Below are 55,463 nucleotides of genomic sequence, written 5' to 3' on the forward strand. Positions count from 1 at the left end.
CTACGCGCCTACATCGAGGGCTGGAACAAGCGCGCCCACCCCTTCGTCTGGACCAAGACCGCAGACGAGATTCTCAAGAAGGCCAACCGTCCAACAACTTCAAATCCGCGCCACTAGCTCCTTCGTGGGCAACGGGCTGAAAAGAGCGAGCGGGTGCGGAGATCTCCGTTCGGTTGTCAGATTGGTGACAAGTTTCCGTTCGATTTGCCGACGTATTCCAGTGGACCTTCAATGCGGCCGTCGCCGACCGTAGTTTGTGGATCATGAGTCTGAAAGCTTCGTCATATCGCAAGGTCGTTCTTGCTGGCGTGGGAGCGATGTTGATGATCGCCTCACTGGCGGCGGGCGCGACCGCTCTTGTCTATCAGGGCGGATATACCAAAGACAGCGTGCAGATCCGAACCGGTCCATCCAGTAGTACGACCCTGGTGGCGCGGGGATACAAGAATGAGAATGTGTGTCTCTTCCACACAGTGACGGGCGAGAGCAACGGCGGTAGCACCACCTGGTGGTGGACGAAGAACGTCACGCGGAACAAGTCGGGTTACAGTCCAGGTTCGAAGCTCTACATAATCGGCCCTTTGAGCAGTTGCTGAGAAATTAGAGGAAGAGTGAGATGTTGAAGAAGCACGCGGGGCACAAAACAGCCGTTGCACTGTCGGTGGCCGCATTGTCGGCCGTTGTTGGATCCGGATGGGTCGTCGGAACCGTCGCCCACGCTGATGAGGGGAATTCGAGCGCCTCCCCATCGGTGTCGAAGAAGGCGGCGGGGGACGTCATCGCGCAGCTCTGCCCCGAGGGCAGTGTCCCGATGCTCGACATCGATCGCTTCCCGACCGCCGACACCGTCGGCGCTGACTCGGTGGCGGACGCGGTGGACGCTGTCGCGGTGAGGTTCGCGGTCGACGAGGCGATTTTCGCCCCGTTCGCCACCGGCGGTGACGTTCCGGTCTGGGCCACGGTAGGTCGGTCCGACTACATCGTCACCCCGGTGGAGGGTGGTGGTTGGTTCGCTTCGCCGGCGAGATTGGAGGGCTGCAACTCCCTCGATGAGCTGCGACGGGCAGGCGGCCTTGGTGACGGCCAGACCCGGGATTGATGCTCGGTCTGGGTCTCGGTAGGTCGGTCCGACTACATCGTCACCCCGGTGGCGGATGGTGGTTGGTTCGCATCGCCGGCGAGAGTGCAGGACTGCACCTCGCTCGATGAGCTGCAGCCGGGGGCCTCGGCCGCGAACTGACCGGTGCGACCGATCCGCGACCGACGGAGGCTCGTCACGGCGTCCGGCGCCTCAGCCCTCCTGCGTGAGTCCGGCGTGCATCACCTCGGCGATCAGGGCCGCGCCGTGCGTGTTCTGGTGGATGTGATCGACGGTCAGGAGCAGGCCCCGCTCGCGGGCGATCGAGTCGAGACCGCGGCGTAGCACCCCGCGCCGGAGAACGGTGGCGAGGTGCCCCGCCGCGGTGGGCTCCCGGAACGGCACGGTGGCGGGTCGCTGGCTCGCCAGCTCCGCGACCTGTCGCTCGTGGACCGGCAGGTAGATGACGTCCTCGCTCGCGGCGAGCTCGGCGATCATCCGGCTGTACCGGGTCGACGCGACGGCGGGCGCTGCGTTCGGGTCCTGGCCGAGCACGGGGATCGACGCCAGCGCGACCTGTGCGTCGGTCTCCGACCTGAGTCGCGCCACCACCGTCCCGAGGCAGTCGTGGAACCATCCGGGCGACGGGTCGGTGGGCAGGCCCTTGCGTGCTCGCCATCGGTCGAGGTCGAATCCGGGCAGGCTCGCTCTCGCGTCGTTGGTCCCGATCATGACGGTGACGACGTCGGCAGGCGCCGACACGACGTCGTCGAGCCGTTGGAGCAGGTTCCACGCGAAATCACCGTTGACGCCGAAGCGGCGTGCCGAGATCCGTCCACGCGTGAGGTCGACGAGGGGGCCGACGTAGTCGGCGCTGAGCTGGGCGCGGGTGAGGCTGTCACCGATGCAGGCCAGGCGGATCATTCAGTTCCTCCCTGCGACGAAGGACTTGGGCTTGCCCGTAGATTGGCGAGATGGTCGTGGGTGCTGCGACGAGGGTGCTTGGGCAGCCGTGCCCCGCGTTGCGACGCTATGTCGTCTCGTACGTCGGATTCCGGCAGCACGGATTCGCTCCCGGCATCCACCGCGGTGCGCCGGGGCGGTCGCTGACACTGGTGGTTCCGCTCTCCGAGCCGCTGGACATCGTCGAGGTCGCGGGGTGCACCGCTCGGCAGGGCCGGTTCGAGGCGGTCGTGGGCGGCCTGTCGTCGACGGCGGTCGCCATCCGTCACGACGGCAATCAGCACGGTGTCCGCATCTCCCTGACCCCACTCGGTGCGCGGGCGCTCTTCGGGATGCCGTCGGCCGGGCTGGCAGGAGAGGTCCTTCATCTCGACGCCGTCCTCGGCCGTCGGGCAGTGGAACTCACCGAGCGGATGCGCGCCGCCCGCTCGTGGGACGAACGGTTCACCGTGCTGGACGACGTCCTCGTCATGGCCGCACAGGACCGCTCTGCTGGCCGAGCTCGCGACCTGCACCTGCAGCCGGAGGTCGCCGAGGCCTGGCGGCGGCTGCTGAGCTCCCGCGGAGCGATCCAGATCGGGCACTTGGCGGACGAGCTCGGTTGGAGTCGTCGCCACCTCGGCAGACGGTTCCGGGACGAGATCGGCCTGACGCCCAAGGAGACTGCGCGGGTGCTGCGGTTCGAGCACGCGCACGCCCTGGCCACGAGCGACGACGAGCTCGCGTGGTCGCACATCGCGACCGCGGCCGGTTTCGCGGATCAGGCGCATCTCGTGCGGGACTGGCGCGACTTCACCGGCTGTACGCCCACGCAGTGGCGGCGCGGCGAGACGCTCGCCCACTAGATGCTCTGACCGGGTCACCGAGCGCGGTGCTCGGTACCGGGCCCCGGGGTGATGGTCAGAATCCGTGCTTCGCCCGCGGTGTCGACGGCATGCCACACGCCGGCGGGGTTGACGGTGGCCTCACCCGCCTGGAGCGTCACCTCCTGGACCTCTCCGTCGATCTCCCGGACGACGGTGATCGCTCCGCTGACACAGACGATCACCTCCTCGCCGCCCGGATGCCTCTCCCAGTGGCTGCCCCGGCCCTGCTCGTCGATGAGAACGACCAGGCGTCCTTCGCGACCGTCGTCAGCGACCGCATCGGCGTACGCCTCGAGCGCCGCGGGCTCGAACGCGAATCCCTCGACGGGCCGTGATCGGCAGCCGAGGCCGAGATGGAGCGGGGTGGTGCGCAGGTCGATGGTGTCGAGCAGCGAGTCGTTCAACCGAAGGTTCATGCATCCCATCGTGGCGAGCCACGCCGGGGCGGTATTGAAGGAATGAGACTCCGGCGAGCGAGCAATGGCGCTCTCCGGATCGCGGACGTCGGCATGACCGCTCTCCCGGGGTGAGGAACGTCTCCGGTCCGACCGCTGGATCGACGTCGCCCCGGAGGGTGCTCGCGGTCCTCAGCCGGTTCTCAAGAGGGGCCCGTAGCCTGGCGCCATGACTTCCTCCGTGAGCCGGAGACGTGCGCTGACCGGGGCGGCGACCTTCGGCGTCGGCGCCCCTCTCCTGGCGGCCTGTGGCGACGACAGCGCGGCTGCCGAGGACCCGGTGACCACCGCGTCCTCGTCGACGCCGACCTCTGCCGCACCTTCCGACCCGGCGGGTGCGACCACGACCGCGGACGCCGCGGCGCGTGGACTGATCGCCACCGACGCCGTGCCCGTCGGCGGTGGCGTGGTGCTGAAGGACGAGGAGATCGTCGTCACCCAGCCCGCCGCCGGCGAGTTCAAGGCGTTCGCCGCCATCTGCACCCACCAGGGTTGTCTGGTGGGCTCGGTGTCGGACGGCTCCATCCACTGCCCCTGCCACGACAGCTCCTTCTCGGCCGCGGACGGATCGGTCGAGGGCGGCCCGGCCAACGGGCCGCTCGACGAGGTCGCGATCACGGTCGCCGACGGCGAGGTCCGCCGCGCATGACGGGGATCGGCGAGATCCGCGCCAGCCGCCGCATCGTCTTCTCCGGCCTCGGGGCGCTCGGCGTGGCCGCCGCGCTGGCCGGTTGCGCCGGTGACGGCGGAGACGGTGGGTCGTCCGGTCCGCAGGTCGCGGCGGGCGCCGAGCTCGCGACCACGGCGGAGGTGCCCGTCGGCGGCGGCATCGTCCTCACCGACGAGAAGATCGTCCTCACCCAGCCGACGGCAGGCACGTTCCTCGCGTTCACGGCCGTCTGCACCCACCAGAGCCTGCTCGTCACCTCGGTCGAGGACGGCACGATCCGCTGCGCCAACCACGGTTCGTCCTACTCGGCGACCACCGGCGAGGTCGAGGGGGGACCGGCCGGCGGGCCACTGGCCACCGTGGAGATCACGGTCGAGGACGACCGGATCCTCGCCGCCTGAGCCAGCCTGGCTGGGCAGCGGCGGCGTCGAATGACACGAGCCGCAGGTTCTGGAGTCGAGGAACCTGCGGTGGGTGTCGCTCGGTTCATCGCCCGGCGGCGGCCGGTGCCGCCGCCGCTCGCCAGCGCTGGTCCCGCGGAGCGGCCCGCCGGTCCAGCCGGGCGTCGAGGACCAGTCGGGCATCGTCGTACCGGCCGGCCCGGAGCAGCGCGGCGATCCGGGCCTCCTCGACGATCTCGCGCTGGGCGTCGGAGCCGCCGAGGCGCCAGGTCGACCCGCTCAGCGCGGCGAGACGGTCGGCGGCTGCCGAGCAGCTGCCCGCCGCCAGCAGCCCGAGGGCTGCGGCGAGGGGCGCGACGACCTCGCGGTGCGTGGGGTTGGAGTGCCCGGCGCACCAGGTGGCGAGGCGCTGGAGGCCGGGCCGGTCGTCGACGGCCAGCAGGGCGACCGCGGCGTGCAGGCCGAGGAAGGCCGTGCCCGGCCGCTCGAGGACCCCGCGGCCGGTGCTGGCGACCACCTCGTCGAGCGAGGGCACGTCGGTCGCATCGGGGGTGATCGCCCATCGGAACAGCAGCGAGCCGCTGTCGACGAGCGCTCGGCAGCCGACGGCGTGGCGAGGCTGGAGCTGCGCGTCGTACCGCGCCCGCACGGCGGCCAGGTCACCGACCGAGAGCTCGTGGAGGGCGGCGTGCCACGAGAAGTGGGTGAGGCTGTCCGTCGCGGCTCCGTCGCCGTCGATCCAGGCGTCCATCCAGGTCAGCCCGGCCACGTGGTCGCCCGTCTCGTAGTGGGCGTGCGCCCGGGCATGGGCGGCGTGCCCGCCGGACGGTTCGGCGCTCAGGGAGCGGCACGACAGGTCCATCGCCTCGTCGAAGCGCCGCTGCTCCTGGCGCACGAACGCCATCAGCCCGGTGATCCACGGATCGTCGCCGTACGCCGGCGCCGCGTCCTCGACGATCCGCCAGGCCGTCTCCGGGACGTCGGTCACACCGGCGAAGGCGATGGTCGGCATCGCGACGGAGAGCAGCAGCGCGTCCCGTGGGTACGACGCCAGGTGGGCCACCAGGGGAGCGGGGTCGCCCTGCAGGTGCCGCTCGATCGCGTGCACGTGGCTGCGCTCCCGCTCGGTCGCCCGGGCGGCGTGCAGCCGGGCGTCGGCAAGACGGGCCGTGAGGTCGACCTCCACGCACATCTCGTGCCCGAGCAGGGCGAGGGCCGCATGACCCACGGCGAAGGTCGGGTCGAGGGCGATCGCCGTGGCGATCCGGTCGGCGGCGCCGGTGCGCAGCCGGAGCAGGTCACGGATGCCGCCGACGTAGGCGTCGGCGGCCAGGGGCCCGGTGGTGAGCTCGTAGCCGTAGGCGTCCCGACATCGCATATGTCTAGTAAAGCACGCGACTAAAGATGCTATGGAAGGACGGCCGGTCCGTGTCCGGTCCGTGTCGGTGGTGGTCCGTAGGGTTGGCGTCGTGTCACCCGCGCTGTCGTACCGGCCCAAGCCCGGCTCGATCCCCACTCAGCCGGGGGTCTACCGGTTCCGCGACCGCACCCAGCGGGTCATCTACGTCGGCAAGGCCAAGAACCTCCGGGCCCGCCTGTCCTCGTACTTCCAGGACATCGGCAACCTCCACCCGCGCACCGCGAGCATGGTCACGACGGCGACCTCGGTGGAGTGGACCGTCGTCGGCACCGAGGTCGAGGCGCTGCAGCTGGAGTACTCCTGGATCAAGGAGTTCGACCCGCGCTTCAATGTGAAGTACCGCGACGACAAGTCCTACCCGTGGCTCGCGGTCACCGTGTCCGAGGAGTTCCCGCGGGTCATGGTGGGGCGCGGCGCGAAGCGCAAGGGCACCCGCTACTTCGGCCCCTACGGCCATGCCTGGGCGATCCGTGAGACCGTCGACATCCTGCTGCGCGTCTTCCCCATGCGCTCGTGCAGCAACGGTGTGTTCAAGCGCTCCAGCCAGATCGGGCGTCCGTGCCTGCTCGGCTACATCGACAAGTGCTCGGCGCCGTGCGTCGGCAACGTGTCGCCCGAGGATCACCGCGCGATCGTCGACGACTTCTGCGAGTTCATGGCCGGCCGCACCCGGCCGTTCATGAAGCGCATCGAGCAGGAGATGTACGCCGCCTCCGACGCGCTCGACTTCGAGAAGGCGGCGCGGCTGCGCGACGACCTCGGCGCGATGAACAAGGCACTGGAGAAGCAGGCCGTCGTCTTCGGCGACGGCTCGGACGCCGACGTGATCGCGCTCGCCGAGGACCCGCTCGAGGTCGCGGTCCAGGTGTTCTACGTCCGCGGCGGCCGGATCCGTGGCCAGCGCGGCTGGGTCGCCGACCGCACCGACGACGGCGACGCGGCGGCGCTGGTCGAGGACTTCCTGCTCCAGCTGTACGCCGGAGTCGCGCCGGAGGACGTCCGCGACGCCGTACCGCGCGAGATCCTGGTGCCCGCGCTGCCGGCCGAGCACGAGACCTTCGAGCAGCTGCTGTCCGACCTGCGCGGGTCGAAGGTGGAGATCCGGGTGCCGCAGCGCGGCGACAAGAGGACCCTTCAGGAGACGGTCGCGCGCAACGCCACCGAGTCGCTCGCGCTCCACAAGACCAAGCGCGCCAGCGACCTCACCACCCGCAACCGGGCGCTCACCGAGATCGCCGAGGCGCTCGACCTCGACGAGGCGCCACTGCGCATCGAGTGCTACGACGTCTCCCACATCCAGGGCACCGAGATCGTCGCGTCGATGGTCGTCTTCGAGGACGGGCTCGCGCGCAAGGGCGAGTACCGCCGTTTCGTGATCAAGGATCAGGACGGCTCCGACGACGTCAAGGCGATGCACGAGGTGATCACCCGCCGGTTCCGCCGCCTGCTCGACGAGCAGGCGCGCTCCGAGCTGCGGCCGGGCGACCCGGGGGCCGGCACCGGCCCGATGCTCGTGGACCCCGACACCGGCCGACCGCGGAAGTTCGCCTACGCGCCCGGGCTGGTCGTGGTTGACGGCGGTGCGCCCCAGGTCGCGGCCGCTCAACGGGCCCTCGACGAGCTCGGCATCGACGACATCCCGATCTGTGGCCTGGCCAAGCGGCTCGAGGAGGTCTGGGTGCCGGGCGAGGAGGATCCGGTGATCCTGCCGCGCACCTCGGAGGGCCTCTACCTCCTCCAGCGGGTCCGCGACGAGGCGCACCGCTTCGCGATCACCCACCACCGCAACCGCCGTTCGAAGTCGATGGTCGAGAGCCTGCTGGACGACGTCCCCGGGCTCGGCGAGGTGCGCCGCCGGACGCTGCTGCGCCATTTCGGCTCGCTGCGCAAGCTGCGCGCGGCCACGGTCGAGGAGATCGCGGCGGTGCCCGGCGTCGGCCCCCGCACGGCAGGTGCCATCAAGGAGGCCCTGGGCGGGGGCACTGGGCACAATGACGCCCATGGATGAGACGCACGGGCAGCTCGTGGTCGTCACCGGCATGACCGGCGCGGGCCGCAGCACCGCGGCGAAGGAGCTCGAGGACCTCGGCTTCTTCGTCGTCGACAACCTCCCACCCAGCCTGCTGCCCGAGGTGGTGCGCCTGGTCGACGAGAGCCACGGCCCGGCCCAGCCGGTCGCCGTCGTGGTCGACGTCCGCTCCGGCTCCTTCTTCCAGGGCCTGCGCAGCGCGCTGGCCCACGGCGTCGCCGGTCGGGTCACCACGCTGGTGTTCCTCGACGCGACCGAGGAGGTGCTGGTCCGCCGTCAGGAGGCGGCCCGCCGCCCCCACCCGCTCCAGCAGGGCGGTCGCCTGCTCGACGGCCTGCAGCGGGAGCGCGTCGTCCTCGCCGACCTGCGCTCCGAGGCCGACCTCGTCATCGACACGACCAGCCTCAACGTGCACCAGCTCACCGACCGCATCGCCGAGTCGTTCGGTACGTCGGAGGCGACCCGGCTGCGCGTCTCGGTGATCAGCTTCGGGTTCAAGTACGGCATCCCGGTCGACGCCGACTACGTCGCCGACATGCGCTTCCTGCCCAACCCGCACTGGGTCCCCGAGCTCAGGCCCCGCACCGGGCAGGATCCCGAGGTGGCGGCTTACGTCCTGGGCCGTCCGGGTGCCGAGGAGTTCGTCGACGCCTACGTGCCGCTGCTGTCGGGGGTCGCCGAGGGCTACGTGCGCGAGGGCAAGCGGTTCATGCGGGTCGCGATCGGCTGCACCGGCGGCAAGCACCGCAGCGTCGCGACGGCCGAGGAGGTCGCCCGTCGGCTGGGGGCGCTGGGGCACGTCACCCGCGCCATCCACCGCGACCTGGGGCGCGAGTGAGCTCCGGCCACCTCGGGGCCGACCAGCGGGCGCAGGCGGTCGTCGCGCTGGGCGGCGGCCACGGTCTGCACGCCTCGCTGAGCGCCCTGCGGCACCTGGTCGACGACCTCACCGTGGACGAGCTGACGGCCGTCGTCACGGTCGCCGACAACGGTGGCTCGTCCGGCCGGCTGCGCGGCGAGTTCGGGGTGCTTCCGCCCGGCGACCTGCGCATGGCGCTGGCCGCGTTGTGCGGCGACGACGAGTGGGGTGCCACCTGGGCCCGGGTGCTGCAGCACCGGTTCGCCGGCGACGGCGAGATGCGCGGCCACGTGGTGGGCAACCTGCTGATCGTCGGACTGTGGGAGCTGCTCGGTGACCACGTCGACGCCCTCGACTGGGTCGGGCGGCTGCTCGGCGCCAAGGGACGGGTGCTGCCGATGGCGATGACTCCGATGGACATCACCGCCGAGGTGCGCGGCCTGAGGCCCGACCGGCCCGACCGGCTGACGTCCGTGCACGGCCAGGTCGAGGTGGCGACCACCGGCGGTGTGATCACCTCCATCGCGCTCGTCCCCCCGGACCCCGAGGTCAGCCCGGCCGTCGTGGACGCGATCGCGCAGGCCGACTGGGTCGTCCTCGGTCCCGGATCGTGGTTCACGAGCGTGCTGCCGCACCTGCTCGTGCCCCGACTGCGTGAGGCGCTGGTCACCACGGCCGCCCGCCTCGTGGTGGTCCTCAACCTCGAGGAGCAGGCGGGGGAGACCGGCGGCTTCGGGCCGGCAGACCACCTCGCCGTCCTGGCCGAGCACGCTCCCGATCTCGGCATCGACGTGGTGGTCGCCGACCGCCGCTCGGTGGCGGACGGGCTGGGTGAGCTCGAGGACACGGTGGCCGCACTCGGCGCCCGGCTGGTCGTCGACGACGTCGCGGCCGGCGACGGCGCCCCTCGGCACGACCCGGTGAAGCTCGCGGCGGCGTACGCACGGATCTTCGAGGCGTCGGATTGTTGACCCACGTGGGAGGATCGCCCCTATGGCGATGACGGCACAGGTCAAGGCGGAGCTCGCCAACATCCCGGTGACCAAGGTCTGCTGTCGCAAGGCCGAGGTCGCGTCCATGCTGAGGTTCGCGGGTGGGCTCCATATCGTCGGCGGCCGGATCGTGGTCGAGGCCGAGCTCGACACCGGTGCCGCCGCGCGCCGGCTGCGCAAGGACATCTCCGAGATCTACGGCCAGGGCTCCGAGGTCGTCATGGTGCAGGGCAGCGGGCTGCGCAAGGGCAGTCGCTACATCGTGCGCGTCGTCAAGGACGGCGAGGCGTTGGCGCGCCAGACCGGCCTGCTCGACCAGCGCGGCCGCCCGGTCCGGGGTCTGCCGCCCGCGGTGGTCTCCGGCGGTGCCTGCGACGCGGTCGCCGCCTGGCGCGGGGCCTTCCTCGCCCACGGCTCCCTCACCGAGCCCGGCCGGTCGTCCTCCCTCGAGGTGACCTGCCCCGGCTCCGAGGCCGCCCTCGCCCTCGTCGGCGTGGCCCGCCGCCTCGGCATCCAGGCCAAGGCTCGCGAGGTGCGCGGCATCGACCGGGTGGTCATCCGCGACGGCGACGCCATCGGCCAGCTGCTGGCCCGGCTCGGCGCCCACGAGACCCTGATGGCCTGGGAGGAGCGGCGGATGCGCCGCGAGGTGCGAGCGACCGCCAACCGGCTCGCCAACTTCGACGACGCCAACCTGCGACGCTCGGCCCGCGCCGCGGTGACCGCCGGCGCGCGGGTGCAGCGGGCGATGGAGATCCTCGGCGACGAGGTGCCCGACCACCTGCGGATGGCCGGTGAGCTCCGGCTGGAGCACAAGCAGGCCTCCCTGGAGGAGCTGGGCCAGCTGCACGAGCCGGTGCTCACCAAGGACGCCATCGCCGGCCGGATCCGGCGGCTGCTCGCCATGGCCGACAAGCGGGCCGAGGACCTCGGCGTCCCGGACACGGAGGCGTCGCTGACGCCCGAGATGCTCGCCGGCGACGGCTGACCTCGGCGCCGGGCTGACCTCGGCGGCCGCTGTCCTGATCCGGCCTGTGGCGCGGATCACATCCGCCCTCCGGCCGTGCGGCGGTGCGGGATAGGGTCGGAGGACCGATGTAGGTCCCGCTCTCCCAGGAGGTTCGCAGTGACTGTTCGTGTAGGAATCAACGGATTCGGTCGCATCGGCCGCAACTTCTTCCGCGCGGTGCGCGCGAGCGGCGCCGACATCGAGATCGTCGGAGTCAATGACCTCACGGACAACGCGACCCTGGCCCACCTGCTGAAGTACGACTCGATCCTCGGGCCGCTCGACGCCGCGGTCGAGTCCACCGACACCGCGATCATCGTCGGCGGCACGGAGATCCGGGCCTTCGCCGAGCGCGACCCCGCGGCCCTGGGCTGGGGCGATCTCGGCGTCGACGTCGTCGTCGAGTCCACCGGCTTCTTCACCGACGCCACCAAGGCGCGGGCGCACGTCGACGGCGGCGGTGCCCGGAAGGTCATCATCTCGGCACCGGCCTCGAACGAGGACGTCACCGTCGTGATGGGCGTCAACCAGGACAGCTACGACCCGGCGGCGCACACCGTGATCTCCAACGCGTCGTGCACGACCAACTGCCTGGCCCCCATGGCGAAGGCGCTCAACGACGGCCTCGGCATCGTCAAGGGCCTGATGACCACGGTGCACGCCTACACCGCCGACCAGAACCTGCAGGACAACATCCACAAGGACCTGCGCCGGGCCCGGGCCGCCGCCATCAACATCGTGCCGACCTCCACCGGCGCCGCCAAGGCGATCGGCCTGGTGCTGCCGGAGATGAAGGGCAAGCTCGACGGCTACGCCCTGCGGGTCCCGACGCCCACCGGCTCGCTGACCGACCTCTCCTTCGAGGCGCCGCGTGACACCAGCGTCGAGGAGGTCAACGCCATCGTCAAGGCGGCCGCCGACGGCCGCTATCTCGTCTACTCGACCGACCCCATCGTGTCCTCGGACATCGTCACCAACCCGGCCTCGTGCGTCTTCGACGCACCGCTCACCAAGGTGATCGGCAACCAGGTCAAGGTCGCCGGTTGGTACGACAACGAATGGGGCTACTCCAACCGGCTCGCCGACCTCATCCTGCACGTGGGCGCGAGCCTCTGAGCGCCACGGCTAGGCTCTGACGCTTGTGACCGACTTCAACGGCCTTGCCCCGGAGTTCCTGCAGAGCGTCCGCGGCAAGCGCGTCCTCGTCCGCTCCGACCTCAACGTCCCGCTGGACCGCGAAGAGGACGGCACCTGCCGGATCACCGACGACGGCCGGATCCGCGCCAGCGTCCCGACCATCCGGTCGCTGGCCGAGGCGGGCGCCCGGGTCGTCGTCGCCGCGCACCTCGGCCGGCCGAAGGGCGAGCCGGACCCGGCGTACTCCCTGGCGCCCGTCGCCGCCCGTCTCGGCGAGCTGCTCGGCGCGCCGGTCGCCTTCGCGACCGACACCGTCGGCGCGTCGGCGCAGGAGACCGTCGCCGGGCTCGCCGACGGCCAGGTCGCGCTCCTCGAGAACGTCCGGTTCAACGCCGGCGAGACCAGCAAGGACGATGCCGAGCGCGGCGCTTTCGCCGACCGGCTCGCGGGCCTCGCCGACGCCTTCGTCTCCGACGGCTTCGGCGTCGTGCATCGCAAGCAGGCCAGCGTGTACGACGTCGCGCAGCGGCTCCCGCACGCCGCGGGTGGCCTCGTCGCCGCCGAGGTCGCGGTGCTGCGCCGCCTGACCGTCGCGCCCGAGCGGCCGTACGTCGTCGTGCTCGGCGGCTCCAAGGTGTCCGACAAGCTCGGCGTGATCGACAACCTGCTCGGCAAGGCCGACAAGCTGCTCATCGGCGGCGGCATGGTCTTCACCTTCCTCAAGGCCGACGGGCTCGAGGTCGGCCGGAGCCTGCTCGAGGAGGACCAGCTCGACACGGTGCGCGCCTATCAGGCCCGGGCGAAGGAGCTCGGCGTCGAGATCGTGCTGCCCACCGACATCGTGGTCGCCGACAGCTTCGGCGACGAGGCCTCCGCCCGCGTCGTACCCGCGTCGGAGATCCCCGCCGACAGCCTCGGCCTCGACATCGGCCCGGACTCCGCGGCCGCCTTCGCCGCGGCATTGTCCGACGCGCGGACGGTCTTCTGGAACGGCCCGATGGGTGTCTTCGAGCAGGCCGCCTTCGCCGAGGGGACCCGTGCCGTCGCCGACGCGCTGACCAAGGTCGACGGCCTCTCGGTCGTGGGCGGTGGCGACTCCGCGGCCGCCGTACGCACGCTCGGGTTCGACGAGGCCGCGTTCGGTCACATCTCGACCGGGGGCGGCGCCAGCCTGGAGTATCTCGAGGGCAAGGAGCTCCCCGGTCTGACGGTCCTCGACGGACCGGTTCTCGAAGAGGAAGGCGCCTGACATGGCCGCTGCTGGACGTACCCCGCTGATGGCGGGCAACTGGAAGATGAACCTCAACCATGCCGAGGCCGTCGTCCTCGTGCAGAAGCTGGCGTGGACGCTGTCCGACAAGCGCCACGACTACGGCAAGGTCGAGGTCGCGGTGATCCCGCCGTTCACCGACATCCGCTCCGTCCAGACCCTGATCGACGGCGACCGGCTCTCCATCAGGTACGGCGCCCAGGACGTGTCGCAGCACGGCGCCGGCGCCTATACCGGCGAGATCTCGGCCGCGATGCTCGCCAAGCTCGGCTGCACGTACGTCGTGGTCGGCCACTCCGAGCGGCGGCAGTACCACGCCGAGACCGACGCGGTCGTCAACGCCAAGGCGAAGGCCGCCCTGGGCGAGAAGATCACGCCCATCGTCTGTGTGGGCGAGGGCCTGGAGGTCCGGCAGGCCGGCGAGCACGTGCCGTTCACCATGGCGCAGGTCGAGGGCTCGCTCGCCGGGCTCTCCAAGAAGCAGGTCGCGGGGCTCGTCATCGCCTACGAGCCGGTGTGGGCGATCGGCACCGGCGAGGTCGCCACCCCGGACGACGCCCAGGAGGTCTGCGCCGCCATCCGCGGTCAGGTCCGCGAGTCGTTCGGCGACGAGGCGGCCGACGCCGTCCGCGTGCTCTACGGCGGCTCGGTGAAGGCCGCGAACGTCGCCGGGATCATGGCCAAGGCGGACGTCGACGGCGCGCTGGTCGGCGGTGCCAGCCTCGAGGTCGACGAGTTCGGCGGAATCTGCCGGTTCTACGACATGCCGGTGCTGTCCTAGCACCAGGTCTGACGTAGGATTCCTCGCGTGTCGACGCTTCTGACTGTGCTGCTCATTCTGACGAGCCTGATCATGATCCTGCTGGTGCTGCTGCACAAGGGTCGCGGCGGCGGCCTCTCGGACATGTTCGGCGGCGGCGTGTCGAGCTCGTTGGGTGGCTCCTCGGTCGCGGAGCGCAACCTCGACCGCTTCACGGTCGGGGTGGGCGTGATCTGGTTCGCCTGCGTGATCGCGCTGGGCCTCCTGCTCGCCTATCAGAACTGACAGCACAGACCGTCTAGCAACCCGCACCCGGCGAGGCCGGGGGCGTCCGAGGGCTTGAGGAGAGAATCCGTTGGCTGGTGGTGGAAGCGCGATCCGCGGTAGTCGCGTCGGTGCGGGTCCGATGGGCGAGGCCGAGCGTGGCGAGGCCGCCCCTCGTCAGGCGGTCACGTACTTCTGTGCGAACGACCACCGCTCGGTGATCACCTTCTCCGTCGAGGCGTCCGTCCCGGACTCGTGGGACTGCCCCAAGTGCGGGCTGCCTGCCGGCCTCGACTCCGAGAACGCGCCCCCGGCGCCGAAGATCGAGCCCTACAAGACCCACCTCGCCTACGTGAAGGAGCGCCGCTCCGACAAGGAGGCCGAGGTCATCCTCGACGAGGCGATCCAGCTGCTCCGCTCCCGCCGCAAGTCCGGCGAGATCATCTTCTGACCGACCCGGCGCAGATTGAACCTGATTTCGCGCCGAGCCGTCGCAGATTGAACTCTGATCTCCGTCGACCCGGCGCAGATTGAGTTCGAGGAGCCGTCGACCCGGCGCAGATTGAACGGCATCGTGGTCACCACGCTCGCCCCGACCGCCGTCGCGCCTCCACGACGCCGCGACGGAGGATGGCCTCCACGTCGCTTCGCGGTCCGAACAGGTTGTCCTTGCGCAGCGCCTTGACGACGAACGGCGTCGCCGACTCCACCGCGGCCCGGCGGCGTCGGTCGTGCTCCAGCTGCTCAGGGCTCGTGTGCCATTCGTCGCCGTCGTACTCCGCGGCGAAGCAGAGCTCGGCATTGCCCACGTCGAGCCGGGCGAGGAACTCGCCGAGGTCGTCGTACACCTCGAGCTGCGGGACCGGGGTCGGCAGGTGCGCCTGCATCCAGCGCAGCCGCAGGATCGACTCGGGCGGTGACTCGGCACGGCCGTCGACGTAGCCGGACATCACGCGCAGTGTCCGGACCCAGCGCATGCCCCGGAAGCGGGGTACGCCGGCGACCAGCTCGTCCTTCGAGAAGACGCCGAGGCGGAGCATCTGGTCCATCGCGGCCAGGGACCGCTCGACGTACCGGTGGCGGCCGAGGTCCCAGGTCGTGCGGAGCGGGGAGGTGACCCGCAGCCCGTTCACGTCGACCACGTCGCCTCGGGTGAACGCTCGCTCGCCGCTGTCGGCGAGGCCGTTGCGCAGTCGCCGGCCCGGTGAGGGCAGGAACACGCGGACCGGCGCGATGTGGATGTGCTCGTTCGGCGCGAGCACCATCTCGGCTCCGTGGAGCCAGCCGGCGTGGCGGTCGCAGATTACGGCGTCCGGGGGTACGACGAGCCGCAGCGCGGCGCAGCGCAGTTCGAGACTGTCTGGCACCGGGTTCGCGACGTACACGCCCTCGACGAGCCGCCGCAGGAACCCCTGCTCGACCAGCCAGGTCAGATCGGTGGGCCAGAGGCCGGCCTCGCTGCGGGCCATGGCCGTGGTGAAGGGGACATTCAGGGGGAGGGGAAAGCCATCCGGGAGGTAGGGCAGTCCCTCGAGCTCAGTTCTTCTCATGACGACGGCGTGCCCATGGCAGCCTGTGGAGCAATCATCGGGTGACTCGCCCTGTGGATGAGTGCGTGAGTCACGGCCGGATCGCGCCGGGTCAGCGCCGGTGCGAGTTCAATCTGCGCCGGGTCAGCGCCGGCGCGAGTTCAATCTGCGCCGGGTCAGCGCCGGTGCGAGTTCAATCTGCGCCGGGTCAGCGCCGGCGCGAGTTCAATCTGCGCCGGGTCGCGCTAGATGAGAGAGGCTGCGGCGGCGTCGAGGAACCAGATTGTCTCGGCCCGGCCGGAGACCCCGCGGGCGGGCGTCTCGCGGAGCGCGGCGCCGGTGTCGGCGTCGGCCGGGGCGACCTCGGCGAGGGCGCGGCGTACGGCGTCCGCCTTCGACTCGCCGCTGACCAGGAACCACACGGACTGGGCGCGGTTGAGTGCCTCGAAGGTGAGGCTGACGCGCTCCGGCGGTGGTTTGGGGGAGTCGTGGACGGCGACGGTGACGGCGTCCACCGCGGCCAGGCCGGCGTGCCCCGGGAACAGTGACGCGATGTGGCCGTCGGGCCCCACCCCGAGCATGAGGACGTCGAACTCACCGCTGCCCTGGGCCCGGATCGTGTCGGCGTACGACGCCGCGGACTCCTCGACCGACCCGGCCTCGGACGAGGAGGGAGCGGTGTGGACCCGGGACGCGGCGACCTCGTCGAGGAAGGCGGTCCGGGCCTGGTTGACGTTGCGGTCGGGGGAGTCGGCCGGGACGAAGCGCTCGTCGCCGAACCACAGCACCACGGCCCCCCAGTCGACGCCGGAGGCGGGGGCCAGACGGGCGATCTCGCGGTGGATGGCATCGGCGATCGTGCCGCCGGTGAGCCCGATCTGGGGGACGTGGCCGGCGGCCTGGGCGTCCGCGACCCGGTTGAGGAGCTCGCCGGCGACGGCGGTCGCGAGGACACCGGCGTCGGCATGGACCTCGATGAGGGGCTGGGGGGTCTCGGTCATCGTGCGCGCTGCTCCCGGTAGTAGTCGATCATCGCGCGGGTCGACGGGTCCTGCTCGGCCAGCACGGCGGGGTCGCCGGCGAGGGCGGGCGTGATCTGCACGGCCAGCTGCTTGCCGAGCTCGACGCCCCACTGATCGAAGCTGTCGATGCCCCACACGACGCCCTGGGTGAAGGTGATGTGCTCGTAGAGCGCGATCAGCTGGCCGAGCACGGACGGCGTCAGCGCGGGCGCCAGGATGGAGGTGGTCGGCCGGTTGCCGGGGAACACGCGGGCGGGCACGATCGCCTCCGGCGTGCCCTCGGCGCGGACCTCGTCGGCGGTCTTGCCGAACGCCAGCGCCTTGGTCTGGGCGAGGAAGTTCGCGAGCAGCAATTCGTGCACGTCCGTGTCGCCGTCGGTCAACGGGTACGCCGGCGTCGCGAAGCCGATGAAGTCCGCCGGGATCAGCCGGGTGCCCTGGTGGATGAGCTGGTAGAAGGCGTGCTGGCCGTTGGTGCCGGGCTCGCCCCAGAACACCTCGCCGGTGTCGGTCGTGACCGGGGACCCGTCCCAGCGCACGCTCTTGCCGTTGGACTCCATGGTGAGCTGCTGGAGGTACGCCGGGAAGCGGTGCAGCGACTGCGCATAGGGCAGCACCGCGTGTGACTGGGCGCCGAGGAAGTTGGCGTACCAGACGTTGAGCAGACCCATCAGGGCCGGCACGTTGCGCTCCGGCGGCGCGCTCAGGAAGTGGTCGTCGACGGTCCGGAAGCCGCCGAGGAACTCCTCGAACCGCTCGGGTCCGATCGCCACCGCGAGCGAGGTCCCGATCGCGGAGTCGACGGAGTAGCGGCCGCCGACCCAGTCCCAGAACCCGAACGCGTTGGCCGGGTCGATCCCGAACTCCTCGACCTTGTCGAGGGCCGTCGACACCGCGACGAAGTGGCGGGACACCGCCGCCTCACCCGCGCCCAGCCCGTCGAGCAGCCACGACCGGCACAGCCGGGCGTTGGTGAGCGTCTCCAGCGTCCCGAAGGTCTTGCTCGAGACGATGAAGAGGGTCGTGGCGGGGTCGAGCCCGGCGAGCTTCTGCGCGGCGTCGGTCGGGTCGATATTGCTGACGAAGCGACACTCCAGGCCGGCCTGCACGTAGGGCCGGAGCGCCTCGTAGGCCATCACGGGGCCGAGGTCGGAGCCGCCGATGCCGATGTTGACGACCGTGCGGATCGGGAGCCCGGTGAAGCCGAGCCACGCACCCGAGCGGACGTCATCGGCGAAGGCGTAGACCCGGCGGAGGACCGCCCGCACCTCCTCGACCACGTCGGCCCCGCCGACGTCGAGGCGGCTCCCCACGGCTCGCCGCAGCGCGGTGTGCAGGACGGCGCGGTCCTCGGTGGCGTTGATGTGCTCGCCGCGGAACATCGCGTCGCGGCGAGCCGCGAGTCCGACCTCCTCGGCCAGCGCGCGCAGCGCCTTCCAGATCTCCGGGGTGACCAGGTTCTTGGACAGGTCGACCCGCAGGTCGCCCGCCCGGATCGTCGAGCGGGCCACCCAGTCGGCGTCGGCGAGGGTACGGCGCAGGTCCGGCCGGAAGCCGGCGGCGAGCTCGGTGAGCCGGCCCCAGGCCGGGGTCGTGGTCGGGTCGACGGGAGCCGCCGCCACGGTCAGTCCTTGGCCTTGTCCATCTGCGCCTGGACGGTGGCGACCAGCTCGGTCCAGGAGACCTTGAACTTGTCGACACCCTCGGTCTCGAGCACCACGAACACGTCGTCCAGGTCGACGCCGGCGGCGGCCAGCTGGTCGAACACCGCCTGGGCCTCGGCGCCCTTGCCGGTGACCTGGTCGCCGGTGACGTCGCCGTGGTCGGCGAAGGCCTGCAGCGTCTTCTCCGGCATCGTGTTGACGGTGTCGGAGACGACGAGGTCGGTGACGTAGAGCGTGTCGGGGTACGCCGGGTTCTTCACGCCCGTCGACGCCCACAGCGGCCGCTGGGGGTGCGCGCCAGCGTCGGCGAGGGCCTGCCAGCGCGCCGAGGCAGTGACGTCCTCGAAGGCCGCGTAGGCGAGCCGGGCGTTGGCGACCGCTGCCCGGCCGCGCAGGGCGAGTGCCTCGTCGGAGCCGATCTTCTCCAGGCGGGCGTCGATCTCGGTGTCGACGCGTGAGACGAAGAACGACGCGACCGACCGGATCGTGGCGAGGTCGACGCCGGCATCGCGGGCCTGCTCCAGACCGGTCAGGTAGGCGTCCATCACGGCGCGGTAGCGCTCGACCGAGAAGATCAGCGTGACGTTGACGCTGATGCCGGCAGCGATGGCGGCCGTGATCGCGGGCAGCCCCTCCAGCGTCGCCGGGATCTTGATCAGCGCGTTGGGACGGTCGACGGCCGCCCACAGCGCCTTGGCGGAGGCGACGGTGCCGTCGGTGTCGTTGGCCAGGGTCGGCTCGACCTCGATCGAGACCCGCCCGTCGGCCGACGTCTCGGCGGCCACCGGCGCCAGGATGTCGCAGGCGTTGCGGACGTCGTCGGTGGTGAGCGCGAAGATCACCTGGTCGACGTCGGCGCCGTCCTGGACGAGGCGGCGCACCTGTGCGTCGTACCGCTCGCCGTCGGCGATGGCGCCGGCGAAGATGGTCGGGTTGGTCGTGACACCCACGACCGACTGGTCGCGGACGAGCTCGGCGAGGTTGCCGGTCTCGATCCGCTCGCGGGACAGGTCGTCGAGCCAGATGGACACCCCCGCGTCAGCGAGGGCCTTGAGTCGATCGGTCATCAGTTCCTCCTGTTGCGGTGGGTGCGGTGGTTCAGTCGCGCGCTGCTGCCGCCAGGCTCTCGCGGGCCGCCTGGACGACCGCCTCGGGCGTGAACCCGAACTCGCGGAACAGCGTCGCCGCGTCGGCGCTCGCACCGTAGTGGTCGATGCTGACGATCCGGCCGGCGTCGCCGACGTACTCGCGCCAGCCCTGCCTGACCCCGGCCTCGACCGAGACGCGCGCCTTGACGGTCGGGGGGATGACGGCGTCGCGGTAGGCCTGGGTCTGCGCGTCGAACCACTCCAGGCACGGCATCGACACCACGCGGGCCCGGATGCCCTCGGCGGCGAGCTGCTCGCGGGCGGCGACGGCGTACTGGACCTCCGAGCCGGTGCCGATCAGGACCACGTCGGGCTCGCCGCCCTCGGCGTCGACCAGGACGTAGCCGCCCTTGGCGACGTCGTCGGTGGTCGCGTAGCCGTCGGTGCCGCGCGGGAACGTCGGGACGTTCTGGCGGCTGAGGATGAGGCCGGCCGGGCGGTCGGTGTTGCGCAGCACCTGCAGCCAGGCGGCGGCGGTCTCGTTGGCGTCGGCCGGGCGGACGACGTCGAGGCCCGGCATGGCGCGCAGGGCGGCGAGGTGCTCGATCGGCTGGTGGGTGGGCCCGTCCTCGCCGAGCCCGATCGAGTCGTGGGTCCAGACGTAGACCACCGGAGCCTTCGTCAGCGCCGCGATCCGGACCGCTCCGCGCATGTAGTCGGAGAAGGTCAGGAAGGTGCCGCCGAAGATGCGGGTGCCGCCGTGGACGGCGATGCCGTTCATGATCGCGCCCATGCCGTGCTCGCGGATGCCGAAGTGGATGACGCGACCCTGGTAGGGATCGGCCGTCCACTCCTCCACGGAGCGGTCGAGAGGCAGGAACGACGGGGCGTCCTTGATCGTGGTGTTGTTGGAGCCGGCGAGGTCGGCCGAGCCGCCCCACAGCTCCGGCATGATCGGCGCGAGCGCGTTGATGACCTTGCCGGAGGCGGCCCGGGTCGCGACGCCCTTGGCGTCGGCCTCGAACACCGGCAGCGCCTCCTCGACGCCGTCGGGGAGGCGGCGGTCCTTGAGGCGGTGGAGCAGCGCCGCGCGGTCGGGGTGGGCCGCGGCCCAGGCGTCGTACGCCACGTCCCACTCCGCGCCCCACGCCTTGCCACGATCGACCAGGCTGCGGGTGTGGGCCAGGACGTCGGCCGGGACCTCGAAGCTCTTCTCCGGGTCGAAGCCCAGCACCGTCTTCGTGGCGGCGACCTCGTCGGCGCCGAGCGCCGAGCCGTGGGCCGCCTCGGTGTTCTGGGCGTTGGGCGCGGGCCAGGCGATGACGGTCTTGAGGACGATGATCGAGGGCTTGTCGGTGACCTCGTCGGCAGCCTTGAGCGCGGCGTACAGCGCCGGCACGTCCTCCTCGTAGTGGGCGAGGTCGGAGTGGTCGTTGCCGGTCCAGTCGACGGTCTGGACGTGCCAGCCGTAGGCCTCGTAGCGCTTCGCGACGTCCTCGTTGAACGCGATGTGGGTGTCGCCCTCGATGGAGATCCGGTTGGCGTCGTAGATGACCGTGAGGTTGCCGAGCTCCTGGGTGCCCGCGATCGAGGACGCCTCGCTGGTCACGCCCTCCTCGAGGTCGCCGTCGGAGGCGAGCACGTAGACGTGGTGGTCGAACAGCGAGGGGCCGTCGCCGGCGTCGGGGTCGAGCAGGCCCTTCTCGCGGCGTGCGGCCATCGCCATGCCGACCGCGTTGGCCAGGCCCTGGCCGAGCGGGCCGGTGGTGACCTCGACGCCGACCGTGTGACCGACCTCCGGGTGGCCCGGGGTCTTGCTGCCCCAGGTGCGCAGCGCCTCGAGGTCGCCGAGCTCGAGGCCGAAGCCGCCGAGGAAGAGCTGGGTGTAGAGAGTGATCGAGGAGTGACCGCACGAGAGCACGAACCGGTCGCGGGCGATCCAGGCCGGGTCGGCGGGGTCGTGCCGCATGACCTTCTGGAACAGCAGGTACGCCGCCGGCGCCAGGCTCATCGCGGTGCCCGGGTGGCCGTTGCCGACCTTCTGGACGGCGTCCATCGCGAGGACGCGGGCGGTGTCAACAGCCTTGCGGTCGAGGTCGGTCCACTCGAGCTCCGGGATCATGGCTCCGAGCCTACCGAGCGGTGCGGGGAGACGGATACTCGCGTGGTGCCGGTCCGCCGCGCGGCCGGCCGCGCGCCACGACCCGCCGTCGCCGGTGGTCATCTCGGGCCCATCCGCTTTCTGCTCCACGACGTGCTCGGGCTACACTCGGACCGCTTCTACCCCTGTTCGTGAGGCCAGCCGAGGACCATTGCCGTGACCTACGTCGATCCCACCAGCCGCGATCTGCTGGCTGACGGCGACGGACCGCAGGAGGCGACCTTCCGCGACGTGGTCATGGCGTACGTCGGCCTCACCAAGCCGCGCGTCATCGAGCTGCTGCTCCTCACCACGGTCCCTGTGATGTTCTTCGCGGCGCGTGGTGTGCCCCCGCTCGGCCTGGTGCTGGCGACCGTCGCCGGCGGCACGCTGTCCGCCGGGTCCGCCTCGGTCTTCAACTGCGTCTACGACCGCGACATCGACGAGCAGATGCGGCGTACCCGGCGCCGGGCGCTGCCGCGCCACATCGTCACGCCGGCCGCGGCGCTCGTCTTCGGCGCCGTGCTCGGCATCCTCTCGACCGTGATCCTCGCGGTCTGGGTCAACCCGCTCTCGGCGGTGCTGTCGGTCAGCGCCAACGCGTTCTACGTGTTCGTCTACACGATGCTCCTCAAGCGACGCACCACCCAGAACATCGTGTGGGGCGGCATCGCCGGCTGCTTCCCCGCCCTCATCGGCTGGACCGCCGTCACCGGCGAGCTCTCCTGGGTGCCGATCGTGCTCTTCGCCGTGGTCTTCTTCTGGACGCCGCCGCACACCTGGGCGCTTGCCCTGCGCTACCGCGAGGACTACGCCCAGGTCGACGTCCCGATGCTGCCCGTGGTCAAGCCGGCGCGTTCGGTCGCGCTGCAGATCGTGGTCTACAGCTGGGTGATGGTCGCGACCTCCCTGGTCCTGTGGCCCGTCGCCGACACCGGCCCGCTCTATCCGATCGCGGCCGGGGTCCTCGGCGCGGTCTTCCTGGTCCAGGCCCACGGTCTGCATCGCCGGGCCCGGACCTCCGACGAGCTGAGCGTGCTCCAGCCGATGCGGCTGTTCCACTCGTCGAACCTCTACCTGTCGCTGCTGTTCGTCGCGGTGGCCATCGACCCGCTGCTGCACTGAGCTGGATAGCGCGAGCGCGTCGCTCGTTCCTCGCGCCGCGCTGCCGCGCACGCGGTCGAGGCACGTAGGCGCCCGGTCCGCCTGGCGGTCACACCGTCGGCTCGCGGCAAGACTCGGCTCCTCCGGCTCCGGTCGCTCCTTCGTCGCTCTCTTCGCTCCGTCGCCGTCGCTTCCCGCGAGGACCGACTTCGCCGTCCTGTGGCGGGCAGCGCCAGCACGAGCTGCCCGGTGCAGGGCCAGCCGCCGGCCTCGGTGCCGCGGGCGCGGGCCTCGACGAAGGTGGCGGCGTCGCCGGTGGGGATGACGCGTGGGGTGAACCGAGGGCCGGAGGGCGTGCGTGGGGTCATCCGGTCCAGCCGGAAGGTCCGCCGGCATCGCGGCGGACGGTCCGCGTCGTCACGCCGAGCCGATCGGCGAGGACCCGGCCGGGCCAGTCCCGGCGGGCCTGCAACAGCGACAGGAGCGTGAGGGCACGGGCGGAGGCTCCGGTCATGGCGCCATTCTGGTCCAGGTGGAGGACACTCATCGTCCGCTATCGGGGTGAGGCTCATCCGGCGGGCGACCGCCCGCGACGCATCCGACATCCAGGAACGAGACGATGACCCTCACCACCACGACCCACGTCAACCTCCCCGGTACGGCGCGCGCGGCTCTGGCGCACTACCGCGACGTCTTCGGCGGTGAGGTCGTCACCACCACCTACGCCGACCTCGGCCAGCCCGTCGGCAGCCCCGGCGCGGACCGGATCGTGTTCGGCCTGCTCGACTCGGCCAGCGGTGTGCGTCTGATGGCGTACGACGTCCCGGGGCTCGACGCGACCCTGCCGGTGTCGACGTGGCGCCGCCGACGGCGGGTTGGGACCGCCGGTCAGGCCGCATCCGCCCGGGCCCTCGCGGCGAGCACCACCCAGGTGATCGCCGCCGAGGTGAGTGCCGCGCCGAGCATGTGAGTGGCGACCAGGAGCTCGGGCAGGTCGGCGAAGTACTGCCAGAACCCGACGACGCCCTGGGCCAGCTCGAGCGCGAGGAGCGCGACGCCGGCCGTCCGCAGCAGCGGGCGGCCGGTCCGCCACGCGACGGCGAGGGTGGCCACCGTGACGGCCACCAGGACGTAGACCGCCCAGGCGTGCACGTGCGACATGACCTGGGGGTCGAGGCCGGTGCGCTTGGAGTCCAGGTCGCCGGAGTGCGGGCCGGAGCCGGTCACGACCGTGCCGAGGTAGAGCACGACCCAGCCCAGCGCGAAAACCGTCCAGGTGAGGACGCGGGTGCGGGGCCCGGCCTCCGAGCGGGGCCCGGCGAGCAGGTGGTCGAGCAGCACGACGCACAGGCCGATGATGACCATCGACGACAGGAAGTGGAAGGAGACGACCCACGGGTTGAGGTCGGTGAGCACGGTGATCCCGCCGATCACCGCCTGCGCCGGGATGTAGAGGCCGATCAGCAGGGCAAGCAGCCGCGCACGCTTGTCCCCGCTGCGCCAGGCCGCCGCGAAGGCGGCGATCGCGATCGCGCCCACCGCGAAGGTGAGCATCCGGTTGCCGAACTCGATGGCGCCGTTGATGCCGAGCTCGCCGTGCGGCACGTACGACTCGTCGCTGCAGCGCGGCCAGGTCGGGCAGCCGAGGCCCGAGCCGGTGAGCCGCACAGCGCCGCCGGTGACGACGATCCCGATGTTGGCGACCAGATTGGCCCAGGCGAACAGCACGAGCCAGCGCCTTGTCACGGCGGTCACGATCACTCCCACTTGAAGGTTCGGGCCGTCAGGACGGAGCCGAGGCCGGTCCAGACGACCAGCACGAGGAGGTCCCGGGCGGCGACGGTGCCCTCGCAGGCGGCGCGCACGGCCTCGCCGAGCGCCCCGGAGGGCAGCCAGCGCACGACATCGCCCAGGCCGCCGTACATGGTGGCCGGAAGGATGACGGCACCGCCGGCGAGCAGCAGCAGGTAGACGAGGTTGGCGGCGGCGAGCGTGGCCTCGGCCCGCAGGGAGCCGGCGAGCAGCATCCCGAGGGAGGCGAAGGCGGCGGTACCGCACAGGGCGGCCAGGAGCAGCGCGAGGACGCCGCCGACGCCGTCGGGCCCGGACCAGCCGAGCGCGAGGCCGACGCCGCCGATCACGAGGAACTGGAAGACCTCGACGAGCAACAGCGCGAGCACCTTGCCGCCGAGCAGGGTCGCGCGGGACAGGGGAGCGGTGCCGAGCCGCTTGAGGACGCCGTAGCGCCGCTCGAAGCCGGTGGCGATGGCCAGCGAGGTGAAGGCCGTCGACATGACGGCCAGCGCCAGCACTCCGGGCGTCAGGACGTCGATGGGGCGGCCGTCGAGGTCGAGCCCGACCTTCTCGGCGCCACGGACCGCACCGATGAGCACGATGACCGGGATCACCACGGCCAGCAGCAGCTGCTCGCCGTTGCGCAGCATCAGCCGCGCCTCCATGCTCGCCTGGGTCAGCAGCTGGCGGGTGACCGGTGCGGCGCCGGGCGCTGGCGCGAAGGTGCTGGTGCTCATGCGAACTCCTCCCGGCCGGTGAGCTCGAGGAAGACGTCCTCGAGGTTGCGCTGGCCCAGGGACAGTGACTCGGGGAGCACGTCGTGGGTCGCGCACCAGGCGGCGACGGTGGCGAGCGTGGTGCTGTCGGCAGGGCCGGACAGCTGGAGGCTGAGCGGGTCGAGCACCGTGAGCTCGGTCCCGTCGCCGAGCTCACGCACCAGCGCCTCGGGCGCGCCGTCGGGGAAGGGCTGGGTGACGACGATCCGGATGGTGGCGACGGTGCCGCCGCGGGTGAGCTCGAGCGGCGTACCGCTGGCGACCAGGCGGCCGCGGTCGAGGATGTGGACCCGGTCGGCCAGCCGCTCGGCCTCCTCGAGATAGTGCGTGGTCAGGACGACGGTGACGCCGTCGGTGCGCAGCTCCTCGAGCAGCTCCCACACGGCTCGACGGATCTGGGGGTCCATGCCGGCGGTCGGCTCGTCGACGAACACCAGCTCCGGGCGGCCGATCAGCGCGAGCGCGAGGCCGAGGCGCTGCTGCTGCCCACCCGACAGTCGTCGGTACGGCGTGCGCCCGCACTCGTGCAGCGCGAGCCGCTCCATCAGCAGGGCGACGTCCTGCGGCTGGGCGTGCAGGCGGGCGAAGTGCCGCAGCATCTCCTCGGCCCGGGCACCGCTCCAGGCACCGCCCGACTGCAGCATGACGCCGACGCGGGGGAGCAGCTCGTGCCGCTGCCGGACCGGGTCCAGCCCGAGCACGCGCACCGACCCGCCCTGGGCACGGCGGTAGCCCTCGCAGGTCTCCAGCGTGGTGGTCTTCCCGGCACCGTTGGGGCCGAGCACGGCCGTGATGGTGCCCCGCTCGACGGTCAGGGAGAGCGCGTCGACGGCCACGGTGTCGCCGTACCTCATCACCAGTCCGTCGACCTCGACAGCAAGATCCGCGGCGTGAGGCACGGCGACAGTCTAGGAACGCCCCTTCACGCCTCGTCGGGCAGGGCCAGCGGTGCCAGGTCGGCGAACCGGTCGCCCGGGCCGGGGTTCCCCGGGGCGCTGCTGCCACCGAAGTGACGCACGACACCCCACACCGCGTTGAGGGCGGTCGTGACCGCCCCCTCCGCCCAGCCGGCGGTCCACGAGATGTCGTCGCCGGCGAGGAAGATCCCGCGCCGGTGGGCGGGCAGGCCGTCCTGCACGAAGTGCGAGAACAGCCGCCGCTGGTAGCGGTAATGGCCGGGCAGGTTGGCCTTGAAGGCGCCCATGAAGTTGGGGTCCGACTCCCACGACACCGTGATCGGGTCGCCGACGATGTGGGAGGCGATGTCGACGCCGGGATAGATCTTGCGCAGCGAGTGCAGCTGCAGCCGGACCCGCTCCTCGACCGGCAGCGCCAGCCACTTCAGCGCGTCGTCGTTCCAGGTGTAGGACAGGCAGATGGAGGCGGCGCCGTCGTCCTCGAGGAGGTACGTCGCCCGGGTCAGCCGGTCGGTGAGCGTCATGCTCATCACGTCGCGCCCGGTCGTGGGATCGGTGTCCCGCCAGAACGGCCGGTCCACCCGCACGAAGGTCTTCGACGACTGCATGTAGTGGGTGCGCTCCATCGCCATCCACAGGTCGGGGGAGAAGAGCGACTCGTCGACGTCGATCCGCGCGGAGAGCAGCCAGACCTGGCAGGTGACCACGACGGCGTCGTACGCGCGCGTGGTGCCCCAGCGGTCGGTGACCTCGAATCTCCGGTCGGTGCCGGGCATGATCCGCGCCACGCCCGGCATCGGCGAGCCGCCGTGCAGGCTCTCCAGCGAGGTGCCCTCGGGCCAGTGCGCGCAGGCGGGCGCGTCCTTCCAGAGCCCGACGGGCAGCTGCTCCGCGCCGCCGTGGATCAGCCGGTGGTCCTCGTCGGCGTTGGTGAAGATCACCCGGAGGATCTCGAGCATCGAGTTCGGGAAGTCGGTGTCCCAGCCACCGGTGCCGAAGCCGACCTGCCCGAACACCTCGCGGTGCCGGAAGCTGCGCGAGCCGAACGCCAAGCTGTTGGCGAGGAAGCCGGAGAAGGTCTCCTCGTCCAGGGTCGGGACGAGCTGGTTCCACAGGTCCTTGAGCCGTGGGACGTCGCGGTCCGCGATCGCCTGCTGCGCCTCGGCGAAGCCGACCTCGCCGAGGGCCTCGTGCCAGGCGTCCGCGACGTCCTTGAGGAGCGGCGGCAGGTCGTCGTAGGTGCGGGCGTAGAAGGACTCGCCGCCGAGCTCGACCACGGTGCTCGGCGTCGCCTCCGACAGCGGGTTGGGGAAGGGCGAGGTCCGCAGGCCGAGGCGGTCGATGTAGTGGAACAGCGCGCGCGAGGACAGCGGGAACCGCATGCCGCCCAGCTCCGCGATCGGTCCCTGCGGCCCACCGAAGGGCTGGGAGCGCAGCCGACCGCCGATCCGGTCGGCCTCGTAGACCACCGGCTTCAGGCCCAGCCGCATCAGCTCGTAGGCCGCGACCAGGCCGGAGAGGCCGCCGCCGACGATCGCGACCTCACCACCGTGCTGCTCCACGGGGACCGAGCCGAGCCCGTCGGGATGGGCCAGGTGCTCGTCGTACCCGAACGGGAAGTCGGGCCCGAGCATGGTGACCGCGGCCGGCCGGGTGACGCCCTCGTCGGGCGTGGTCTGGCCGGTCGTCATCGGGTCAGGCCTCCGTAGAGCTCGGGCCGGCGGTCGGCCAGGTGGGTGTTGGCGCTGCGCGCGGCGTCGAGCGCGGCGGAGGTGAGGGTGCCGACCACGAGGCCAGGCCGGTCGTCGGCGCGGGCCAGGTCGACGCCGTCGGGACCGACCACGCAGCTCAGGCCGGTATAGGTCAGGTCGTGCTCGGAGCCGGCGCGGTTCGCGTAGGCGACGGCCATCTGGTTCTCGAACGCGCGCGCCGGGACGAGCAGCGTGCTGACGGCGTCGTACGGCGCCATCAGGGCGGTGGGACAGGCGAGCAGGTCGGCGCCGGCGAGGGCGACCATCCGGACCTGCTCGGGGAACTCGACGTCGTAGCAGACGAGCAGACCGACCTGGAACCCGTCGATCTCGCCGACCGCGGGGGCGCCGTCACCGGGGACGTACGCCGCCGCCTCGCCGGGACCGTAGAGGTGAGCCTTGCGGTGGCGGGCCAGCACGCTGCCGTCGCGGTCGACGAGCTCGGCGGCGATGTGGACCCGCCCACCGGCGCGCTCGGGCCAGCTCCAGGCGATCGCGAGGCCGTGTCGTCGCGCGATCTCGGCGACGGCCCGGGCCATCGGACCGCCGGCGGGCTCGGCGAGGTCGGCCGCCTGTGGCGCGATGTCGTAGCCGGTGAGGGTGAGCTCGGGGCCGACCAGCAGTCGGGCGCCCCGGCCCGCGGCGTCGGCCGCGGCGGCGTCGAGGGCGTCGAGGGCGGCGGGTACGTCGAGCAGGGGGCCGTCGGGCTGCCAGACGGCCACGACCAGCTCGGCCGCGCGCGGGGTGTCGGTCACGCGTCAACGGTAGGGCGGTCGCGGCACAAGATCGAGAGCTCTGGCTTGCTCACCGACGGCGATCTGTTGCACCGAACTCGGATCAGGTGGCGATCTGTTGCGCCCTCCGGCGCTCGGTCAGCCGGGGAGGCTGCCCTGCTCGCGTCGCACCAGCGGCGAGAGCACCAGCTCGCTGCGGGTCCGCGCCACGAACGGCTCGCCGGCGATCCGCTCGACGACCTGCTCGAAGTGCCGGATGTCGGAGGCGAGGATGTGCAGGATCGCGTCCGCCTCGCCGGTCACCGTCGAGGCAGAGACGACCTCGGGGTGCTGGTCGACCGCTTCGAGGATCTCGCCGGGCGTGGTGGAGCCCTGGCAGTAGATCGAGACGTAGCCCTCCGTCGACCAGCCGACGACCGCCGGGTCGACGCGGACGGTGAACCCGGCGACCGCGCCCGAGGCGACGAGACGGTCGACCCGGCGCTTGACCGCAGGCGCGGAGAGGCCGACGACCTGCCCGATCTGCGCGAACGTGGCCCGGCCGTCCTCGAGGAGGACACCGACGATCAGGCGGTCGAGGTGGTCGAGCTGCATGCGGGTCATTCTCGCCGAAGCTCCGCGGTCTACGCTGACGGCCGTGAATCCTTGGCTGTACGGCGTCGCGCTGGTCGTCGCCGGCGTGCTCGCCGTACTCCTCGTGGTCGACCTCGTGCGCGACCGGGCCGCACAGGACTCGCACTTCGTCGGCCTGGCGGTCCTGGAGGTGGTGATGCTCGTCCAGCTCGTGGGCGGCGTCGTCGCACTGGCCCGCACCGAGCGCGACCTCGAGGGAGCGGTCTTCGTCAGCTACCTCGTCACGAATCTGCTGGTCCCGATCGTCGCGGCGTTCCTCGCGCTCGCCGAACGGTCGCGGGTCGGCACGACGATCCTGCTGCTCGGCGTCGCGACCGTCGCGGGCCTCGAGGTGCGACTGTGGGACGTGTGGGGCGGTCGTGGTGCCTGAGCGCAGGCAGCCGAGCCAGGCGCTCTCCCAGGGCTGGGGGCGCGCCCTGGTCTTCGCCTACGGGCTCTTCGCCGTCGCCGCGACCGGCCGCTCCGCGGTCCAGCTCGGCATGGATCCCGACAAGGCTCCGCTGGCGTACTCCCTGTCCCTCGTCGCGGCCGTCCTCTATCTCGTCGCGACCACCTGCCTGCTGCTGGGCGGCAACACCGGCTGGCGCGTGGCGGGCATCGCGGTGACCATCGAGCTGCTCGGCGTTCTCTCGGTCGGCACCCTGAGCTATGTCGCCACCGACCTGTTCCCCGACAAGACGGTCTGGTCGCACTTCGGGCAGGGCTACGGCTTCCTGCCGCTCGTCCTCCCGCTGGCCGGGTTGGCCTGGCTGCGGCACACGAGTCCGGCGTGAGTTGGCCCGTTCCGCAGACCGGCGGGCTCCGGAGACCTACGGTGGTTCGATGACTGCTGGTGGATCACGTCAGGCGCTTCGAAGCAGGGCGACCCGCGGCGGGGCGGTGATCGCGACGACGCTGGCGATGGCCGCAGCGGTCCTGGCCGCGCCACCGGCCCGCGCGGCCGTCGTACGGGTGGCCTCGCCGACCGGATCCGGCATGGCCTGCACCGCCGCGGCACCCTGCACGGTCGTCCAGGCGTTCGCCAACGCGCTCAGCGGTGACACCGTCGCGCTGTCGCCGGGAACATACGTGGTCGGACAGGATCTCGACGTGGAGGCATTCACGGTGCAGCCACTGGTCGTCGGCACGCGTCCGGTCCTCCAGTTCACCGGGGACCACCGCCTGCGGGCGTGGCAGCCGGCGTCCGTGGTCTCGGACCTGCGGATCGAGGCCCTGAATCTGTTCCCGAGCACGGCGGCCGTCCTGATCAGAAACGGGATCGGTCGACGTCTCGAGGTGGTGGCCGACAGTCCGAACAGCGCCAAGGGTGTGGACGTCAGGAATGCCGGCGCCCTGGTCGACAGCACCGTTTGGTCCCGCTCGGAGTTCGGCAGCGCCATCACGATGGGCGACGGTGGCGGACTGATCCGCAACGTCACCGCCCTGGCGACCGGGCCCGACAGCACTGGCCTGTTCACCAGTGCCTCCTACATGCTCCCCGGGTCGACGACGATGACGTTCGCGGTGCAGAACTCCATTCTGCGTGGTAGCGGCCACGACCTGCATGTGCACTCCGGAGAGCCGACGAAGGTCATCATCGCGAATCTCGACCACAGCAACTACGCCACCGTCGCTCCCACGGGCACCCACGCGGTGCTGAACGACCTCGGCGGGCGGCAGACGGCGGCTCCGGCCTTCGTGGCGCCGGCGGACGGCAACTTTCGACAGCTGGCGACGTCTCCGACAAGGAACGCTGGAGCCCCTGTCGGCGGCCTGAGCGCCACCGCGCTGGACGGTCAGGCCCGCATCCAGGAGTCGGCTCCGGACATCGGCGCGGACGAGTTCGCCATCTCCGCGGTCACGTCCGGCGTGCTCAAGCGCAACAAGAGGAAGGGGACCGCCACCTGGATCCTCACCGCCTCCGCGGCCGGGCAGCTCGTCGTGACCGGTCGGAAGGTCAAGGGACTCACCGTGGTGCTCGGCGGGCCCGGCGCGACGATGGTGAAGATCAAGCCGACGCGCGCCGGCAAGAAGACGCTGAACCGCAAGGGCAAGCTGCGGACCCGGCTCACCGTGACCTGGCTGCCCTCCGTGGGCGTCGGCACCGCCCCGGCGCCGATGAAGGTCGTCCTGAAGAAGAGGAAGCGCTGAGCGCGGCGCGGCGAGCTTCCCCGCCCGTGTGTGACCCACGTCGCCAAGGTCACCCTCAGTAAGGATCACCTTGCTTGAACCGGGTCTCCCAATATAGGCACACTGATGTTGTGGAAATGGTGACCGAGACCGATCAGCCGACGCGTCAGCGCGTCGCGCGGTCGATCCTGGTCAACGGACCCTCCACGGCAGCCGCGCTCGCCGAGCGCCTGGAGCTGACCCCGGCGGCGGTGCGTCGCCACCTCGACCAGCTGCTGGCCGAGGGCGCGGTCGACGCCCGCGACCCCCGTCCGGACGGGGCGCGGGGCCGGGGGCGGCCGGCCAAGGTCTTCGCCCTCACCGAGCGGGGTCGCGACGCCTTCGACCAGCAGTACGACGACCTCGCCACCGAGGCCCTGCGCTTCCTGGCCGAGACCGGCGGCGACGACGCCGTACGAGCCTTCGCCGAGCGACGGGCGTCGTTCATCGAGAGGCGCTTCCCCGAGGTCGCCGCGGCCAACCCGGCCGCCTCGCCGGCCGAGGTGCTGGCGCTGGTGTTCTCCGACGAGGGCTACGCCGCCTCCGTCCGCGAGCTGCCCGGTCAGACGAACCTGCTCGGCGGCGAGCAGCTGTGCCAGCAGCACTGCCCGGTGTCCCACGTCGCCCACGAGTTCCCCCAGCTGTGCGAGGCCGAGACGGAGGCCATCGGCCGCGTGCTCGGCACGCACGTCCAGCGGCTGGCCACCATCGCCCACGGTGACGGGGTGTGCACCACGTGCATCCCCGACTCCGCCACGGTCTCGTCCCGAGAGAAGAAGGAGCAGGTCACCTCATGACCTCGATCACTGAATCTGATGGCTCGACCAAGGTCGAGCTGTTGAACCCCGAGCTCAAGGGCATCGGTCGCTACGACTTCGGCTGGTCCGACAAGAACGACGTCGGCGCCGATGCGAAACGCGGCCTCAACGAGGACGTCGTCCGCGACATCTCCGGCAAGAAGAGCGAGCCCGACTGGATGCTCGACCTGCGGCTCAAGGGGCTCAAGCTCTTCGGTCGCAAGCCGATGCCGACCTGGGGCTCCGACCTGTCGGCGATCGACTTCGACAACATCAAGTACTTCGTGCGCTCCTCGGAGAAGCAGGCCCAGAGCTGGGAGGACCTGCCCGAGGACATCAAGAACACCTACGACAAGCTCGGCATCCCCGAGGCGGAGAAGCAGCGTCTCGTCGCCGGCGTGGCCGCGCAGTACGAGTCCGAGGTCGTCTACCACTCGATCCGCGAGGACCTCGAGGCCCAGGGCGTGCTCTTCCTCGACACCGACACCGCGCTCAAGGAGCAGCCGGAGCTCTTCAAGGAGTACTTCGGCACCGTCATCCCCGTCGGCGACAACAAGTTCGCCGCGCTCAACACCGCGGTGTGGTCGGGCGGGTCGTTCATCTACGTGCCCAAGGGTGTCCACGTCGACATCCCGCTCCAGGCCTACTTCCGGATCAACACCGAGAACATGGGCCAGTTCGAGCGGACCCTGATCATCGTCGACGAGGACGCCTACGTGCACTACGTCGAGGGCTGCACCGCGCCGATCTACTCGTCCGACTCGCTGCACTCCGCGGTCGTCGAGATCATCGTCAAGAAGGGCGGCCGCTGCCGCTACACGACCATCCAGAACTGGTCCAACAACGTCTACAACCTGGTCACCAAGCGCGCGGTCTGCGAGGCCGGCGCGACGATGGAGTGGGTCGACGGCAACATCGGCTCCAAGGTGACGATGAAGTACCCGGCCGTCTACCTGATGGGCGAGCACGCCAAGGGCGAGACGCTGTCCATCGCCTTCGCGGGCGAGGGTCAGCACCAGGACGCCGGCGCCAAGATGGTCCACGCGGCCCCGCACACCTCGAGCTCGATCCTGAGCAAGTCGGTCGCGCGCGGCGGCGGGCGGACGTCGTACCGCGGGCTGATCCAGGTCAACGAGGGCGCGCACGGCTCGAAGTCCAACGTGCTCTGCGACGCGCTGCTGGTCGACCAGATCAGTCGCTCCGACACCTACCCCTACGTCGACATCCGCGAGGACGACGTGTCGATGGGCCACGAGGCGTCGGTCTCGAAGGTCTCCGACGACCAGCTCTTCTACCTCATGTCGCGCGGCATGGAGCAGGACGAGGCGATGGCGATGATCGTGCGCGGCTTCGTCGAGCCGATCGCCAAGGAGCTGCCGATGGAGTACGCCCTCGAGCTCAACCGACTGATCGAGCTGCAGATGGAGGGTGCTGTCGGCTGAGGCCTTCGGCACTCAGCCTCCAGCGCCGTCGAAGGCTCGATGGTTGCGTCTTCCCACCAGCACCCCGCATTGAAGGAAATCTTGTGACTGTGACTGAAACGGCCGAGTCGGCCGTCCGGTCGGCTCTTGAAGTGGACCGCGTCGAGAGCCACCTGAACCCGCCCGCGTCGTACGACCTGGCCGACCACCCCGTGCCCACCGGGCGCGAGGAGGTCTGGCGGTTCACGCCGCTCAAGCGGCTGCGCGGGCTCCTCGACGGCGAGGCGTCCGCGGCGACGCTGACCCGCGAGACCACGCTGCCCGCGGGCGTCACGCTGAGCGAGATCAGCGCCGACGAGGCCGTCGCGCTCGGCGAGCTCGGGCCCAACGACCGCCCCGCAGCGCTGGCCGCCGCGAACGCCGGCGGCGCGCTGCTGCTCGACGTCCCGGCCGAGGCCGTCGTCGCCGAGCCGATCGTCATCCGGCTCACCGGCGAGTCGGTCGACGACCTGGTCTGGGGCCGGCTGCTCTACCGCATCGGCGCCCACGCCGAGGTCACGATCGTCCTCGTACACACCGGCTCGGTGCGCTACTCGGCCCTCTCGACCTTCCTCGTCGGCGACGGCGCCAAGGTCAACGTGCTGAGCCTGCAGGACTGGGCCGACGATGCCGTCCACCTCGGTCGCGACGCGATCCGGGTCGGCCGCGACGCCTTCGTCAAGCACACCTCGATCTCCTTCGGCGGCGACCTGGTGCGCATGCACGCCAACGTCGAGTACGCCGGTCCCGGCGGCGAGGCCGAGCTGCTCGGCCTCTACTTCGCCGACGAGGGCCAGCACCTCGAGCACCGGCTGTTCGCCGACCACAACGCCCCCAAGACCAAGAGCCACGTGGTCTACAAGGGCGCGCTGCAGGGCAAGGGCGCGCACACGGTGTGGATCGGCAACGTCCTGATCCGCAAGATCGCCGAGGGCATCGAGACCTACGAGGAGAACCGCAACCTGGTTCTCACCGACGGCTGCCAGGCCGACTCGGTCCCGAACCTCGAGATCGAGACCGGCGAGATCGAGGGCGCCGGGCACGCCTCGGCGACGGCCCGCTTCGACGACGAGCAGTTGTTCTACCTGCGCTCGCGCGGCATCTCCGAGAAGGAGGCGCAGCGCCTGGTGGTGCACGGCTTCTTCAACGACCTGATCCGCAAGGTCGGCATCCCCTCCATCGAGGAGCAGCTGCTCGAGACGGTCGAGGCGGAGCTCGCCAAGAACGTGCTCAAGGTCTCTGCCGACGTGGAGGGAGCATGACCTTCGAGCGGGCCTGCGCGCTGGCCGACGTACCGACCGACGAGGCGCTCGCCGTCACCGTCGACCGGTACGACGTCGCCGTGGCCCGTCGCGGCGACGAGGTCTTCGCCCTGCAGGACCTCTGCTCGCACGCCGCGGTCGCGCTGAGCGAGGGCGAGGTGGAGGACTGCACCGTCGAGTGCTGGCTGCACGGCTCGCGCTTCGACCTGCGCACCGGCAAGCCCACCGGCCTCCCGGCGACCGAGCCGGTCGCCACCTTCCCCGTCGAACTGCGCCCCACTGATTCGGGCGACGTCGACGTCTACATCGACGTCGCCACCACATTGAACGGAGTCACCCCCGCATGAGCACGCTCGAGATCAAGGACCTGAAGGTCCAGGTGCAGACCGAGGACGGTCCCAAGGAGATCCTCAAGGGCGTCACGCTGACCATCAAGGACGGCGAGACCCACGCGATCATGGGCCCCAACGGCTCGGGCAAGTCCACCCTGGCGTACTCCGTCGCGGGTCACCCGCGCTATGAGATCACCGGCGGCACGGTGACCCTCGACGGCGTGGACGTGCTGACCATGTCGGTCGACGAGCGCGCCCGGGCCGGACTCTTCCTCGCCATGCAGTACCCCGTCGAGGTCCCCGGCGTCTCGGTGTCGAACTTCCTGCGCACGGCCAAGACCGCCATCGGCGGCGAGGCCCCCAAGCTGCGCACCTGGGTCAAGGACGTCAACGGCGCCCTGGACCGGATGAACCTCGACGCGACGTTCTCGCAGCGCTCGGTCAACGAGGGCTTCTCCGGCGGCGAGAAGAAGCGCCACGAGATCGCCCAGCTCGAGCTGCTCGACCCGAAGGTCGCGATCCTCGACGAGACCGACTCGGGCCTCGACATCGACGCGCTCAAGGTCGTCTCCGAGGGCGTCAACCGGTTCCGGGAGCGTGACGGCAAGGGCGTCCTGCTGATCACCCACTACACGCGCATCCTGCGCTACATCAAGCCCGACCACGTCCACGTCTTCGTGGCCGGCCGGGTCGCCGAGTCCGGCGGCCCCGAGCTGGCCGAGGAGCTGGAGGCCAACGGCTACGAGCGCTTCCTCGCCGCTGTGCCGTCCGGGGTCTGATCATGACCCTGGAGGGTCTGCTCCCCGAGCTGACGGTGATCCGCAAGGATTTCCCGATCCTCGAGCGCGCGCTCGCGGGCGGGATGCCGCTGGTCTACCTCGACAGCGCCAACACCTCGCAGAAGCCGCAGGTCGTCATCGACACGATGGTCGACCACCTGGAGCGCCACAACGCCAACATCGCCCGGGCGATGCACCAGCTCGGTGCCGAGTCGACCGAGGCGTTCGAGGCCGCGCGCGACAAGGTGGCGGCGTTCATCGGCGCACCCGAGCGTGACGAGGTGATCTTCACCAAGAACGCCTCCGAGGCGCTCAACCTGGTCGCCAACACCCTGGCATGGCGGGGCGAGCACCAGGTCGGCGAGGGTGACGAGATCGTCATCACCGAGATGGAGCACCACTCCAACATCGTGCCGTGGCAGCTCCTGGCCGAGCGCACCGGCGCGACGCTGCGCTGGTTCGGGCTCACCGACGACGGCCAGCTCGACCTCAGCAACGCGCACGAGCTGATCAACGAGCGCACCGCGGTCGTGGCCTTCACCTGGGTCTCCAACATGCTCGGCACGATCAACCCGGTCGCCGAGCTGACCCGGCGCGCCCACGCGGTCGGCGCGCGGGTCGTCGTCGATGCCTCCCAGGCTGCGCCGCAGCTCCCGATCGACCTGGCGGCGATGCCCGAGACCGATCGTCCCGACGCCGTCGCCTTCACCGGCCACAAGGTGGTCGGGCCCACCGGCATCGGCGTGCTCTGGGGACGGCGCGCCTTCCTCGACGGGCTCCCGCCCTTCCTCGGTGGCGGCGAGATGATCGAGACCGTGCGCATGGAGGGCTCGACCTACGCCGGGATCCCACACAAGTTCGAGGCCGGCACTCCACCCATCGTCGAGGCGATCGGCCTCGGCGCGGCGGTGGAGTACCTCAGCCATGTCGGCATGGACGCGATCCACGCCCACGAGCAGGCCATCACCGGCTACGCCCTCGAGGGGCTGCGGACCGTGACCGGCCTGACCGTGCTCGGCCCGCTCGACGCCGCCTCACGTGGCGGCGCCATCTCGTTCGAGCTCGACGGCGTGCACCCGCACGACATCGCCCAGGTGCTCGACAGCCGCGGCATCGCCGTGCGCGCCGGGCACCACTGCGCCAAGCCGGCCCACGCGCGCTTCGGCGTGCAGAGCTCGACGCGGATGTCGTCGTACCTCTACACGGAGCCGCGGGAGATCGACGCCCTCGTCGAGGCGCTGGAATACACCCGCTCCTACTTCAAGTTGGACTGACGATGACGACGGCCAACGGTCAGGACCTGGACGCGCTCTACCAGGACATCATCCTCGACCACTACAAGAACCCCCACGGCAAGGGCCTGCGCGACGCCCACGAGGCCGAGGTGCACCACGTCAACCCGACCTGCGGTGACGAGGTGACCCTGCGCGTCCACCTCGAGGACGGGGCTGCCGGCCGGGTCGTCGCGGACGTGTCGTACGACGCGCTGGGGTGCTCGATCTCGCAGGCGTCGGCGTCGGTGCTCTACGACCTCCTGGTCGGCAAGGGCGTCGACGAGGCGATGGAGATCCACCAGGAGTTCCTCACCCTGATGCAGGGCAAGGGCACGGTGGAGCCGGACGAGGACGTCCTCGAGGACGGCATCGCGTTCGCGGGCGTGGCGAAGTTCCCGGCCCGCGTGAAGTGCGCGCTGTTGTCGTGGATGGCATGGAAGGACGCGACGGCGCAGGCCATCGCAGGAGACGGAGACAAGTCATGAGCGAGTCCATCGACAACAGCGACCTGCCCGAGGTCCCCGAAGCCGCGGGACTGGCGGGCACCAACGCCTCGTCCAACGTGGCGCTGGCCGACATCGAGGAGGCGATGAAGGACGTCGTCGACCCCGAGCTCGGCATCAACGTCGTCGACCTGGGCCTCGTCTACGGCATCCACGTCGACGAGGGCACCAATGTCGTCCTCGACATGACGCTGACCTCCGCGGCCTGCCCGCTGACCGACGTGATCACCGACCAGACCGAGTCCGCCCTGGAGGGCCTGGTCAACGACGTCGCCATCAACTGGGTCTGGATGCCGCCGTGGGGTCCCGACAAGATCACCGACGACGGCCGCGACCAGCTCCGGGCCCTCGGCTTCAACGTCTAGGACACAGTCCTAGCAGCGGCCGGTGCCGTAGCTCCAGTCGAACCGTGCCCGGAGCGACTCCTGCGGCCCGATGCCGACGAGCGTCACCTGATAGGTACCGGCGTGCCGCGGCGGACGCAGCCGGTAGACGCCCTCGCCGACCTCGACGGCGCTCCGCGTCCCCCGGCAGGCCGGCTCGGCCGACCGGGTCCCGCGGTACGTCACCTGCCAGGTCCAGCCCGGGCGGTCGACGGCGAGCAGGATCCTGCCCTCGCCGGTGACCCGCGGCACGGCGCCCGCGGCGGGACGCCGGCAGTTGCCGCCGCCCAGCTCGCCCTCGGTCGTGACGACGACCGGGAACACCACGCAGTGCTCCACGACGGCCGCGCGCAGGTCCGGTCCGGGGAGCCGCAGCTCGACGACGGGAATCCGCTCGCCGGTGGCCTCCGCCGCGGCGGGTAGTGCGGCGGAGAGCACGGTCGCGGTCAGGACCGCCGCCCCCGCGCGCGCGAACAAGCGACGGAGCAGCGCGAACACGTCCACGAGCGTACGTTCTCGCAGGTCCGTCCGTGGCTGTTCCGGGGAATTCAGCGGAGGGGCGCGAACCTCCGGTCGGTGTAGCGGCGCAGGTTCTTGAGGAAGCGCCGGAAGGCGATGGTGCAGACCAGGCCGCTGATGGGCATGAAGTACCGCCCGGGACCCGCCACGTCGAGCGCCAGGGTCCAGGTGAGCCGGCAGCCCTGCGGAGTCGGCTCGACGTCGTACCGCTCGGCGAAGGCGCGGATCGACTTCTCCGAGGCCTCGTTGAAGCGGAAGCCCATCCGCTGCCCGGGCTCCCACAGCAGGAATTCCTCGGCTCCCTTCAACCCACCGAGCATCGACACCACCCGGGTGCTGCCGACGCCGGGCGGAAGGGGCGAGGTCCACTCGACGTTGCGGATCACCGATGCCCACCGCGGCCACGCGTCGGCGTCGGCGAAGACCTCGAACAGCTGGTCCGGGGTGATCGCGAGCTCGACGCTGTTGGCGTAGCGGTGGGGCGCCGTGTCGACGTAGTCGATCCCGACGCGCTCGCAGGGGTGCAGGGCGGCCATCAGGTCAGACTAGAACAGGTTCTCGTCGGTAGGGTCGTGCCGTGCCCGAGGTCCTCGTCCCGCCCGCCCGGTGGCCGCGCTGGGTCACGAACTTCGCCGCCTCGCACGGCGAGCCCACGTTGCGCGTCGACGGGGGAGTGCTGCGCGGTACGGCGCCCGACGGCTCGTGGTTCAGCGCCGGCCTGCCCTTCTCCCGGTCCTACGCCGGGCCGGCCGAGGTCGATGCCCTCCTGGTGGCCGTGGCGGCGGGGACGTCGGCGCCCTGGGGCGTGCTCCTCGTCCGTAAGGGCGGCTTCGCGGTGGCCCGCGTGGAGGCCGGTGCGGTCGTCGCGAGCAAGGTCGGGCAGCGCCACGTCCAGGGACGGACCAAGGCCGGCGGCCAGTCCCAGCAGCGCTTCGCGCGCCGTCGGGCCAACCAGGCCCGGGTCGCCTACGAGGCGGCCGCCGACCACGCCGTGAGGGTGCTGGCCGGGGTGGGGGAGGTGGTCGCCGGCGGAGACCGCGGTGCGGTGGACGAGGTGCTCGCCGACCCGCGACTGGGCGCGGTCGGCGTCGTGGGCCCCTGGCTCGCCGTACCGGACCCGCGGCGGGGAGTCCTCGACCGAGCGGTGGCCGACGCCCAGTCCTTGGTGGTGACGGTGGAGAACGCCGGGCAGGCGACCGCGCGCGGCGGGTAGAACGCGTCGCAATTGGGCAGAGACTGCATGGCTAGGCCCGGAATTGTTGCGGTTTGGGACCAAACCGCAACGCCCAGAGCCCAGTCCGGCGCTCAGTCGTCGAGGCCGAGCTCGGCCCGCCGCACCGCCCAGCGCTCATCGAGGTCGGACATCTCGGCGAGCACGAAGGCGAGGAACTCACGCGCCAGCCGAAGCCGGCGGCGCGCGGGATCGTCGGCCGGCAGCTCGGCCAGGCCACGGTCGAGTGCGGCGATGAGCGGTGCATAGAACTGGTCCAGCCGGACCGTCATGCCGTGCCAGGCGTCGTCGTCGACGACGAACACGTCGCGCCGGGAGCCGCGCTCGCGCTCGCGGCGGATCATGCCGACGCCGTCGAGGTAGCGCACGGCGCCGGACACGCCGGCCGGGCTCACCCCGAGGCCGCCGGCGATCTCGGCCGCCGTCATCCGGCCGTCGTCGTCGACGAGGAGCGCGGCGAACACCCGGGAGGGGAGCCGGGCCAGACCGGCGCTGGTGAGGGCGCCCCCCATCCGCTCCACGAAGGAGTCGCGGGCGCTGTCGGTGGACATGCCGAGAGTCTACAAGATTCAGTAATTGCTGAAACAGGTGCATGATGGAGACATGACACGTCCCCTCATCGAGGTTCGTGGCCTCGTGAAGACCTTCGGAGCCTTCCGCGCCCTCGACGGGCTCGACCTGGTCGTCGAGGCGGGGGAGGTGCACGGCTTCCTTGGCCCCAACGGTGCAGGCAAGTCGACCACCATCCGGGTGCTCCTCGGTCTGCTGCGCAAGGACGCCGGGGAGGTCCGGATCCTCGGCGGCGATCCGTGGCGTGACGCCGCGACGCTGCACCGCCGGCTGGCCTACGTTCCCGGCGACGTCAGCCTGTGGCCGAACCTGAGCGGCGGCGAGATCGTCGACCTGCTCATCCGGATGCGCGGAGCCGACCCCGCCAGGTCGCGGCGTGAGGAGCTGATCGAGCGCTTCTCGCTCGACCCGACCAAGCGCGGCCGGGCGTACTCCAAGGGCAACCGGCAGAAGGTCGCCCTGGTCGCGGCGTTCGCCACCGACCCCGACCTGCTCATCCTCGACGAGCCGACGTCGGGCCTCGACCCGCTGATGGAGCAGGTCTTCAACGACTGCGTCGCCGAGCAGACCGCGCGCGGCGCGACGGTGCTGCTGTCGAGCCACATCCTCAGCGAGGTGGACCGACTCGCCGACCGGGTCACGATCATCCGCGAGGGCGCGGTCGTCGAGAGCGGCCGCCTCAGCGACCTGCGCCATCTCAGCCGTAGCCGGATCGTGGCGACCCTGAGCGGCGCCGTCCCCGACCTCGCCGGCACGCCCGGTGTCCACGACCTCGGGGTCGACGGTGCCCAGCTCAGCTGCACCGTGGACCCCGACGGTCTGCCCGCCGTCCTGACCGCGCTGACGGCGGCCGGCGTCACGGCGCTCACCAGCACGCCGCCGAGCCTGGAGGAGCTCTTCCTCGACGCCTACCGGGACCGGGTGGGGGCGGCGCGGTGACCGCCTCGACCGCGGGCTGGCCGCTGCTCCTGCGCCTCGGTCTGCGGCAGGACCGGATCCTCGCGCCGGTGGGCCTCGCGGTGCTGGTCCTGATGAGCATCGCCTCGGCGGCCGCGACCCCGGGCCTGTACGCCGACCAGGCCGACCGGGTCCGCGCGGCCGAGTCCATCAACGCCAGTCCGGCGATCGTCGCGCTCTACGGCCCAGTCCTCGACGTCGCCAGCGAGGGCGAGCTGGCGATGACCAAGATGACCGTCCTGTATGCCGTCTTCGTCGCCGTGCTCTTCATCGCGGTGGTGCGTCGGCACACCCGGGTCGAGGAGGAGACCGGCCGCACCGAGCTGCTCGGGGGCACCGCCCTCGGCCGTCATGCGCCCCTCGTCGCGACCGCGGCCGAGGCGCTCCTGCTGGCCGTCGCCCTGGGCCTGCTGACAGGGCTCGGCAACACCGTCGCGGGTCTCGACCTCGTCGGCTCGCTCGCCTTCGGTGCGCTCTGGGCCGGCACGGCGCTCGTCGCGGCGGGCATCGGCGCGGTCACGGCTCAGCTGTCGGCGAGCGCGCGCACCTGCGCGGCGTACGCCGCCGGCCTCGTTGGCCTGCTGTTCGTGCTGCGCGCGGTCGGCGACACCGGCCCCGCGTGGGTGAGCTGGCTGTCGCCGCTGGGCTGGAACACCCAGCTCCGCGCGTACGGCGAGGTGCGGTGGTGGCTGCTGCCCTGCTACGGCCTGGTGGCCGCCGGGCTGGTCGGCGTCGCCTTCCGGCTCCGGTCGCGTCGCGACCTCGGCTCCGGTCTCGTGCCGACCCGGCCCGGTCCGCGGACCGGATCGCCCCGGCTGGCCGACGCGTTCGCCCTGGCGGTCAAGGTGCACGGCACCACGCTGGCGCTCTGGACGGTCGCCGCCGGGGCTCTGGGCGTGGTCTTCGGGATGATCGCTCCCGGCATCGGCGACCTCCTCGACTCCGAGGTCGCGCAGTCGATCATCGACGAGCTCGGCGGCGCGCTGGTGGCCGCGATCCTCTCGATCGTCGCGGTCCTGCTCACCTACTTCGCCGTCACGGTCGTCAGCCATGCCGGCCGCGACGAGGAGGACGGCCGGGCCGAGCTGGTCCTCGCGACCGCCACGAGCCGCGGCCGCTGGTTCGCCGCATCCGCGACGCTGGCGCTGGCCGGAACGGGGTGGCTGCTCGCCGTGACGGGCGTCGGCCTCTGGATCGGGTACGTCGCCGCGGACGGGCCCGGCATCGGGAACCTCCTCGTCGCCGCGCTGGCGTGGGTGCCGGCGGCCTGGGTGGTCGGTGCGCTGGCGGTGCTGTCCCTCGCCGCCGGGTTGCGCTGGTCGGTCCTGGTCTGGGCGTGGCCGGCCGCCTTCCTCACCCTCGGCCTGGCCGGTGACCTGGTGGGACTGCCGGGCTGGGTGAGCGGCCTGTCGCCGTACTCCCACGTGCCCTCCGTGCCCGCCGACGTCTGGAGCTGGGGGAGCGCCGGCGGCCTGAGCGCCGTGGCGGCCGCCCTGCTCGCGGTGGCCTGGTGGCGATTCCGCGAGCGTGACATCGGCTGACCGCAGCCAATTCGAACCTTGTTATATAACGCTGTTCGGATTAGCCTTCGGCCATGGCCCGACCCCGGACCCACACCGCCGAGCTGCGTGAGCGGATCATGGCCTGCGCGCTCGACACCGTGGCGGAGCACGGGCTGGCGGCGCTGGCACTGCGCGACGTCGCGGAGCGCGCCGGCACGTCGACGGCGGCCGTCTACGCCCTGTTCGGCAGCAAGGAGGCGCTGCATCGTGCCGTCCTGATCAGCGCGTTCGCCGACTTCGGCGCCGAGCAGGCGGCCCAGGAGACGAGCGAGGATCCGGTCACCGACCTCGCGGGCCTCGGTGCCCGCTACGTCCAGTGGGCGCTGGACCACCCACGCCTCTACGAGGCGATGTTCGCCGACAGCGCCGCCGGCCTCGCGTCGTCACCGGATCTCGACCGGGCGCGGCGCCAGGCGATCGGCGGCGTGTCCGACGCCGTGCGCCGGGCCTTGGCGAGCGGCGCCTTCCGCCCCGCGGACGAGGCCACCGTCGTGGCCTCGCTGTGGGCCCAGGTACACGGGCTCGCGGCGCTGATGACAGCCGGACAGCTTCCGGCCGAGGCCGATCCCGCCGCGGCGGCGTGGGCCGTGATCGAAGGCTGGCTGGCACCGCCGGACACCACCTAGGCACCGAGGAGAACCGCATGTCCCCGACCCCGCTCGACAGCACCCGTCGCAGCGTCTACGGCGCGATGAACGCCGGCGTCGTCCCGCTCTGGCTCGCCATGATCGTGGTGCCGCGCTCCCGCCTCACCAGGACGCTCGTACGACGCGCGGTGCCGCTCCATGCCGGCTTCTCGGTCGGCTACGCCGGCCTGCTCGGCCGCGGCGTCCTCCGCAGCCGGCGGATGCTGGACTTCGGCGACCCCGACGCTTTGCGGGGCCAGCTCACCGACGGCGACGTGTTCCTCGCGGCGTGGTCGCACTACCTCACCTTCGACCTTCTGGTCGGGCAGTGGATCTGGCAGGACGCGCTGGACCGTGGCCGGACCGCGCGGCTCGCGCTGTTGCTCACCTGGCTGGCCGGACCGGTCGGTCACGGGCTCTACCTCCTGCAGCGGCGTGCGTCATGACCATGTCGCTGCACCTGGTCGAGCACCGGGTCCGGGACGTGCCGCACCGCTGGCGGCACCGCCGCTGCCTGCAGGCCGAGGTCGAGCGCACGCCCGGGGTCGCCGTCGCCCGGCTGATGCCCAACGTCGACCTCCGGGCCAGTACAGGCGGCCTGCCCCGGCCACGCTGCGCCGCGTTGCTGGTCGGGTGGGATCACCGCGCGGCCCGCGATGCCTGGTTCGCCGACCCGACCTGGCCGGCGTCGTACACGCAGGACGCCGGCGAGTCGTGGGCGGTCGCGCTCGACAGCGTCCGGGTGACGCGGGGCGACTGGCATGGCTGGCGGCCCGAGCGCGACGGTGCCGAACGCCTCCAGGGCGACGAGCCGCTCGCCGTGCTCACCCTCGGCTTCCTGCGTCCTCGCAGCGTGCCGGCCTTCGTCCAGGGCAACCGGCGGGTGCTGCGCGACCTCGACGACAACCCCGACGAGACGTTCCGGCTCGGCCTCATGGACGGTCCGCTCGGGTTCGGCACCTTCACGCTGTGGCGCTCCCGGGCGGCGATGGGCCGGTTCGCGTACGGCACCGGCGCCCACGCCCCGGTGCGCCGCCGCTTCGACGAGGAGGATCGGATCGACCATCCGTTCTTCGTCCGGTTCCGCCCGGTCGCCGCGCACGGAACCTGGCGTGGGCGGGACCCGCTCGCCGAGGTCCGGGCGGCGACGCCCGCGGCCGGATCGGCGCGCCTCAGCGCCGCTGACATCAGCGTGGTGACGGTCCCGCGAGCCTGATATCGGCTAGTTTCAGCCGCATGTGGCAGCCCGAGCCCGACTGGGTGGCGCTTCCCGGTGGCACCGGGACCTCCACCGTGGGCGTCTGGCGGACCGCACTCGGTGGGCGGCCCGTCGTGGTGAAGAGGCTCGGCGCGCCGACGCCGGGTGACCCGGCCGCGCTCGCGGAGCGCGCCCACGCCGGGTACTGGCGGCGTGAGGCGGACGTCCTGCTGACCGGCCTGACGACCACGACGCCGGGCCTGCGCTCCGCCGGCGCGTCGGTCGAGGAGGACGACGCCGGCGTCACCATCGTCCGCGACTGGGTCGAGGACGCCGCGTCCAGCGGGCTCTTCCTGGCCCTCTCGCTCGGCCGCTTCGCCGGCGCGGACATCGGCCACCCGACCTTCCTCGCCACCGGCCTGCTCCGTGACCGGCTCGCCCGGGTCGCCCGCCGCGGGGGCTGGCCGACGCTCGCGCGGACCACGGTCGCCGACGTCGCCGAGCACCTGTGGACCCACCGCGAGCGGATGCTCACCCTGCTGGACGGCCTGCCCCAGGTGCCCCAGCACGGCGACCCGACGCCGCTCAACCTGCCCGGCCGCGAGGACGACGACGCGGTGGCGATCGACTGGGGGACTCTCGGGTACGGCCCGGTGGGCGGCGATCTCGGCTACCTGTCGCTCTCCTCCCGCGAGGAGTTCGAGCCGCTGCTCGACGCCTACGTGCTCGGCCTGCCCGAGGGCGTCGCCGGCCGCGACGAGGTCGTCCGCGGTGCCCAGGTCGTCGCCGTCTACACCGCGCTCAGCCGGGCCGAGTGGGCGCTGTCCCGGGTCGCCGGCGGGGAAGGTGCGCTGGCGGGCAAGTACCGCCACCCGGCGGTGGCGCCCCACCTGCGGGCGCTGCAGCGGACCTTCGCGCACATGGAGGCCCTGCTCGACCTCTGAGCCCGGACTCAGCCCGGATCAGGCTCAGACCCGGTCGGCGGCGAAGGTGTCGCAGGCCTGCAGGCTGCCCTGCTGGTAGCCGACCATGAACCACTTCCGGCGCTGCTCCGAGGAGCCGTGCGTCCAGGCCTCCTCGTTGACCCGGCCGCCGCTGCGCTTCTGGATGTAGTCGTCGCCGACCGCCTTCGCCGCGTCGATGGCCTCGGTGATGTCGTCCTGGGTCAGGTCGAGGATCAGCTTGTTGCCGGACGCGTCCTCGGTGGTGGTGGCGTGGTTGGCCCACAGGCCCGCGTAGCAGTCGGCCTGGAGCTCGAGGCGGACGCCGTCGCTCTGCGGGCCGGTGTCCTGGCTGCGCACCTGGCCCATGTAGCCGAGCAGGTTGGAGATGTGGTGGCCGTACTCGTGGGCCAGCACGTAGAACTCGACGAAGCTGCCGTCGGGGCCGCCGAGCTGGCCCTCGAGGACGTCGTCGAAGAAGGTCGTGTCGAGGTAGATCGTCTCGTCGCTCGGGCAGTAGAACGGCCCGACCGCCGACGAGGCGGCGCCGCAGCCCGTGTTGACCGAGCCGGTGAAGGTCACCATCGCCTGTTCCGGACGGAACTTCCCGCCGAGCTCGGCGTCCCAGTAGTCGGTCAGCGAGTTCTCGATCGCGACCCGGGCGCAGTCCTGGCTGTTGTTGGCGTCCTCACCGGTGGTGCAGCCGGCGTACCGGTCGCTGCCCTCCTGCTGGTCGCTGAGGCGCGACGGCGAGTAGACGCTGCCGAGTCCGCCACCCCCGCCGCCCCCGCTGAGCGGGTTGCCGCCGAGCAGCAGGGTCACGACGACGACCAGGACCACGCCGATGAGGCCGCCGATCCCACCCTTGCCGGTGGGGATGGGCAACCGCATGCCGCCACCCCCGAGTCCGCCGCCGGCGCCCCCGCCGCCCCCGCCGCCCCCGCTGCCGGCGTCGCGGACCCGGGACTGGTCGAGGCGTGCCTTCGGATTGAATCGCACCACGGATGCACCCTATTGCAGGCGGCGGCGTTTTCGGGGTGTCGATCCGCCGTGGGAGGATCGTCGCGTCATGATCACCGTGCACCAGCTCGAGGTTCGCGTCGGTGCGCGACTCCTCATGGAGAACGTCAGCTTCCGCGTCGGCCCCGGCGACAAGGTCGGCCTGGTGGGCCGCAACGGCGCCGGAAAGACGACCCTGACGAAGGTCCTCGCCGGTGACGTACTGCCGGCCGGCGGGTCGGTCGCCAACAGCGGCGAGCTGGGCTACCTGCCCCAGGATCCCCGCGTGGGCGACCCCGAGGTCATCGTCCGCGACCGGATCCTGTCCGCGCGCGGGCTCGACGACGCCGTCCGCCGGATGCGCGCGGCCGAGATCGCGATGGCCTCCGACGACCCCACCGAGCGGGACAAGGCGTTCCGGCGCTTCCAGCGGGCGCAGGACGAGCTCGACGCCGGCGGCGGGTACGCCGCCGAGACCGAGGCGCTGCAGATCGCGCAGAGCCTCGGCATCCCCGACCGGCTCATGGATCAGCCGCTCGGCACCCTGTCGGGTGGCCAGCGGCGCCGGGTCGAGCTGGCGCGGATCCTCTTCTCCAGCGCCGAGGTCCTCATCCTCGACGAGCCGACCAACCATCTCGACGCCGACTCGATCACCTGGCTGCGGGACTGGATGAAGTCCTACAAGGGCGGCTTCATCGTGATCAGCCACGACAACGACCTGCTGGGCGAGACGGTCAACAAGGTCTTCCACCTCGACGCCAACCGCTCGGTGATCGACGTCTACAACATGGGCTGGAAGAACTACCTCACCCAACGCGAGACCGACGAGGCTCGCCGCAAGCGTGAGCTGATGAACGCCCAGAACAAGGCCAAGACGCTCACCGACCAGGCCAACAAGATGCGCGCCAAGGCCACCAAGGCCAGCGCCGCCCAGCAGATGCTCAAGCGCGCCGAGCGCCTGCTCGAGGGCGTCGAGGGGGAGCGGCAGACGGACAAGGTCGCGGCGATCAAGTTCCCGACCCCGGCCGCCTGCGGCAAGACCCCCTTGTCCGCCCACGACCTCTCGAAGTCGTACGGCGCGCTGGAGATCTTCACCGCCGTGGACCTGGCCATCGACAAGGGCTCCCGGGTGGTCATCCTCGGCCTCAACGGTGCCGGCAAGACCACGATGCTGCGCATCCTGGCCGGCGTCGACAAGGCCGACACGGGCGAGGTCGTCGCCGGACACGGCCTCAAGGTCGGCTACTACGCCCAGGAGCACGAGACCCTCGACGTCGGCCGCACGGTGCTGGAGAACATGCAGTCCAGCGCGCCCGAGCTCACCGACACCGAGGCGCGTTCCGTGCTCGGCTCCTTCCTCTTCTCCGGGGACGACGTCCACAAGCCCGCCGGGGTCCTCTCCGGCGGTGAGAAGACCCGGCTCGCGCTGGCGTCCCTGGTCGTGTCGGCGGCCAATGTGCTGCTCCTCGACGAGCCGACCAACAACCTCGACCCGGCCTCGCGCGAAGAGGTCCTCAACGCGATCCGTCGCTACGAGGGCGCGATCGTGCTGGTCACCCACGACGAGGGCGCTGTGCACGCGCTCGAGCCGGACCGGGTGCTCATCCTCCCCGACGGCGTCGAGGACCTGTGGAGCCCCGACTACGCCGACCTGGTCGCCCTCGCCTGAGCCGGGTACGACGCGGACGGGTCCACCCGTCGGAGTTCACTCGTTCGCGATCGCGTCCAGTACGTCGAGCCGCGCGGCCCGGATCGCCGGGATGACGGCGGCCAGGACGCCGACCACGATGGACACGACCAGGAACGCCACGAGCTGAGCGACGGGCAGCCCGAGGCTGGTCAGGTCCTCGGCGAGGGCGCGCTGCAGGAGGGTGCCGACGACGAGGCCCAGCGCCATGCCCAGAACCGCGCCGAGCACGGCGATCGTCACCGACTCGAGGGTCACCATCCGGCGGACCTTGGTGCGGCTCATCCCGACCGCGCGCAGCAGGCCGATCTCGCGGGTGCGCTCGATGACGCTGAGGCCGAGCGTGTTGACGATGCCGATCACGGCGATCACGATCGCGAGGGCGAGCAGCCCGTAGATGATGTAGAGCAGCTGGTTGACCTGGCCGCGGATCTGGTCGGCGAACTCCGTCTTGTCGTAGACGCCGACGATCGGCGCCGGGGTGGCTGCCGCGTCGACCTGGTCGTGGACGACCCGCGGATCGGCGCCGGGGGCCAGCAGGATCCCGAGCGAGGTGTCCTGGCGCAGTACGCCGGCCCCGGTCAGAGCGTCGAGCGGCACGGCGACCTCGGAGGTCACCTCGCTCTCCTCCACGATGCCGGCGACCTCGCCCCGCAGCCGCTGGGCGCCCGGGAAGGACAGGTCGAGAGGGTCGCCGACCGTGAGGTCGTGGTCCGCGGCGAAGCCCGTCGTCACGACGGCCCCGTCGCCGGAGGGATGGTCGGTGCCGGTCACGACGTCGAGGTCGAAGACGTCGGCGAAGCGGTCGTCGACGCCGGTCACGAAGACCGACTCGTCGTCGTACCGGGCGGACGTGAACTGCTGCCGGGTCATCACGCCGACCCCGTCGATCGTCGCGATCCGGTCGCCGATCTCGGTCGAGAACGGCAGGAAGGCCGGGCTCTGCACGAGCAGGTCGGCGGTGAACTGGTCGTCGACCACGTCGTCGATGGACGCGTTGAGGGACGCCGCCAGGACGCCGATGGTCGACACGAGGGCCAGGCCGATCATCAGTGCGGACGCCGTCGCGCCGGTACGCCGCGGGTCGCGCAGCGCATTCTCGCCGGCCAGGCGCCCGGTCGCCCCGAAGAGGCCGGCGAAGAGGGTACGACACCCGGCGAGCACCGGCCTGCCGATGACGGGGCTCAGCGCGGCCACGGTCAGGAGCCAGAGGACCGCACCGACGCCGATCCACAGGGCGTCGGAGTCCACGACGCCGTACGTCGCGAAACCGGCCCCGGCGGCCAGGACCAGGCCGCCGATGACCGTCCGGCGTCGCAGCGACGAGCCCTCCGAGGTGGCGTCGGCGCGCATGGCGGCGACCGGGGCGACCCGTCCGGCCCGGCGGGCCGGCAGGTACGCCGCGATCATGGTCACGCCGACGCCGACGACATAGCTGGTGAGGACGGTGTCGCCGGTCAGGTCGAGCGCCCGCCCGGCGATGTCCAGGCCGAAGGAACGGAACATCGCGGCCAGCCCCCGTGCCAGCAGCAGCCCGAGGCCGATCGCCAGGGTCGAGGACACCAGCGACAGCACGAAGGCCTCGACCAGCACCGAACGGGTCACCTGGCCGCGCGAGGCGCCGAGCGCGCGGAGCAGCGCCAGCTCGCGGCTGCGCTGGGCCACGAGGATGGAGAAGGTGTTGACGATGATGAAGCCGCCGACGAGGACGGCGATGATCGCGAACACGGTGAGGAAGATCGTGATGACGTCGAGGAAGCCGCCCACGGCGTCCTGCGAGTCCTTCGCCACCTGGGTCCCGGGCACCGCCTCGAACCCCGGCGGCAGGACCCGGTCGGCGGCCGCGACCAGTTCCTTCTGGGTGATGCCGTCGGCCGCGGTCAGGCTGATCCGGTTGAAGACGTCCCGGCCCTGGTAGAAGATCTCCTGCGCCTGGTGGGTGGAGAAGATCAGCAGCGTGGCGCCGGCCGTGCCGCCGCCGTTGAACTCCGCGATGCCGACGAGCCGCGCGGTGCGATCCAGGTCCCCGAACGGCGCGAGCAGCTTGACGTCGTCGCCGAGGTCGTAGCCGCCCGACTCGGCCGCCCGCTGGTCGAGGACGACGTCGCCGTCGGCGGTGGGCCAGCTGCCGCTCTTCAGGAGGAGGGCCTGCTCGCCCCGCATGTTGGGGCCGTCGTGGTAGTTGAAGGACAGCGTCGGGGCGCCGGTGCCGCCGACGAGGGTTCCGTCGCTGGCGAGCAGGTTGAGGCCGGCGCCGGCCACGTCGCCGTCGGCCCGGGCCACCTCCGGCAGGGCGGCCAGGCTCGCCACCACCTCCGGTGTCATCGCCTGCGCCGACTGCCCGCCGACGCCGCCGCTGAACTCGTCGGTGTCCTGGGCCCGGACGACGCCGTCGGGAGTGGAGCCGTTGATGATGCTGTCGAAGGTCGCCGACAGCGCGTTGCTGAACACGAGCACGCCGGCGAGGAACGCGACGCCGAGGACGATCGCCAGGCCGCTCATGAGCAGCCGCACCTTGCGCGCCAGGAGCGTGCGCAGGGTCAGTCGCAGCACGTCAGACCTGCCCGCGCACGGCCGCGGCCTGCAGCGCGGTCATGTGCTCGAGGATCTGCTCCCGGTCGGGGGAGCGGATCTCGTCGACGATCCGGCCGTCGGCCAGGAACACCACCCGGTCGCAGTACGACGCCGCGACGGGGTCGTGGGTGACCATCACGATGGTCTGGTCGAACTCGTCGACGCTGCGCCGCAGGAAGCCGAGGACCTCCGCACCCGACGTGCTGTCGAGGTTGCCGGTCGGCTCGTCGGCGAACACGATCGAGGGCTTGCTCACCAGGGCTCGGGCGCAGGCGACGCGCTGCTGCTGGCCGCCCGACATCTGGGAGGGCCGGTGCGTGAGTCGGTCCCGCAGCCCGACCGTGTCGACGACCGTGTCGAACCACTCCCGGTCGGGCTTGCGTCCGGCGAGGCTCAGGGGGAGCAGGATGTTCTCGCGCGCGGTCAGCGTCGGGACCAGGTTGAACGCCTGGAACACGAAGCCGACCTCCTCGCGCCGCAGGGTCGTGAGCGCCTTGTCGCGCAGCCCGGACAGGGTCACGTCGCCGATCCGGACGTCGCCCGACGTCGGCGTGTCGAGGGCGGCGAGGCAGTGCATGAGGGTCGACTTGCCCGACCCGGACGGCCCCATGATCGCCGTGAACTCACGGGCGGCGATGTCGAGGGAGACCCCGTCGAGGGCGCGGACCTCGGAGTCACCCGCGCCGTAGCGCTTCTGGAGGTCGATGGCGCGGGCGGCGACTGCTGGCATGCCTCTCACCCTAGGAGATCCCGCCCACAGGCGGCGGCGTCGCGGCATGCAGCAGGCGACACCTGTAGGCGGGATCTCTAGGGTGGTGGCCATGGCTGAGGCACGCTTCGTGGGGGCGATCGACCAAGGTACGACGAGCACCCGCTTCATGGTGTTCGACCACGACGGCTCCGAGATCGCCCGGCACCAGCTCGAGCACCAGCAGATCCTGCCCCGGGCCGGCTGGGTCGAGCACAACCCCGTCGAGATCTGGGAGCGCACCTCCGCGGTCGTGCAGACCGCGCTCGGCAAGGCACGTCTGGGCCCCGAGGACCTCGCCGCGATCGGGATCACCAACCAGCGCGAGACCACCATCGTGTGGGACCGCCGCACCGGCCGTCCGCTGCACAACGCGATCGTCTGGCAGGACACCCGCACCGACGTGATCGCCGCCGTCCTCGACCGGGACGGCCGCGGCGACGTGATCCGCCATCGCGCCGGCCTGCCCCCGGCGACGTACTTCTCCGGCGGCAAGCTGCAGTGGATCCTCGAGAACGTGACCGGGGCGCGCGAGGGCGCCGAGCGAGGCGACGTGATCTTCGGCACGCCCGACACCTGGGTGCTGTGGAACCTGACGGGCGGACCCGACGGCGGCGTGCACGTCACCGATGTCACCAACGCCGGCCGGACCATGCTGATGGACCTCGAGACCCTCGACTGGGACGACGAGCTGCTGGGCTTCTTCGGAGTGCCCCGGGCGATGCTGCCCGAGATCCGCGAGTCGTCGGCGACCACGCCGTACGGCGTCACGCGCGCCCGCGGCCCGTTCGGCGGCGAGGTGCCCATCACCGGCATCCTCGGCGACCAGCAGGCCGCGACGGTCGGCCAGGTCTGCTTCGCGCCGGGCGAGGCGAAGAACACCTACGGCACCGGCAACTTCATGCTGCTCAACACCGGCACCGAGATCGTCCGGTCCCGAGCGGGGCTGCTGACCACGCCGGCCTACCGGTTCGGCGACGCACCGTGCGTCTACGCCCTCGAGGGGTCCATCGCGGTCACCGGCTCGGCGGTGCAGTGGCTGCGTGACCAGCTCGGCATCATCAGCGGCGCGGCGGAGTCGGAGTCGCTGGCCCGCCAGGTCGACGACAACGGCGGCGTCTACTTCGTGCCCGCCTTCTCCGGGCTCTTCGCACCCTACTGGCGCTCCGACGCGCGCGGCGCGATCGTCGGGCTGTCGCGGTTCAACACCAACGCCCACGTGGCCCGGGCGACGCTCGAGGCGATCTGCTACCAGTCCCGAGACGTGATCGAGGCGATGTCGGCCGACTCCGGGGTCGAGCTCGAGGTGCTCAAGGTGGACGGCGGGGTGACCCTCAACGCCCTGTGCATGCAGATCCAGGCCGACGTCCTCGGCGTACCCGTGTCCCGGCCGATGGTGCCGGAGACGACGGCGCTGGGCGCGGCGTACGCGGCGGGGCTGGCGGTCGGCTACTGGCGCGACACCGACGAGCTGCGCCGCAACTGGCGCGAGGACGTCCGCTGGGAGCCGCGGTGGGACGAGGACCGCCGCGCCGCCGGGTACGCCCAATGGCAGAAGGCCGTGCAACGCACCCTCGACTGGGTGGAGGTGGGCCGATGAACCCCGCAGCGCTCTCTCCGCGCGCCCGCGGCGCCGCGCTCAAGCGGCTCGAGACGCAGCACCTCGACGTGCTCGTCATCGGTGGCGGCGTGGTCGGCTCCGGCGCCGCGCTCGACGCCGCCACCCGGGGCCTGACCGTCGGGCTCGTGGAGGCCCGCGACTTCGCCTCCGGCACCTCGAGCCGCAGCTCCAAGCTGATCCACGGCGGCCTGCGCTATCTGGAGATGCTCGACTTCCGGCTCGTCGCCGAGGCGCTCAAGGAGCGCGGCCTGCTCATGCAGCGGCTGGCTCCCCACCTGGTGCGCCCGGTGCCCTTCCTCTACCCGCTCACGGGCCTCGCGTGGGAGCGCTGGTACGCCGGCACCGGCGTCGCGATGTACGACGCCCTGTCGAAGGCGAGCGGCTACGGCGACGGACTGCCCCTGCACAAGCACCTCACCCGCCGTGGCGCCCGCAAGGCTTTCCCGTCGCTGCGCAAGGACGCGCTCGTCGGCGCGATCCGCTACTACGACGCGCAGGTCGACGACGCCCGGCACACGATGTTCCTGGCGCGCACCGCGGCGACGTACGGCGCGGCGGTGGCCTCGCGCACCCGGGTGCTCGGGCTGATCAAGGAGAGTGAGCGCGTCGTCGGCGCCGAGGTCGTCGACCTCGAGACCGGCCACCGCTTCGAGATCCGCGCCTCCCAGGTGATCAACGCGACCGGGGTGTGGACCGACGAGACGCAGGCCATGGCGCGCGAGCGCGGGCAGTTCAAGGTGCGGGCCAGCAAGGGCATCCACCTGGTCGTGCCGCGCGACCGGATCCGCGGCGAGACCGGTCTGATCCTGCGCACCGAGAAGTCGGTGCTCTTCGTGATCCCGTGGAAGCGGCACTGGATCATCGGCACCACCGACACCGACTGGGAGCTCTCCAAGGACCACCCGGCGGCGAGCAGCAGTGACATCGACTACCTCCTCGAGCACGTCAACCGGGTGCTCGAGGTACCGCTGACCCGCGACGACGTCGAGGGCGTGTACGCCGGCCTCCGCCCACTCCTCGCCGGCGAGTCCGAGGCGACCTCGAAGCTCTCCCGCGAGCACGCCGTGGCACACAGCGTGCCCGGCCTGGTCGTCGTCGCGGGCGGCAAGTACACGACCTACCGCGTGATGGCCGCCGACGCCGTCGACGAGGCGGTCCACGGCCTGGAGACCGTGCTGGGCCGCAAGGCGGGGGAGTGCGTGACCGAGCGGGTGCCGCTGGTCGGCGCCGACGGCTACCAGGCGCTGTGGAACCAGCGCCGGGCGCTCGCCGCCCAGTCCGGGCTGGCCATCAACCGCGTCGAGCACCTGCTGGAGCGTTACGGGTCGCTGGTGCTGGAGGTGCTCGACCTGATCGCCGCCGAGCCGGAGCTCGGAGAGCCGCTGCCCGGTGCGGAGGACTATCTCCGCGCCGAGGCGGTCTACGCCGTCACCCACGAAGGGGCGCGGCACCTCGACGACATCCTCACCCGGCGGCTGCGGGTCTCGTTCGAGACCTTCGACCGGGGGGCCGGCGCGGCGCCCCACGTCGCCGACCTGGTCCGCGGCCATCTGCGCTGGGACGCCGACCAGACCGAGCGCGAGGTGGACCACTACCTCAAGCGCGTCGAGGCCGAGCGCGAGAGCCAGCGGCAGCCGGACGACCACACGGCCGACGCCGCGCGCAAGGGCGCGCCCGACGTCGTACCGGTGTCGCGGATCGCCGAGGCGATCGAGTCGATGGAGGGCTCCTGATGGATCTGCAACTGAAGGACCGGGTCTACCTGCTCACGGGTGCCACCCGCGGCCTGGGCCGCGCGACCGCGGAGGCCCTGGTCGCCGACGGCGCGCGCGTCGTCGTGTCGGGACGCGACGCGGCGTCGGTCGCGGCGGCCGCGGCCGGACTCGGCGGCCCCGATCGCGCCCGCGGCGTGGTCGCCGACAACGCCGACCCCGGTACGCCGGCCGCACTGCTCGCCGCCGCGCGGG

Annotated in this window: 58 protein-coding genes and 2 pseudogenes (1 of these 60 running past the window's edge); 39 read left to right on the top strand and 21 right to left on the bottom strand. The window is 71.6% G+C overall.

Annotation, left to right across the window (positions count from 1 at the left end):
• The 3 genes and pseudogenes from RB608_RS27070 to RB608_RS27080 form a co-directional block, all read left to right on the top strand.
• A pseudogene (locus tag RB608_RS27070) lies at positions 1–117 on the top strand (IS630 family transposase); the annotation flags it as partial.
• A gap of 146 nt (positions 118–263) precedes the next feature.
• Positions 264–596 (top strand): hypothetical protein, encoded by a 333-nt coding sequence (locus RB608_RS27075; RefSeq protein ID WP_308091211.1) that lies wholly within the window; start codon positions 264–266, stop codon positions 594–596.
• Between the two features lie 20 nt (positions 597–616).
• Complete coding sequence (locus tag RB608_RS27080) at positions 617–1,099, top strand: hypothetical protein (RefSeq protein ID WP_308091212.1); 483 nt, start codon at positions 617–619, stop codon at positions 1,097–1,099.
• A 192-nt stretch (positions 1,100–1,291) separates the two neighbouring features.
• On the opposite strand, the gene RB608_RS27085 is transcribed toward RB608_RS27080, so the two are convergent.
• Positions 1,292–2,002, bottom strand: coding sequence for a GDSL-type esterase/lipase family protein (locus tag RB608_RS27085; protein WP_308091213.1), 711 nt, complete (start codon positions 2,000–2,002; stop codon positions 1,292–1,294).
• A gap of 191 nt (positions 2,003–2,193) precedes the next feature.
• Here RB608_RS27085 and RB608_RS27090 point away from each other — a divergent pair, with 191 nt between their 5' ends.
• Positions 2,194–2,886: a helix-turn-helix domain-containing protein gene (locus RB608_RS27090; RefSeq protein WP_308091214.1), complete on the top strand. Its 693-nt coding sequence runs from the start codon at positions 2,194–2,196 to the stop codon at positions 2,884–2,886.
• A 14-nt stretch (positions 2,887–2,900) separates the two neighbouring features.
• Here RB608_RS27090 and RB608_RS27095 read toward each other — a convergent pair whose 3' ends face one another.
• On the bottom strand, positions 2,901–3,323 hold the full coding sequence (locus RB608_RS27095) for a cupin domain-containing protein (protein ID WP_308091215.1): 423 nt from the start codon (positions 3,321–3,323) through the stop codon (positions 2,901–2,903).
• Between the two features lie 208 nt (positions 3,324–3,531).
• Here RB608_RS27095 and RB608_RS27100 point away from each other — a divergent pair, with 208 nt between their 5' ends.
• Positions 3,532–4,011, top strand: a complete 480-nt coding sequence (locus RB608_RS27100; protein WP_308091216.1) for a Rieske (2Fe-2S) protein — start codon at positions 3,532–3,534, stop codon at positions 4,009–4,011.
• A complete protein-coding gene (locus RB608_RS27105; protein WP_308091217.1) occupies positions 4,008–4,433 on the top strand; it encodes a Rieske (2Fe-2S) protein in 426 nt (141 codons plus the stop codon). Before RB608_RS27100 ends, RB608_RS27105 begins: the two co-directional genes overlap by 4 nt.
• Positions 4,434–4,518: 85 nt before the next feature.
• On the opposite strand, the gene RB608_RS27110 is transcribed toward RB608_RS27105, so the two are convergent.
• Positions 4,519–5,811, bottom strand: a complete 1,293-nt coding sequence (locus RB608_RS27110; protein WP_308091218.1) for a pyridine nucleotide-disulfide oxidoreductase — start codon at positions 5,809–5,811, stop codon at positions 4,519–4,521.
• 91 nt (positions 5,812–5,902) lie between these two features.
• Between RB608_RS27110 and uvrC the strand changes: the two genes are divergently transcribed.
• The 9 genes from uvrC to RB608_RS27155 all read left to right on the top strand — a co-directional run bounded on the left by uvrC (position 5,903) and on the right by RB608_RS27155 (position 14,624).
• Complete coding sequence (gene uvrC, locus RB608_RS27115) at positions 5,903–7,861, top strand: excinuclease ABC subunit UvrC (RefSeq protein WP_308091219.1); 1,959 nt, start codon at positions 5,903–5,905, stop codon at positions 7,859–7,861.
• The gene (gene rapZ, locus RB608_RS27120; RefSeq protein WP_308091220.1) at positions 7,854–8,720 is read left to right on the top strand and encodes an RNase adapter RapZ; all 867 of its coding nucleotides are present in this window, start codon (positions 7,854–7,856) and stop codon (positions 8,718–8,720) included. The genes uvrC and rapZ overlap by 8 nt, the downstream gene beginning before the upstream one ends.
• Entirely contained in the window at positions 8,717–9,712 is a 996-nt protein-coding gene (gene yvcK, locus RB608_RS27125; protein WP_308091221.1) for a uridine diphosphate-N-acetylglucosamine-binding protein YvcK, read from the top strand. Before rapZ ends, yvcK begins: the two co-directional genes overlap by 4 nt.
• A gap of 22 nt (positions 9,713–9,734) precedes the next feature.
• Complete coding sequence (whiA, locus tag RB608_RS27130) at positions 9,735–10,721, top strand: DNA-binding protein WhiA (RefSeq protein WP_308091222.1); 987 nt, start codon at positions 9,735–9,737, stop codon at positions 10,719–10,721.
• Between the two features lie 138 nt (positions 10,722–10,859).
• Positions 10,860–11,858 (top strand): type I glyceraldehyde-3-phosphate dehydrogenase, encoded by a 999-nt coding sequence (gene gap, locus RB608_RS27135; protein WP_308091223.1) that lies wholly within the window; start codon positions 10,860–10,862, stop codon positions 11,856–11,858.
• Between the two features lie 25 nt (positions 11,859–11,883).
• On the top strand, positions 11,884–13,128 hold the full coding sequence (locus tag RB608_RS27140) for a phosphoglycerate kinase (RefSeq protein WP_308091224.1): 1,245 nt from the start codon (positions 11,884–11,886) through the stop codon (positions 13,126–13,128).
• Between the two features lies 1 nt (position 13,129).
• Entirely contained in the window at positions 13,130–13,930 is an 801-nt protein-coding gene (gene tpiA, locus RB608_RS27145; protein WP_308091225.1) for a triose-phosphate isomerase, read from the top strand.
• Positions 13,931–13,957: 27 nt separating this feature from the next.
• Complete coding sequence (secG, locus tag RB608_RS27150; RefSeq protein ID WP_308091226.1) at positions 13,958–14,194, top strand: preprotein translocase subunit SecG; 237 nt, start codon at positions 13,958–13,960, stop codon at positions 14,192–14,194.
• Between the two features lie 70 nt (positions 14,195–14,264).
• Positions 14,265–14,624: an RNA polymerase-binding protein RbpA gene (locus tag RB608_RS27155; protein WP_308091227.1), complete on the top strand. Its 360-nt coding sequence runs from the start codon at positions 14,265–14,267 to the stop codon at positions 14,622–14,624.
• 127 nt (positions 14,625–14,751) lie between these two features.
• Here the strand turns inward: RB608_RS27155 and RB608_RS27160 are convergent, their stop codons facing one another.
• The 5 genes from RB608_RS27160 to tkt all read right to left on the bottom strand — a co-directional run bounded on the left by RB608_RS27160 (position 14,752) and on the right by tkt (position 21,598).
• Complete coding sequence (locus tag RB608_RS27160) at positions 14,752–15,642, bottom strand: hypothetical protein (RefSeq protein ID WP_308091228.1); 891 nt, start codon at positions 15,640–15,642, stop codon at positions 14,752–14,754.
• Between the two features lie 305 nt (positions 15,643–15,947).
• Positions 15,948–16,703, bottom strand: coding sequence for a 6-phosphogluconolactonase (gene pgl, locus RB608_RS27165; RefSeq protein WP_308091229.1), 756 nt, complete (start codon positions 16,701–16,703; stop codon positions 15,948–15,950).
• Positions 16,700–18,346: a glucose-6-phosphate isomerase gene (gene pgi / locus RB608_RS27170; RefSeq protein ID WP_308091230.1), complete on the bottom strand. Its 1,647-nt coding sequence runs from the start codon at positions 18,344–18,346 to the stop codon at positions 16,700–16,702. The genes pgl and pgi overlap by 4 nt, the downstream gene beginning before the upstream one ends.
• Positions 18,347–18,348: 2 nt before the next feature.
• The gene (tal, locus tag RB608_RS27175) at positions 18,349–19,455 is read right to left on the bottom strand and encodes a transaldolase (RefSeq protein ID WP_308091231.1); all 1,107 of its coding nucleotides are present in this window, start codon (positions 19,453–19,455) and stop codon (positions 18,349–18,351) included.
• Between the two features lie 31 nt (positions 19,456–19,486).
• Positions 19,487–21,598, bottom strand: coding sequence for a transketolase (gene tkt / locus RB608_RS27180; protein WP_308091232.1), 2,112 nt, complete (start codon positions 21,596–21,598; stop codon positions 19,487–19,489).
• Between the two features lie 195 nt (positions 21,599–21,793).
• Between tkt and RB608_RS27185 the strand changes: the two genes are divergently transcribed.
• On the top strand, positions 21,794–22,741 hold the full coding sequence (locus tag RB608_RS27185) for a heme o synthase (RefSeq protein WP_392391064.1): 948 nt from the start codon (positions 21,794–21,796) through the stop codon (positions 22,739–22,741).
• 373 nt (positions 22,742–23,114) lie between these two features.
• Here RB608_RS27185 and RB608_RS27190 read toward each other — a convergent pair.
• Positions 23,115–23,234: pseudogene (locus tag RB608_RS27190) on the bottom strand (HTH domain-containing protein); the annotation flags it as partial.
• A gap of 105 nt (positions 23,235–23,339) precedes the next feature.
• Between RB608_RS27190 and RB608_RS27195 the strand changes: the two are divergent.
• Entirely contained in the window at positions 23,340–23,690 is a 351-nt protein-coding gene (locus RB608_RS27195; protein WP_308091233.1) for a hypothetical protein, read from the top strand.
• On the opposite strand, the gene RB608_RS27200 is transcribed toward RB608_RS27195, so the two are convergent.
• The 6 genes from RB608_RS27200 to RB608_RS27225 all read right to left on the bottom strand — a co-directional run bounded on the left by RB608_RS27200 (position 23,609) and on the right by RB608_RS27225 (position 29,286).
• Positions 23,609–24,475: a COX15/CtaA family protein gene (locus RB608_RS27200; RefSeq protein ID WP_308091234.1), complete on the bottom strand. Its 867-nt coding sequence runs from the start codon at positions 24,473–24,475 to the stop codon at positions 23,609–23,611. The genes RB608_RS27195 and RB608_RS27200 overlap by 82 nt on opposite strands.
• A gap of 2 nt (positions 24,476–24,477) precedes the next feature.
• Positions 24,478–25,251 carry an ABC transporter permease gene (locus RB608_RS27205; protein ID WP_308091235.1) on the bottom strand — a complete coding sequence of 258 codons (774 nt, stop codon included), beginning with the start codon at positions 25,249–25,251 and terminating at the stop codon, positions 24,478–24,480.
• The gene (locus RB608_RS27210; RefSeq protein WP_392391065.1) at positions 25,248–26,144 is read right to left on the bottom strand and encodes an ABC transporter ATP-binding protein; all 897 of its coding nucleotides are present in this window, start codon (positions 26,142–26,144) and stop codon (positions 25,248–25,250) included. The genes RB608_RS27205 and RB608_RS27210 overlap by 4 nt, the downstream gene beginning before the upstream one ends.
• A gap of 68 nt (positions 26,145–26,212) precedes the next feature.
• Positions 26,213–27,898: an FAD-dependent oxidoreductase gene (locus RB608_RS27215; protein WP_308091237.1), complete on the bottom strand. Its 1,686-nt coding sequence runs from the start codon at positions 27,896–27,898 to the stop codon at positions 26,213–26,215.
• Positions 27,895–28,713 carry a carbon-nitrogen hydrolase family protein gene (locus RB608_RS27220; protein ID WP_308091238.1) on the bottom strand — a complete coding sequence of 273 codons (819 nt, stop codon included), beginning with the start codon at positions 28,711–28,713 and terminating at the stop codon, positions 27,895–27,897. Before RB608_RS27220 ends, RB608_RS27215 begins: the two co-directional genes overlap by 4 nt.
• Before the next feature lie 117 nt (positions 28,714–28,830).
• Positions 28,831–29,286 (bottom strand): Lrp/AsnC family transcriptional regulator, encoded by a 456-nt coding sequence (locus tag RB608_RS27225; protein ID WP_308091239.1) that lies wholly within the window; start codon positions 29,284–29,286, stop codon positions 28,831–28,833.
• 43 nt (positions 29,287–29,329) lie between these two features.
• On the opposite strand from RB608_RS27225, the gene RB608_RS27230 reads away from it, so the two are divergent.
• The 11 genes from RB608_RS27230 (at position 29,330) to RB608_RS27280 (ending at position 38,245) form a co-directional block, all read left to right on the top strand.
• Positions 29,330–29,695, top strand: a complete 366-nt coding sequence (locus RB608_RS27230; protein WP_308091240.1) for a hypothetical protein — start codon at positions 29,330–29,332, stop codon at positions 29,693–29,695.
• Complete coding sequence (locus RB608_RS27235) at positions 29,688–30,098, top strand: hypothetical protein (protein ID WP_308091241.1); 411 nt, start codon at positions 29,688–29,690, stop codon at positions 30,096–30,098. Before RB608_RS27230 ends, RB608_RS27235 begins: the two co-directional genes overlap by 8 nt.
• A 49-nt stretch (positions 30,099–30,147) precedes the next feature.
• Complete coding sequence (locus RB608_RS27240; protein WP_308091242.1) at positions 30,148–31,455, top strand: hypothetical protein; 1,308 nt, start codon at positions 30,148–30,150, stop codon at positions 31,453–31,455.
• 116 nt (positions 31,456–31,571) lie between these two features.
• Complete coding sequence (locus RB608_RS27245) at positions 31,572–32,270, top strand: helix-turn-helix domain-containing protein (protein WP_308091243.1); 699 nt, start codon at positions 31,572–31,574, stop codon at positions 32,268–32,270.
• Complete coding sequence (gene sufB / locus RB608_RS27250) at positions 32,267–33,712, top strand: Fe-S cluster assembly protein SufB (RefSeq protein ID WP_308091244.1); 1,446 nt, start codon at positions 32,267–32,269, stop codon at positions 33,710–33,712. The genes RB608_RS27245 and sufB overlap by 4 nt, the downstream gene beginning before the upstream one ends.
• Positions 33,713–33,843: 131 nt before the next feature.
• Entirely contained in the window at positions 33,844–34,992 is a 1,149-nt protein-coding gene (gene sufD / locus RB608_RS27255; RefSeq protein WP_308091245.1) for a Fe-S cluster assembly protein SufD, read from the top strand.
• Positions 34,989–35,339, top strand: coding sequence for a non-heme iron oxygenase ferredoxin subunit (locus tag RB608_RS27260; RefSeq protein WP_308091246.1), 351 nt, complete (start codon positions 34,989–34,991; stop codon positions 35,337–35,339). The genes sufD and RB608_RS27260 overlap by 4 nt, the downstream gene beginning before the upstream one ends.
• Complete coding sequence (sufC, locus tag RB608_RS27265; RefSeq protein WP_308091247.1) at positions 35,336–36,103, top strand: Fe-S cluster assembly ATPase SufC; 768 nt, start codon at positions 35,336–35,338, stop codon at positions 36,101–36,103. The genes RB608_RS27260 and sufC overlap by 4 nt, the downstream gene beginning before the upstream one ends.
• A gap of 2 nt (positions 36,104–36,105) precedes the next feature.
• On the top strand, positions 36,106–37,377 hold the full coding sequence (locus tag RB608_RS27270; RefSeq protein WP_308091248.1) for a cysteine desulfurase: 1,272 nt from the start codon (positions 36,106–36,108) through the stop codon (positions 37,375–37,377).
• 2 nt (positions 37,378–37,379) lie between these two features.
• A complete protein-coding gene (gene sufU / locus RB608_RS27275) occupies positions 37,380–37,862 on the top strand; it encodes a Fe-S cluster assembly sulfur transfer protein SufU (protein WP_308091249.1) in 483 nt (160 codons plus the stop codon).
• Positions 37,859–38,245 carry a metal-sulfur cluster assembly factor gene (locus tag RB608_RS27280; RefSeq protein ID WP_308091250.1) on the top strand — a complete coding sequence of 129 codons (387 nt, stop codon included), beginning with the start codon at positions 37,859–37,861 and terminating at the stop codon, positions 38,243–38,245. Before sufU ends, RB608_RS27280 begins: the two co-directional genes overlap by 4 nt.
• A gap of 9 nt (positions 38,246–38,254) precedes the next feature.
• On the opposite strand, the gene RB608_RS27285 is transcribed toward RB608_RS27280, so the two are convergent.
• Both RB608_RS27285 and RB608_RS27290 read right to left on the bottom strand, forming a co-directional pair.
• Positions 38,255–38,761, bottom strand: coding sequence for a hypothetical protein (locus RB608_RS27285; RefSeq protein WP_308091251.1), 507 nt, complete (start codon positions 38,759–38,761; stop codon positions 38,255–38,257).
• A gap of 50 nt (positions 38,762–38,811) precedes the next feature.
• Entirely contained in the window at positions 38,812–39,318 is a 507-nt protein-coding gene (locus tag RB608_RS27290) for an SRPBCC family protein (protein WP_308091252.1), read from the bottom strand.
• A gap of 41 nt (positions 39,319–39,359) precedes the next feature.
• Between RB608_RS27290 and RB608_RS27295 the strand changes: the two genes are divergently transcribed.
• Positions 39,360–39,995, top strand: a complete 636-nt coding sequence (locus RB608_RS27295; protein WP_308091253.1) for an acVLRF1 family peptidyl-tRNA hydrolase — start codon at positions 39,360–39,362, stop codon at positions 39,993–39,995.
• Between the two features lie 92 nt (positions 39,996–40,087).
• On the opposite strand, the gene RB608_RS27300 is transcribed toward RB608_RS27295, so the two are convergent.
• Positions 40,088–40,564, bottom strand: coding sequence for a MarR family transcriptional regulator (locus tag RB608_RS27300; protein ID WP_308091254.1), 477 nt, complete (start codon positions 40,562–40,564; stop codon positions 40,088–40,090).
• Positions 40,565–40,616: 52 nt separating this feature from the next.
• On the opposite strand from RB608_RS27300, the gene RB608_RS27305 reads away from it, so the two are divergent.
• The 6 genes from RB608_RS27305 to RB608_RS27330 are packed head-to-tail and all read left to right on the top strand — an operon-like array spanning position 40,617 to position 45,870.
• Entirely contained in the window at positions 40,617–41,522 is a 906-nt protein-coding gene (locus RB608_RS27305; RefSeq protein WP_308091255.1) for an ABC transporter ATP-binding protein, read from the top strand.
• Positions 41,519–43,081, top strand: a complete 1,563-nt coding sequence (locus RB608_RS27310) for an ABC transporter permease (RefSeq protein WP_308091256.1) — start codon at positions 41,519–41,521, stop codon at positions 43,079–43,081. The genes RB608_RS27305 and RB608_RS27310 overlap by 4 nt, the downstream gene beginning before the upstream one ends.
• 53 nt (positions 43,082–43,134) lie before the next feature.
• A complete protein-coding gene (locus tag RB608_RS27315; RefSeq protein WP_308091257.1) occupies positions 43,135–43,728 on the top strand; it encodes a TetR/AcrR family transcriptional regulator in 594 nt (197 codons plus the stop codon).
• Positions 43,729–43,745: 17 nt separating this feature from the next.
• Positions 43,746–44,174: an ABA4-like family protein gene (locus RB608_RS27320; RefSeq protein WP_308091258.1), complete on the top strand. Its 429-nt coding sequence runs from the start codon at positions 43,746–43,748 to the stop codon at positions 44,172–44,174.
• Entirely contained in the window at positions 44,171–44,944 is a 774-nt protein-coding gene (locus RB608_RS27325) for a hypothetical protein (RefSeq protein ID WP_308091259.1), read from the top strand. Before RB608_RS27320 ends, RB608_RS27325 begins: the two co-directional genes overlap by 4 nt.
• Before the next feature lie 20 nt (positions 44,945–44,964).
• Entirely contained in the window at positions 44,965–45,870 is a 906-nt protein-coding gene (locus tag RB608_RS27330; RefSeq protein WP_308091260.1) for a phosphotransferase, read from the top strand.
• Positions 45,871–45,894: 24 nt separating this feature from the next.
• Here the strand turns inward: RB608_RS27330 and RB608_RS27335 are convergent, their stop codons facing one another.
• Positions 45,895–46,869: a neutral zinc metallopeptidase gene (locus RB608_RS27335; protein WP_308091261.1), complete on the bottom strand. Its 975-nt coding sequence runs from the start codon at positions 46,867–46,869 to the stop codon at positions 45,895–45,897.
• Between the two features lie 67 nt (positions 46,870–46,936).
• Here RB608_RS27335 and RB608_RS27340 point away from each other — a divergent pair, with 67 nt between their 5' ends.
• A complete protein-coding gene (locus RB608_RS27340; RefSeq protein ID WP_308091262.1) occupies positions 46,937–48,535 on the top strand; it encodes an ABC-F family ATP-binding cassette domain-containing protein in 1,599 nt (532 codons plus the stop codon).
• Between the two features lie 36 nt (positions 48,536–48,571).
• Here RB608_RS27340 and RB608_RS27345 read toward each other — a convergent pair whose 3' ends face one another.
• Both RB608_RS27345 and RB608_RS27350 read right to left on the bottom strand, forming a co-directional pair.
• On the bottom strand, positions 48,572–51,106 hold the full coding sequence (locus RB608_RS27345) for an FtsX-like permease family protein (RefSeq protein ID WP_308091263.1): 2,535 nt from the start codon (positions 51,104–51,106) through the stop codon (positions 48,572–48,574).
• A 1-nt stretch (position 51,107) separates the two neighbouring features.
• The gene (locus RB608_RS27350; protein ID WP_308091264.1) at positions 51,108–51,857 is read right to left on the bottom strand and encodes an ABC transporter ATP-binding protein; all 750 of its coding nucleotides are present in this window, start codon (positions 51,855–51,857) and stop codon (positions 51,108–51,110) included.
• A 91-nt stretch (positions 51,858–51,948) separates the two neighbouring features.
• On the opposite strand from RB608_RS27350, the gene glpK reads away from it, so the two are divergent.
• The 3 genes in view from glpK to RB608_RS27365 are tightly spaced (each overlapping or abutting the next) and all read left to right on the top strand, a layout consistent with a single transcriptional unit that may run on beyond the window.
• Positions 51,949–53,475: a glycerol kinase GlpK gene (glpK, locus tag RB608_RS27355; RefSeq protein ID WP_308091265.1), complete on the top strand. Its 1,527-nt coding sequence runs from the start codon at positions 51,949–51,951 to the stop codon at positions 53,473–53,475.
• Positions 53,472–55,229 carry a glycerol-3-phosphate dehydrogenase/oxidase gene (locus RB608_RS27360; protein ID WP_308091266.1) on the top strand — a complete coding sequence of 586 codons (1,758 nt, stop codon included), beginning with the start codon at positions 53,472–53,474 and terminating at the stop codon, positions 55,227–55,229. Before glpK ends, RB608_RS27360 begins: the two co-directional genes overlap by 4 nt.
• Positions 55,229–55,463, top strand: the beginning of a protein-coding gene (locus tag RB608_RS27365) for an SDR family oxidoreductase (protein WP_308091267.1). 527 nt of this gene lie beyond the right edge of the window; 235 of the gene's 762 nt are visible here — the first part of the coding sequence; the start codon lies at positions 55,229–55,231; its stop codon lies off the right edge, out of view. Before RB608_RS27360 ends, RB608_RS27365 begins: the two co-directional genes overlap by 1 nt.

This window comes from Nocardioides sp. LHD-245, from assembly GCF_030929495.1.
Lineage (GTDB): Bacteria > Actinomycetota > Actinomycetes > Propionibacteriales > Nocardioidaceae > Nocardioides.

What these genes read in the sequence shown, in the direction of transcription:
- RB608_RS27110 (WP_308091218.1), bottom strand. Translation starts at nt 5,811, where the DNA reads ATGCGATGTCGGGACGCCTACGGCTACGAGCTCACCACCGGGCCCCTG.
- RB608_RS27260 (WP_308091246.1), top strand. Translation starts at nt 34,989, where the DNA reads ATGACCTTCGAGCGGGCCTGCGCGCTGGCCGACGTACCGACCGACGAG.
- sufU (WP_308091249.1), top strand. Translation starts at nt 37,380, where the DNA reads ATGACGACGGCCAACGGTCAGGACCTGGACGCGCTCTACCAGGACATC.
- RB608_RS27080 (WP_308091212.1), top strand. Translation starts at nt 617, where the DNA reads ATGTTGAAGAAGCACGCGGGGCACAAAACAGCCGTTGCACTGTCGGTG.
- RB608_RS27305 (WP_308091255.1), top strand. Translation starts at nt 40,617, where the DNA reads ATGACACGTCCCCTCATCGAGGTTCGTGGCCTCGTGAAGACCTTCGGA.
- RB608_RS27240 (WP_308091242.1), top strand. Translation starts at nt 30,148, where the DNA reads ATGACTGCTGGTGGATCACGTCAGGCGCTTCGAAGCAGGGCGACCCGC.
- whiA (WP_308091222.1), top strand. Translation starts at nt 9,735, where the DNA reads ATGGCGATGACGGCACAGGTCAAGGCGGAGCTCGCCAACATCCCGGTG.
- RB608_RS27105 (WP_308091217.1), top strand. Translation starts at nt 4,008, where the DNA reads ATGACGGGGATCGGCGAGATCCGCGCCAGCCGCCGCATCGTCTTCTCC.
- RB608_RS27290 (WP_308091252.1), bottom strand. Translation starts at nt 39,318, where the DNA reads ATGGCCGCCCTGCACCCCTGCGAGCGCGTCGGGATCGACTACGTCGAC.
- tkt (WP_308091232.1), bottom strand. Translation starts at nt 21,598, where the DNA reads ATGATCCCGGAGCTCGAGTGGACCGACCTCGACCGCAAGGCTGTTGAC.
- RB608_RS27330 (WP_308091260.1), top strand. Translation starts at nt 44,965, where the DNA reads ATGTGGCAGCCCGAGCCCGACTGGGTGGCGCTTCCCGGTGGCACCGGG.
- RB608_RS27215 (WP_308091237.1), bottom strand. Translation starts at nt 27,898, where the DNA reads ATGACGACCGGCCAGACCACGCCCGACGAGGGCGTCACCCGGCCGGCC.
- RB608_RS27340 (WP_308091262.1), top strand. Translation starts at nt 46,937, where the DNA reads ATGATCACCGTGCACCAGCTCGAGGTTCGCGTCGGTGCGCGACTCCTC.
- sufB (WP_308091244.1), top strand. Translation starts at nt 32,267, where the DNA reads ATGACCTCGATCACTGAATCTGATGGCTCGACCAAGGTCGAGCTGTTG.
- RB608_RS27245 (WP_308091243.1), top strand. Translation starts at nt 31,572, where the DNA reads ATGGTGACCGAGACCGATCAGCCGACGCGTCAGCGCGTCGCGCGGTCG.
- RB608_RS27160 (WP_308091228.1), bottom strand. Translation starts at nt 15,642, where the DNA reads ATGGCCCGCAGCGAGGCCGGCCTCTGGCCCACCGATCTGACCTGGCTG.
- pgl (WP_308091229.1), bottom strand. Translation starts at nt 16,703, where the DNA reads ATGACCGAGACCCCCCAGCCCCTCATCGAGGTCCATGCCGACGCCGGT.
- RB608_RS27205 (WP_308091235.1), bottom strand. Translation starts at nt 25,251, where the DNA reads ATGAGCACCAGCACCTTCGCGCCAGCGCCCGGCGCCGCACCGGTCACC.
- RB608_RS27315 (WP_308091257.1), top strand. Translation starts at nt 43,135, where the DNA reads ATGGCCCGACCCCGGACCCACACCGCCGAGCTGCGTGAGCGGATCATG.
- rapZ (WP_308091220.1), top strand. Translation starts at nt 7,854, where the DNA reads ATGGATGAGACGCACGGGCAGCTCGTGGTCGTCACCGGCATGACCGGC.
- RB608_RS27085 (WP_308091213.1), bottom strand. Translation starts at nt 2,002, where the DNA reads ATGATCCGCCTGGCCTGCATCGGTGACAGCCTCACCCGCGCCCAGCTC.
- RB608_RS27350 (WP_308091264.1), bottom strand. Translation starts at nt 51,857, where the DNA reads ATGCCAGCAGTCGCCGCCCGCGCCATCGACCTCCAGAAGCGCTACGGC.
- RB608_RS27225 (WP_308091239.1), bottom strand. Translation starts at nt 29,286, where the DNA reads ATGCAGCTCGACCACCTCGACCGCCTGATCGTCGGTGTCCTCCTCGAG.
- RB608_RS27100 (WP_308091216.1), top strand. Translation starts at nt 3,532, where the DNA reads ATGACTTCCTCCGTGAGCCGGAGACGTGCGCTGACCGGGGCGGCGACC.
- RB608_RS27325 (WP_308091259.1), top strand. Translation starts at nt 44,171, where the DNA reads ATGACCATGTCGCTGCACCTGGTCGAGCACCGGGTCCGGGACGTGCCG.
- sufC (WP_308091247.1), top strand. Translation starts at nt 35,336, where the DNA reads ATGAGCACGCTCGAGATCAAGGACCTGAAGGTCCAGGTGCAGACCGAG.
- RB608_RS27360 (WP_308091266.1), top strand. Translation starts at nt 53,472, where the DNA reads ATGAACCCCGCAGCGCTCTCTCCGCGCGCCCGCGGCGCCGCGCTCAAG.
- RB608_RS27270 (WP_308091248.1), top strand. Translation starts at nt 36,106, where the DNA reads ATGACCCTGGAGGGTCTGCTCCCCGAGCTGACGGTGATCCGCAAGGAT.
- tal (WP_308091231.1), bottom strand. Translation starts at nt 19,455, where the DNA reads ATGACCGATCGACTCAAGGCCCTCGCTGACGCGGGGGTGTCCATCTGG.
- RB608_RS27195 (WP_308091233.1), top strand. Translation starts at nt 23,340, where the DNA reads ATGACCCTCACCACCACGACCCACGTCAACCTCCCCGGTACGGCGCGC.
- RB608_RS27075 (WP_308091211.1), top strand. Translation starts at nt 264, where the DNA reads ATGAGTCTGAAAGCTTCGTCATATCGCAAGGTCGTTCTTGCTGGCGTG.
- RB608_RS27320 (WP_308091258.1), top strand. Translation starts at nt 43,746, where the DNA reads ATGTCCCCGACCCCGCTCGACAGCACCCGTCGCAGCGTCTACGGCGCG.
- RB608_RS27210 (WP_392391065.1), bottom strand. Translation starts at nt 26,144, where the DNA reads ATGAGGTACGGCGACACCGTGGCCGTCGACGCGCTCTCCCTGACCGTC.
- RB608_RS27280 (WP_308091250.1), top strand. Translation starts at nt 37,859, where the DNA reads ATGAGCGAGTCCATCGACAACAGCGACCTGCCCGAGGTCCCCGAAGCC.
- RB608_RS27095 (WP_308091215.1), bottom strand. Translation starts at nt 3,323, where the DNA reads ATGAACCTTCGGTTGAACGACTCGCTGCTCGACACCATCGACCTGCGC.
- glpK (WP_308091265.1), top strand. Translation starts at nt 51,949, where the DNA reads ATGGCTGAGGCACGCTTCGTGGGGGCGATCGACCAAGGTACGACGAGC.
- tpiA (WP_308091225.1), top strand. Translation starts at nt 13,130, where the DNA reads ATGGCCGCTGCTGGACGTACCCCGCTGATGGCGGGCAACTGGAAGATG.
- RB608_RS27300 (WP_308091254.1), bottom strand. Translation starts at nt 40,564, where the DNA reads ATGTCCACCGACAGCGCCCGCGACTCCTTCGTGGAGCGGATGGGGGGC.